The sequence below is a fragment of the Kitasatospora sp. NPDC048715 genome, from assembly GCF_043198905.1.
In the GTDB taxonomy this organism is placed as follows: Bacteria; Actinomycetota; Actinomycetes; order Streptomycetales; family Streptomycetaceae; genus Kitasatospora; species Kitasatospora lactacystinica.
In genome coordinates this window covers 115,344-173,014 of record NZ_JBICVH010000004.1, presented here as the reverse complement: position 1 = coordinate 173,014, position 57,671 = coordinate 115,344, and the positions used below count along the sequence as shown (strand labels likewise).

At 73.3% G+C, this 57,671-nt stretch carries 36 protein-coding genes and 1 pseudogene (2 of these 37 cut by a window edge); 16 read left to right on the top strand and 21 right to left on the bottom strand.

Going from position 1 to position 57,671, the window contains the following annotated elements; translation table 11 throughout:
• Together ACGFSC_RS09790 and ACGFSC_RS09785 are read right to left on the bottom strand one after the other, a co-directional pair.
• Window positions 1-345, bottom strand: partial view of a hypothetical protein gene (locus tag ACGFSC_RS09790; protein WP_359899651.1) — the 5' portion only. The gene continues 258 nt to the left of window position 1, outside the view; only the first 345 of its 603 coding nucleotides appear in the window; its start codon is at window positions 343-345; its stop codon lies beyond the left edge, outside the window.
• A 540-nt stretch (window positions 346-885) separates the two neighbouring features.
• Window positions 886-2,157: pseudogene (locus ACGFSC_RS09785) on the bottom strand (IS701 family transposase).
• A 29-nt stretch (window positions 2,158-2,186) separates the two neighbouring features.
• Between ACGFSC_RS09785 and ACGFSC_RS09780 the strand changes: the two are divergent.
• Window positions 2,187-3,068: a S41 family peptidase gene (locus ACGFSC_RS09780; RefSeq protein WP_359899652.1), complete on the top strand. Its 882-nt coding sequence runs from the start codon at window positions 2,187-2,189 to the stop codon at window positions 3,066-3,068.
• On the opposite strand, the gene ACGFSC_RS09775 is transcribed toward ACGFSC_RS09780, so the two are convergent.
• The gene (locus ACGFSC_RS09775) at window positions 2,971-3,357 is read right to left on the bottom strand and encodes a transposase (RefSeq protein ID WP_392862862.1); all 387 of its coding nucleotides are present in this window, start codon (window positions 3,355-3,357) and stop codon (window positions 2,971-2,973) included. The two genes, ACGFSC_RS09780 and ACGFSC_RS09775, sit on opposite strands and share 98 nt — an antisense overlap.
• Before the next feature lie 557 nt (window positions 3,358-3,914).
• On the opposite strand from ACGFSC_RS09775, the gene ACGFSC_RS09770 reads away from it, so the two are divergent.
• The 13 genes from ACGFSC_RS09770 to ACGFSC_RS09710 all read left to right on the top strand — a co-directional run bounded on the left by ACGFSC_RS09770 (window position 3,915) and on the right by ACGFSC_RS09710 (window position 25,786).
• Window positions 3,915-4,139 (top strand): hypothetical protein, encoded by a 225-nt coding sequence (locus tag ACGFSC_RS09770; RefSeq protein WP_359899653.1) that lies wholly within the window; start codon window positions 3,915-3,917, stop codon window positions 4,137-4,139.
• Window positions 4,140-4,719: 580 nt separating this feature from the next.
• Window positions 4,720-5,382, top strand: coding sequence for a DUF7019 family protein (locus tag ACGFSC_RS09765; protein ID WP_359899654.1), 663 nt, complete (start codon window positions 4,720-4,722; stop codon window positions 5,380-5,382).
• Between the two features lie 5 nt (window positions 5,383-5,387).
• The gene (locus ACGFSC_RS09760; RefSeq protein ID WP_359899655.1) at window positions 5,388-9,728 is read left to right on the top strand and encodes a protein kinase; all 4,341 of its coding nucleotides are present in this window, start codon (window positions 5,388-5,390) and stop codon (window positions 9,726-9,728) included.
• The gene (locus ACGFSC_RS09755) at window positions 9,725-10,444 is read left to right on the top strand and encodes a hypothetical protein (protein ID WP_359899656.1); all 720 of its coding nucleotides are present in this window, start codon (window positions 9,725-9,727) and stop codon (window positions 10,442-10,444) included. The genes ACGFSC_RS09760 and ACGFSC_RS09755 overlap by 4 nt, the downstream gene beginning before the upstream one ends.
• A gap of 623 nt (window positions 10,445-11,067) precedes the next feature.
• On the top strand, window positions 11,068-12,039 hold the full coding sequence (locus tag ACGFSC_RS09750; protein WP_359899657.1) for an aldo/keto reductase: 972 nt from the start codon (window positions 11,068-11,070) through the stop codon (window positions 12,037-12,039).
• A 16-nt stretch (window positions 12,040-12,055) separates the two neighbouring features.
• Window positions 12,056-12,646, top strand: coding sequence for a hypothetical protein (locus ACGFSC_RS09745; protein ID WP_359899659.1), 591 nt, complete (start codon window positions 12,056-12,058; stop codon window positions 12,644-12,646).
• 573 nt (window positions 12,647-13,219) lie between these two features.
• Window positions 13,220-14,719 carry an MFS transporter gene (locus ACGFSC_RS09740; RefSeq protein ID WP_359899661.1) on the top strand — a complete coding sequence of 500 codons (1,500 nt, stop codon included), beginning with the start codon at window positions 13,220-13,222 and terminating at the stop codon, window positions 14,717-14,719.
• Entirely contained in the window at window positions 14,716-15,354 is a 639-nt protein-coding gene (locus ACGFSC_RS09735) for a helix-turn-helix domain-containing protein (protein ID WP_359899663.1), read from the top strand. The genes ACGFSC_RS09740 and ACGFSC_RS09735 overlap by 4 nt, the downstream gene beginning before the upstream one ends.
• 158 nt (window positions 15,355-15,512) lie before the next feature.
• Complete coding sequence (locus ACGFSC_RS09730; RefSeq protein WP_359899665.1) at window positions 15,513-19,202, top strand: DUF4132 domain-containing protein; 3,690 nt, start codon at window positions 15,513-15,515, stop codon at window positions 19,200-19,202.
• 50 nt (window positions 19,203-19,252) lie between these two features.
• Window positions 19,253-20,335: an AAA family ATPase gene (locus tag ACGFSC_RS09725; protein WP_359899667.1), complete on the top strand. Its 1,083-nt coding sequence runs from the start codon at window positions 19,253-19,255 to the stop codon at window positions 20,333-20,335.
• Window positions 20,335-22,617, top strand: coding sequence for a DUF5682 family protein (locus ACGFSC_RS09720; protein WP_359899669.1), 2,283 nt, complete (start codon window positions 20,335-20,337; stop codon window positions 22,615-22,617). The genes ACGFSC_RS09725 and ACGFSC_RS09720 overlap by 1 nt, the downstream gene beginning before the upstream one ends.
• A complete protein-coding gene (locus tag ACGFSC_RS09715) occupies window positions 22,614-23,756 on the top strand; it encodes a VWA domain-containing protein (protein WP_359899671.1) in 1,143 nt (380 codons plus the stop codon). The genes ACGFSC_RS09720 and ACGFSC_RS09715 overlap by 4 nt, the downstream gene beginning before the upstream one ends.
• Window positions 23,753-25,786, top strand: coding sequence for a hypothetical protein (locus tag ACGFSC_RS09710; protein ID WP_359899673.1), 2,034 nt, complete (start codon window positions 23,753-23,755; stop codon window positions 25,784-25,786). Before ACGFSC_RS09715 ends, ACGFSC_RS09710 begins: the two co-directional genes overlap by 4 nt.
• Window positions 25,787-26,162: 376 nt before the next feature.
• On the opposite strand, the gene ACGFSC_RS09705 is transcribed toward ACGFSC_RS09710, so the two are convergent.
• The 7 genes from ACGFSC_RS09705 to ACGFSC_RS09675 form a co-directional block, all read right to left on the bottom strand.
• Entirely contained in the window at window positions 26,163-26,363 is a 201-nt protein-coding gene (locus ACGFSC_RS09705; RefSeq protein ID WP_359899675.1) for a hypothetical protein, read from the bottom strand.
• A 227-nt stretch (window positions 26,364-26,590) separates the two neighbouring features.
• Window positions 26,591-27,430, bottom strand: a complete 840-nt coding sequence (locus tag ACGFSC_RS09700; RefSeq protein ID WP_359899677.1) for an SDR family NAD(P)-dependent oxidoreductase — start codon at window positions 27,428-27,430, stop codon at window positions 26,591-26,593.
• Window positions 27,431-27,561: 131 nt separating this feature from the next.
• Window positions 27,562-27,909, bottom strand: coding sequence for a hypothetical protein (locus ACGFSC_RS09695; protein ID WP_359899679.1), 348 nt, complete (start codon window positions 27,907-27,909; stop codon window positions 27,562-27,564).
• Window positions 27,910-27,967: 58 nt separating this feature from the next.
• Window positions 27,968-28,711, bottom strand: a complete 744-nt coding sequence (locus ACGFSC_RS09690) for a class I SAM-dependent methyltransferase (protein WP_380633994.1) — start codon at window positions 28,709-28,711, stop codon at window positions 27,968-27,970.
• 81 nt (window positions 28,712-28,792) lie between these two features.
• Window positions 28,793-30,286 carry an MFS transporter gene (locus ACGFSC_RS09685; RefSeq protein ID WP_359899683.1) on the bottom strand — a complete coding sequence of 498 codons (1,494 nt, stop codon included), beginning with the start codon at window positions 30,284-30,286 and terminating at the stop codon, window positions 28,793-28,795.
• Window positions 30,287-30,371: 85 nt separating this feature from the next.
• Window positions 30,372-30,818 (bottom strand): Rrf2 family transcriptional regulator, encoded by a 447-nt coding sequence (locus tag ACGFSC_RS09680; protein ID WP_359899685.1) that lies wholly within the window; start codon window positions 30,816-30,818, stop codon window positions 30,372-30,374.
• A gap of 118 nt (window positions 30,819-30,936) precedes the next feature.
• Window positions 30,937-31,440: a nuclear transport factor 2 family protein gene (locus ACGFSC_RS09675; protein WP_359899687.1), complete on the bottom strand. Its 504-nt coding sequence runs from the start codon at window positions 31,438-31,440 to the stop codon at window positions 30,937-30,939.
• Window positions 31,441-31,628: 188 nt separating this feature from the next.
• Here ACGFSC_RS09675 and ACGFSC_RS09670 point away from each other — a divergent pair, with 188 nt between their 5' ends.
• Window positions 31,629-32,414 carry an SDR family oxidoreductase gene (locus ACGFSC_RS09670; RefSeq protein ID WP_359899689.1) on the top strand — a complete coding sequence of 262 codons (786 nt, stop codon included), beginning with the start codon at window positions 31,629-31,631 and terminating at the stop codon, window positions 32,412-32,414.
• A gap of 71 nt (window positions 32,415-32,485) precedes the next feature.
• Here the strand turns inward: ACGFSC_RS09670 and ACGFSC_RS09665 are convergent, their stop codons facing one another.
• Window positions 32,486-33,274, bottom strand: a complete 789-nt coding sequence (locus tag ACGFSC_RS09665) for an SDR family oxidoreductase (RefSeq protein ID WP_359899691.1) — start codon at window positions 33,272-33,274, stop codon at window positions 32,486-32,488.
• On the opposite strand from ACGFSC_RS09665, the gene ACGFSC_RS09660 reads away from it, so the two are divergent.
• Window positions 33,262-33,951, top strand: coding sequence for a helix-turn-helix transcriptional regulator (locus ACGFSC_RS09660; RefSeq protein ID WP_359899693.1), 690 nt, complete (start codon window positions 33,262-33,264; stop codon window positions 33,949-33,951). The two genes, ACGFSC_RS09665 and ACGFSC_RS09660, sit on opposite strands and share 13 nt — an antisense overlap.
• Window positions 33,952-34,125: 174 nt before the next feature.
• Here ACGFSC_RS09660 and ACGFSC_RS09655 read toward each other — a convergent pair whose 3' ends face one another.
• The 10 genes from ACGFSC_RS09655 to ACGFSC_RS09610 all read right to left on the bottom strand — a co-directional run.
• Window positions 34,126-35,301, bottom strand: a complete 1,176-nt coding sequence (locus tag ACGFSC_RS09655; protein ID WP_359899695.1) for a nucleotide disphospho-sugar-binding domain-containing protein — start codon at window positions 35,299-35,301, stop codon at window positions 34,126-34,128.
• A gap of 52 nt (window positions 35,302-35,353) precedes the next feature.
• Window positions 35,354-36,709: an ATP-grasp domain-containing protein gene (locus ACGFSC_RS09650; RefSeq protein WP_359899697.1), complete on the bottom strand. Its 1,356-nt coding sequence runs from the start codon at window positions 36,707-36,709 to the stop codon at window positions 35,354-35,356.
• 187 nt (window positions 36,710-36,896) lie between these two features.
• The gene (locus tag ACGFSC_RS09645; RefSeq protein WP_359899699.1) at window positions 36,897-39,047 is read right to left on the bottom strand and encodes a PEP/pyruvate-binding domain-containing protein; all 2,151 of its coding nucleotides are present in this window, start codon (window positions 39,045-39,047) and stop codon (window positions 36,897-36,899) included.
• Window positions 39,048-39,454: 407 nt separating this feature from the next.
• Complete coding sequence (locus ACGFSC_RS09640; RefSeq protein WP_359899701.1) at window positions 39,455-41,293, bottom strand: glycoside hydrolase family 15 protein; 1,839 nt, start codon at window positions 41,291-41,293, stop codon at window positions 39,455-39,457.
• Between the two features lie 175 nt (window positions 41,294-41,468).
• Complete coding sequence (locus ACGFSC_RS09635; RefSeq protein ID WP_359899703.1) at window positions 41,469-44,735, bottom strand: hypothetical protein; 3,267 nt, start codon at window positions 44,733-44,735, stop codon at window positions 41,469-41,471.
• A 134-nt stretch (window positions 44,736-44,869) separates the two neighbouring features.
• Window positions 44,870-51,124, bottom strand: coding sequence for a beta-ketoacyl synthase N-terminal-like domain-containing protein (locus tag ACGFSC_RS09630; protein ID WP_359899705.1), 6,255 nt, complete (start codon window positions 51,122-51,124; stop codon window positions 44,870-44,872).
• Window positions 51,125-51,301: 177 nt separating this feature from the next.
• Window positions 51,302-54,598 (bottom strand): tetratricopeptide repeat protein, encoded by a 3,297-nt coding sequence (locus ACGFSC_RS09625; RefSeq protein ID WP_359899707.1) that lies wholly within the window; start codon window positions 54,596-54,598, stop codon window positions 51,302-51,304.
• A gap of 27 nt (window positions 54,599-54,625) precedes the next feature.
• On the bottom strand, window positions 54,626-54,940 hold the full coding sequence (locus tag ACGFSC_RS09620; RefSeq protein WP_359899709.1) for a trypco2 family protein: 315 nt from the start codon (window positions 54,938-54,940) through the stop codon (window positions 54,626-54,628).
• 185 nt (window positions 54,941-55,125) lie between these two features.
• Window positions 55,126-56,841, bottom strand: coding sequence for a sulfate permease (locus ACGFSC_RS09615; protein ID WP_359899711.1), 1,716 nt, complete (start codon window positions 56,839-56,841; stop codon window positions 55,126-55,128).
• Between the two features lie 28 nt (window positions 56,842-56,869).
• Window positions 56,870-57,671, bottom strand: partial view of an HAD-IC family P-type ATPase gene (locus tag ACGFSC_RS09610; RefSeq protein WP_359899713.1) — the 3' end only. The gene runs 1,964 nt beyond the window's last position; 802 of the gene's 2,766 nt are visible here — the last part of the coding sequence; the start codon falls outside the window, past its right edge — the gene reads right to left on this strand; it ends in the stop codon at window positions 56,870-56,872.

Sequence of the window (57,671 nt, the reverse complement as noted above, 5' to 3'; positions counted from 1 at the left end):
GGTCGAGTACTTGTACTCGAAGGACGGCTCCGAGTCCTTGGCCCGGAAGCGGATCCACCAGGCCTGGACGTCATTGGGGTTGGTCGTGGGTGTCAGCAGGACGGCGTCCGCGTCGTAGAACTGCGAGCCGGGGTGCTCCTGCTGCGCCTTCACCTTGGCCTCCCGCACGATCTGTGTGAGCGGGAGGTGGGGTGCCGCGCTGGCGGTGGACGGGGCGATCGGCAGCAGCGACAGGGCCGTGGCGGTCGCGGCGAGCCCGATCCGTGCCCGAAGGCGGCGGCGTGATGTCCGGCACCCGTTCAGTGCGGGTGCCGCGGGCGTGCGGGCGGTGCGCGTGGTGTTCATGTCCTTCATCTCCTTCGACCCGGACCCTGCGTGGTCACGGTGGAAGTCGACTGCCGGGTTCGGCGTGAGCGGTGGCCGACGGGCGAGAGGTCCTCGGCCGGGCTCCGCGGGGATGCAGCCTCCCGGGGTCCAACGGTAGGAAGGTCTCCGGGCGCCGTCTCCTGGCCGTCATCCTCGCTGAGCCGAACAGGCGAACCTCTCACCCGGAGCGATGCCCGTCCGGGGTTTCGCCACGCGGTCCCGGCCGGTGGGCCCGATCCTGTGCCGCTCCTTGATCATCGCTGACTGTCACAAGGTGGTGACACGATCTTCTCGAAGTGGGCGTCCCAGCCGACGAGCCTGTAGATCGTCCTTCAGGCTGCGCTCCACCCACTCCAGGGCGATGTAGTACCGCTCCAGAACCGGGTCCCAGCCCGACTGGGGCCCGGAGGGTGGCCACTCCGGAGTGTCAGGGTGGCCCACTCGCGGTCGAGGGCATCCACGGCGGTGCTACCAGCAGCCGACGGTAGAGGCCAGTACTCCAGCTGTAGATCTTGATCTTCATAGTTTTTGGGCTGCTTGCCGCTGGTAGTGGCCGGTGCGGGCGCGTGCTTGGTGCCGGCGCCGCCATTCCGACCAGCGGAGCCAGTGGGCGAGGTCGCGGACGGGTTGGGTGAAGAAGGCTGCGAACAGGCGTCGGATCTCGTTGCAGGTCAGCGGGCTGAGGTCGGCCGCCGCTATGTTCGTGGCCCGTTCGATGGCGGCGGTGACGGTGAGGAAGGCGTGCGCGAGTATGGCCAGGGTGGTCCAGCGGTGCCAGGAGGTCCAGCGGCGGACCTGGTGCTCGTAGAGTCCGGCCAGGCCTTTGGTGGCTTGGAAGGTTCTCCTCGACGGTCCAGCGGCGTCCGGCCACCTTGACCAGCGTGGTGAGCGGGATCGGGCGGGGCGAGTAGCAGCGGTAGAAGGCGAGTTCACCGGTGCGCCGGTTGCGTCGGACGAGCAGCCACCGCTGGCCGGGGCGCCCGGGCAGGCTGTCGATGTCGACCTGGGCCCAGTCGTAGAAGCGGTGGCCCTTGGCCGCGGCTCCCGCGGACAGCCGCTGTCAGGCACGTTTCGGCAGGCCGTGGGCCAGCGCGCCGGCGCGGAAGACACCCGCGCGGGTGGCGATCGGCCGCCTGCGTGAGACGGCGAGGACGTAGCCGATCTGACGGCCTTCCAGCTCGGCGCTCAGGTGTGGGTCGCCGCCGTAGACCTCGTCGCCGGTGACCCATACGGCCGAGACACCGGCGTCCAGGGCCTTGGCGATCATCTCGGTGGCCAGGGCGGGTTTGGTGGCGAACTTCAGGCCGTCGGGTATGCCGGCGGCCCGGCACCGGTCGGGTCCTGGGTCCAGGAGCGGGGGGCGTAGAGGCGGCGGTCGATGGCGGCGTGCCCGGCCGAGGCTGAGTAGACCAGGTAGACAGCCACTTGGGAGTTCTCGATCCGTCCCGCGGTGCCCGTGTACTGGCGCTGTACCCCGACGCTCGCGGTGCCCTTCTTCAGGTCCCCGGTCTCGTCGACGACCAGCACAGCGTCCTCGTCGCGGAGGTGGTCCGCCACGAAGTCCCGTATCTCGTCCTGGATCTGGTCGGCATCCCAAGACGCCCGGCTGAGCAGATGCTGCATGCCGGCCGGACTCGCGTCACCGGCGTGCTCGGCGATCGTCCAGCAGTTCTTCCTCGGCAGGTCCCCAAGGAGCCCCAGCACGAACGCCCGCGCCCGGCGACGAGGTTCCACAACTGCGTAGGACTGCGCGACCCCGGTGCCACCCAGCGCCGAGAAACCGCTGGGCATCGGTTCGGCCTTGACCTACGATCGCGCGAATGATCACTCATGGAGCGATACTCGACGCCGCCCTCGCCCGGATCACCGCTGGTTACGTGTTCCCCGAGAAGGCGGCGGCCATTGAAGTGGCAATCCGGAACCGGCTGGCGGAAGGCGCTTATGAGAGCCTGGACGAGCGGGGGCTGTGCGAGCGGGTCACGGAGGACTTGCAGGGGGTGTGTCCGGACAAGCACCTGCGGCTGCTGTGGAGCGAGGAGCCGCAGTCGATGGACGAGGAGCCGGAGGACGTCGCCCGGGCCCGGTTCGAGCGGTACGCACGGGAGAAGAACTACGGAATCCGGCGGGCGGAGCAGCTCGACGGCAACATCGGCTACCTCGATCTGCGCATGATTCCCCCGGCCGGGGTGGGCGGTCCCGCGATCGCGGCCGCGATGCAACTGGTCGCTTCCACCGAGGCGTTGGTCATCGACCTGCGGCAGTGCAGCGGCGGTTCGCCGGAGGGCGTGCAGCTGTGGTGCAGCTACTTCTTCGCTGACGACGAGGTGCACCTCAACGACATCTATGACCGGGCTACCGACTCCACCCGCCAGTACTGGACCCTTGGGCACCTCGCCGCGCCACGCTATTCGGACCGGCCGGTGGCGGTGCTGACCAGCGACTTCACGTTCTCCGGTGGGGAGGAGCTGTCATACAACCTGAAGGTGCTCAAGCGTGCGACGCTGGTCGGGCAGACGACGCGTGGTGGCGCCCACCCGACGGCTCGGATTCCTGTTGCGCCGCATGTGACGGTGACCGTGCCGGCGGCCCGCTCGATCAATCCGGTCACCGGCACCAACTGGGAGGGCGTCGGCGTCGAGCCGGACGTGGCGGTTGCCGCTGAGGACGCGCTGGAGAAGGCGCTGGAACACCTTCGCGCGTAGTTGAGTCCCCGGCTGCTCGGTCCTGAGCAGCCGGGGGATTGGCTATGGTGTGTTTCCGAAGTGGATCATCCCGTGACGGGATATGAGCGTCCGTCAGATCCCCCCCCAAGCGGGCCAGCAGCTCCAGCAGAGCATTGAAGCCGGCGCTGTCGTCGCTGATCCTCAGCTTGGCCAGTTGGGTGCCGTCCTGATCGACCAGCGCGATGTCGTGGTGGTTCTCGGCCCAGTCGATGCCGCAGCGCTCGCGAACACCTGCGTCAGGGCCTACGTCGAACGCCCCGCCTCCCATGCCGAACGCTGGAGCGACCACGCACCGGTATCAGCCTTCTTCGACCGCGACCAACTCCATTGAGTTTTTGCGAAGTTCGGGCAAATGGCGTCGGCTGCTGCGGTCGTCACGCGACCTGCCGGGAGCGATGACCGCAGCTGCCATGTCCCCGCGAATGGGGCTACGCGGTGATCGCCATTCTCTGAGTGGAAGTCAGCTTCTCTTCCGGGAAAGCGTCGCTTTGCAACAGTCACGATCGGGCGGCCAGCGTACGCACAGGCCGAACGGGACCAGCTTCGTGACGCGGCCTCGCAGGACGCTGCCGACCTTATCGACCCATGCCAGCCAGGGGTTCAGCTGCAGGGCGATCAGGGACAGGACAGCCTGGCCCGGCGACCAGGACGAGCCAAGTCGAGCCCCGATGGTCAACGACGTCCTGCATCGGGATATGTCGCACCGGGGCGCAGGCTTAGAGGTCCTGACGAAGGCGTTGGACGTGTCGGTTTAGCGGTGCACGGTGTTGCGGCTCCAGCCCCGGTGCTTCGCGACGACGCGCTGGCTCATCCCGCGTACCCGCCATGCTCCCGCTCCACCGGGACCCCCGTTTCCAGGCCCTGTACCAGCGGATACGCATCACCCAGGCCGACCTCGACGAGTTCTACTGGCTGCACCAGGAGATGCAGACCATGTCGAGGGAGGCCCAGAACGCGACCGTCGACAACCTCGGCCGCCTCGACACCGGGGTCTCCCCACTCCCCAAGGCCCCCTGCCCACCCGCGAACCGAACACCCCTAGCGTCCTGATCACCCGCCTCGACCTCGCCGCGATCCAGACCGCGCTCCAACAGGCCGCCATCAAGGCGGAGTTCCAGCGCAGCGCCGGAAACACCGCCCTCGACCTCATCAACGGCACCTGGGACCACCCCGGCGCCCTGCACGACACCTGGTACGCCGACGACCTGGACACCCGCCGCCAACGAGCCGCCGAAGCCCGCGCCTCCATCCCCCACCCCGCCGCCTCCACCACCTCACCCCGGCGCCGTGCGGTACGACGCCAGGCCCCTGGACCTCCAGGGCCCCCTGACCACGTCACCTTCCTCCGGCCGCCTTCGAAGCACGACTACACCGCGGTCGACGAGTTCCGCGGCGTCCGCTCCGCCGACCCGGCGAGCGGCCCCGGCGCACCGGGCGACCTTCCCCTCGGCTCCAGGGGTGCGAAGCGGTGCCGATCAGCGAAGGCGAGGACCCGTGGTCCCAGGTCGGCGGCCGGGACGTTCGAGCAGCGCGGCGCCATCGGTCCCGCGGTGCCCGCCCGGAGAATCTGACGGATCGCCATGGATAGTCGCTACGCTGGGACAGAGCCACGGCCGGGAGGGGACGGGAAATGTCGTTCAGCTACTACGTCTACGTCAGCGACAGCAAGGTCGACATGCTGTTGCCGCAGATCGACCCCGGGTTCGGGGCGAAGCGCCAGACGGAGCTGGGCGTGAATCTCACGGTGCTGTCGGCGAGGCGAACGACCCAGGGCCCGTCCGATGACCGGATCCGCCGGCTGGAGGCCGTCGTCGAGTACCTGCGCGATCACGGTGACCTCGGCTCGGTGGACGAGCCGGGCCAGTTCTTCTGGGGGATGCTGCCGATGCGCTGGGGCGCGTTCCCCGGTGATCCCACCTCCTCGTTGGTGTTCTTCGGCGGGCGGAGCGAGGACACCGTCGTCGGGCTGGGCGGCTCGTACAAGCACGTGTGCGACTCCGTCCCGGACGCCGAGGCGCGCGGGGTGGGGCGCTCGATGATGTCATCGATGCTCGACGGACTGGGAGCCACCTCGGACCTGGAGGACGAGTACGTCGCCGACGCGGTGGACGGCGACGTCGACCGGGCCGACCGCGCCGCGCTCGCCCGGGTGCAGGGCGCCGTGGCGAGCCTGCGCTGGCCGACGCAGAACGTCGAGTTCGTGGCCAAACGCCTGCTGCACGGCGACAGCCCGGACGGAACGGCCAGGTCGGTGCTGCTCGGGACACCTGTGTACGTGGCCACCATCGGCTGACGGCGATGGCGACCTGGCGCCGCGGCGACGTGGTCCTCGACCTCTACGAGGTCCTGGACGTGGTACGCACCGGCGGCATGGGACTGGTGCACCGGGTCCGGCACCGCGGCTGGGAGATCGACCTCGCGGTGAAGACCCCGCGCCAGGCCCTGGTCCGCTCGCTGGACGCGATCCGGGACTTCGCACGGGAGGCCGAGGTGTGGGTCGGGCTGGGCCTGCACCCGCACATCGCGAACTGCGTCTACGTCCGGACCGTCGACGGCGTGCCCCGGGTCTTCGCGGAGTGGGCGGACGGCGGCAGCCTGGCCGAAGCCGTCCGGAGCCGGAGCCTCTACCGGAACGACCCCCTGGGATCGCTGCTGGACGTCGCCATCCAGTCCGCGTGGGGGCTCGACCACGCGCACGCGACCGGGGTCGTGCACCAGGACGTCAAGCCCGCCAATGTGATGCTCACCCGGGACGGCACGGTCAAGGTCACCGACTTCGGCATGGCCCGGGCCCATATGGCCACCGGGGAGGGCGCCGGGGACTCCGCTGCCTTCGTCAGCCGCGGCGGCCTGACGCCCGCGTACTGCTCGCCCGAACAGGCGCGCTCGCCGGGCGGGCTCACGACGGCCACGGACGTCTGGTCCTGGGCGGTTACCGTGTTCGAGATGTTCCTCGGCAGGCCACCGGTGGCGGACGGGACCGAGGCCGGCGCCGCTTTCGCCGACTTCGCCCGGGTCGGGGCCCCGGACGCGCTCGCGCCGCTGCCGGCCGAGGTGGCGGACCTGCTTCGCGAGTGCTTCGCCGAGGACCCGGCCACCCGCCCGGACCGTCTCGGGCCGCTCGCGGAGCGCCTGGTCCGAGTCCACGAGCAAGAGATCGGCCCCTACCCCCGGCGTGCCCCGGCAGCGGCCACCCTGCTCGCCGACGGCCTGTCCAACCACGCGCTGTCCATGCTGGACCTCGGCCGTCGCGACAGCGCCGAGGAGCTGTGGGCCCGGGCCCTGCGAGCGGATCCGCACCACCCGCACGCCCGCTACAACCGCGGCCTGCACCGGTGGCGGACCGGGGTGATCACCGATGCCGAGTTGGTCGACGAACTGGAGTCCGTGCGGTTCGGGGATCCGGGTGACGGTGCGGGGGCGTATCTGCTCGCACTGGTGCACCGGGAACGCGGCGACCCGGTCGCGGCGGCCGCGCTGCTGCGGGAGGCGGCTGCCCGGATGCCCGGCGACCCGCAGGTCGCCGCCGCGCTCGCGTCGGTCGAGTCTGCGCCCTCGCCCGCGCAGTCCGTCCTGCCGGAAGAGCACGAGGACTGGATCGCCGCCCTCGCGCTGACCCCCGACGGCCGGGTCGCGGTCTCGGCCGACCGCTCCGGTGGGCTGCGCGTCTGGAACGTCCCGGCACGCGAGTGTCGGCAGCAGCTGCGGCTGGACGGATACCTGGCCTCGACCCTGGCGGTGCGCGACGACGGACAGCTCCTGGTCGTCGCCGGGGGAAGCGGGGGAGCGCTCGTGCTCGACCTCGAAGCCGGGGCCGGCTTCGAGCTTCCCGGCAACCTCGGTCGGGTGACCCTGGCCGCGCTGACGGCGGACCAGCGGCACGTGGTCACCAGCGACTTGGAGGGCGAGACTGTCACCTGGGACCTCGGGACGGGCCAGGCCCTGGACGTCCGGCGGTTCGAGCGGCAGGCGGACGTCCTCGGCGCCCAGGGCACGTTGTGTTCCGTCATCGACCACCGGCGCCGCACGCATTCCGTGTACGACGTCCGCACGGGCGAGCTGGTGCACCGGTTCGACGGCGTTCTGAGCGGAGCGCGGTTCAGTGGCGACGGCCGCCTCGCCGCGATCGGCCTCGGCAGCACCGACGTCCGCTTGGTCGATCTCGCATCCGGCGAGACCCAGCGGAGCCTGAAGACCGGCTTCGGCCGGATCGCCGTCAACCAGGACGGCACGGTCGGCTTCTCCAGCGGCGGCCGCGACGAGCCGTCACGCGTCTGGGACCTGGACACCGGCCGGTGCCGGTTGTCCCTGGACCCGGCGCCCGACACCAAGGAGGTCGTACTGAGCGCGGCCGGGCGGGTCGCCGTGACCGCCGAGGGCAAGTCGGTGCGAGTGTGGCAGCTGCCGCCCGCGGGGCCGTCGGCACCGTGGAGCTACGTCCGCCCGCACGAGGCCCCGGCCATCGCGGCCATCGCCGCGCGGGCCGCCGAACTGCTGGCGGAGGCCGCCGCGCTGGCCGGTGCCGGCCGGCCCAGCGACGCGGCCGCCCGGATCCGCGCCGCCCGCGCGCTGCCCGGGCACCGGCGCCACGCCGATGCGGTGCGCCTCTGGCGACGGCTCGGTGCCCTCGGCCGCCGGACCGAGCTCGCCGACGCCTGGACCGCGGGCCGGATCAACCTGGAGGACGGCCGGTCGTGGGCCCTGGAGTTCAGCGGCTGCAGCCCCATCGTGCTCGCCCGCAACGGGAACGACGCCGAAGCATGGGTCTTCGACGTCGGGACCGGGCAACTGCTGCACACGCTCAGCCTGCACACTGGCCTCCTCAGTGCCGTGGCGATGACCGCCGACGGCCGGCTCGCGGTGTCCGGAGGCGAGGACGGCCGGGTGGTCGCCTGGCATCCGCGCGACGGGCGGATCGTCCAGTTGTTCACCAATCCCCGCGACCGCGTGTACTACGTCGCGGTCAGCCGGGACGGCCGAGTGGCTCTCGCGGGAACCGCCGGCGGCGCGGTCACGGCCTGGGACATCGGCAGCGGCCGGACCATCGGGCGCTGGAAGGCGCACCCGGGGGCGGTGCTGGACGTGGCCGCTGGTGCCGATCACCGCTACGGGCTCTCGCGCGGCCAGGACGTCAGCGTGAAGATCTGGGACCTGTGCGACGGCGAGCTCCGGTGGGTGCTGGGCGGGCACCAGGAGTGGATCGGCGCCGCGCGGCTGAGCGACGACAGCCGGTTCGTGGTGACCGGTGGCGCCGATGCCGCCGTGCGGGTCTGGCGAACCACCGACGGGCAGTGCGAGGCCGTGCTCACCGGGCACACGGACGCCGTGGTCGACGTCCTGCCGAGCCCGGACGCGCGGCAGGTGCTGTCCGGCTCGGCGGACGGCACCGTCCGGCTCTGGGACGTCGCCGCCGCTCGCTGCGTCCGGGTCCTGGCCGGGCACACCGGCCCCGTGCTGACCCTGGCCGTCACACCGGACTTCCGGCTCGCGGCGACGGGCGGGGAGGACCGGACAGCCCGGTTGTGGGACCTGGCGACCGGCAGTCTGTTGCGGTCCTTCACCGGCTTTTCGGGTGCGGTCACGCGCGTCGAGCTGGCCCCCGACGGTGCCCTGCTCCTCGCTGGCGAGGAGCGCGGGCGCCTGCTGACTTGGGCCCTGGACTGGGAGTACGACTTCGACTCGGCGACCGGCTCCCAGCTGGAGGCCGAGCCCGTGCTCGACGAGCTGCGGACCGAGGTGGCCGTTCCGATGCCCTCCCGTGCGGACAGCCGCCCGGCGCTCGCCGAGGCATGCGCCCGCCTCGGTCGCCGGCAAGGTCAGGCCGCCACCCGTACGTTGGAACTCGTCGGCGAACTGGACAAGATCTCTTCGCGCACCGAGACCGGCCACTCGCTGTACCGGCACGGCGTGGCCAAGGACGCGGCGAGCCGGGAGCCGACCGACACACCGAGCACGGCCGAAGGGCTCGCGCTGCTGCTCCGGCCGGAGGCCGAGCTGAACCGGTCCGAGGGGTTCTGGACCGGCGTCTTCACCGAGCGGCTCCAGGACGACCTCGTCACACTCGCTGAGGCCGCCCTGCTCCTGCATCGCGAGGGCGACCTGGCCGCGGCCGAGCACGCCTGGCGACTGGTCGTCGACGTCCGCTCCCACCTCTGGGACGCCGGCCACGTCGAGACCCAGGGCGCGATGCTCGGCTGGGCCGGGGTCCTCACCGATCTACACCGGGTGCCGGAGGCGCTGGCGCTGGTCCGGGCGGTGACCGGGGAGCGCGCCCAGGACCTCGGGCCGGACCACCCGGCCACCCTGGAGGCGACCGCGAGGCTCGCGTCCCTGCTCTCGGCGAGCGGCGAGCAGGCGGAGGCGGAACGGGTGTACGCCGATCTGCTGCCCCGGCTCGTGAAGCGCTTCGGCCGCGACGACGGACGGACGCTCGACGCCCGGGTGGGGCTGGCGCGGGTGCACCACCGGCTCGGACGGCCGGGCGACGCCGAACCGGTCCTGCGCGAGGTGTGGGCGAAACGGAGGCTGCGGCTGGGCGACGGCCACCCGGACACGCTCGCCGTGCGGGCCGAGCTGGACAGCGTACGCGGTCAGGCGCCGGAGAAGCGGGCACCGCGGCGATGGAGGAGGTGGCGATGAACCCGGGTGGGTCCAGTATCGAAGCCCTGATCATCGGCAAGGTGTTCATGGGCGAGATCGGGGCGTTCTTCCCCGTCGGCATGACGTTGCGGGGCGACGAGTTCGAGGCCGTGTTCATGATGCGCGCCAGTCAGCTGGGGCATCGGACCGCCGGCCCGTACACGCCCGACCGGCTACCGGTCGACGCGATGAACTGGGCCAACCTACGGACGGGGATCGGCATAGCGGGGCACTTCCCCTCCTTCCGGATCGACGCGAGCGGCCTGTGGCCGCGCATCCACGTCGAGTTGCTCGGTACCGCCGTACGCGGACTGATCGTGATGCCGGAGGAGGTGACCGCGGAGTCGGTGAACGCGCCCTACCTCGGTGAGTGGCAGGAGCAGATCTCCTCCTCTGTGCGGATCGCGCTCGACTACATCACCCAATGGCTCACGACCTGTCATTACCAGGCCGGTGGCACCGAACCGTCGGTCGACCTCGATCTGGTGTACCGGCCGGACGACGGCTACGAGGACCGCCTCGCCGGGGTCGACGAACGGGTGCGGGAACTCATCCCGCCGGTACGCCCGGTCTTTGAGCTGCGTTGGCGCTCCGCGAGCCCGGCCCAGCGCAAGGCCTTCGCGAAGAACCTGAAGGGCGCCCGAAGGACCGGGACCCGGTTCCACCGCCGACTGGGCCTGCGGATCGGCGATGTCGAGCTGGAGGTGCCGGGCTGAGGCTGGCCGCAGTGAACCCGGCGAACGAGGTCGGGCGGGCGGCTGCCGGCCCCGGCTGAAAAGGTGTCCATCCGCTGGCGCGTTGACCATCTGATGGCCGTTCAGGTGTGAGGCCAATCGTCAATCCACGTGGCTACCAACGGCTCGACCCCAGCCGTACCCCTGCCTCACCTTCGTCGGGCGCAGCCCGACGGTTGGCGACCACGCGCCGGTGACGATGGTGTACGGCCCGAACAACTGACGGGCAGGTAGGACTACGTCCAGGAATGCCCCTCGACCTGCGGAAGCCCCGGCCGCGACCCGCCGCGACCCGCCTCGGCCCGGTAACCACCGAGGCGGCCTCGCCGTCGAGCGTTTCGAGCGCAGAACGACGGCGCAGGCGCACCCCCCGACCACGACGGAATCCGGCCGACGCCTCGGCATGGCGTCGGACCGAAGGTAGTATCGGTTCCCGCACTGACTGACTGTCAAGTGCGCGCAATTCATTGGAAATTGCTGGCGGGGGCGTCAGCCGACCCCTCAGGTGGGAGCGACGTGGGAAGTCGCGCCGAGCCACGCCCCCCGTGCCACACCCTCCGCACCGGAATCGACCACCGAATCCGGTAAGAACCAGAAAGCGTCCATTGGTTGCCATCGCACATTCCGAGCTCGACGTCTTTCCACTCTGCCTCGGCGGCAGCGTCTTCGGATGGACCGTCGACGAGCGGACGTCCTTCCGCGTCCTCGATGCCTACGCCGCCGCGGGCGGGAACTTCATCGACACCGCCGACTCCTATTCCCAGTGGGCCCCCGGAAACACCGGCGGGGAGTCCGAGTCCATCCTCGGCAAATGGCTGGCCGCGCGCGGTCAGCGGGACCGTTTCGTCATCGCCACCAAGGTGGGCCGACTGAACGGACTGTCCGGGCTCACGGCGAAGGTCGTCCACCAGGCGGTGGAGGAATCCCTGCGCCGTCTGCGGACGGATCATATCGACCTCTACTACACGCACGCGGACGACCCGGAAACTCCCCTCGAAGAGACCCTCGCCGCACTCGACACGCTGATCACGGCAGGAAAGGTGCGCCATATCGGCGCCTCGAACATCAGCGGCCCCAGGCTGGCCGAATCCCTTGAGGTCTCGAAGCGTTCGGGGCTCGCCTCGTACGTGGCGGTCCAGCCTCCCTACAACCTCATGGAACGCGAGCCCTTCGAGAGTGGGATCGCCCCGGTCTGCGAGCGCGAGGGCGTCTCCTGCGTCCCGTACTTCGCCCTGGCACAGGGCTTCCTGACGGGCAAGTACCGCGAAGGCGCACCCGCCGTTCCCAGCGTCCGCAGCGACGCGGCACGACCGTACGGCGAAACGCCCCGCGGCCGCGCGGTGCTCCGGACGCTGGACACGATCGCCGCCGAGCACGGCACCGCCCCCGCCGCGGTGGCCCTGGCCTGGCTGAGGGCGCAGCCCCATGTCGTCGCTCCGCTCGCCAGCAGCAGGACGCCCGAGCAGCTCGCCGAACTGACCCCGGGGGCGACCCTGGAACTCTCCCCGGCCGAGGTTCGCTCGCTGGATCTCGCTTCACGGACCACCGCGGCGGACCACCATGCGCACGTCGGCTGAAGGAGGAGGAGCCGCCGTGACCCTCACCCCCCACACCTCCCTGATCGGATTCGACGCCCTCAAGTCGTTCATCTCAGTAGCGCGCGATGAATACGAGGCCTGTACCCCGCAGGAACCACCCTCCTGTTTCGCCCTCCTGCTCGGCACCGTCGACGACGGTGTCGCGGCCATCACCTCGGTCCAGTTCGCGACCAACGTCCGTGCCACCGACCCGATGGCGCTCGAAGAGTTCTCGCGCTCCATAGAGCCGTGCTTCGGAAGCGCCTACCGAAACCCCCGCCGGGGATTCTGGTGCAGCTCGCAGGATCTGCTTCGTATTCACCGGCAGGCGGACCGTGACGGGGTCGAGATCCTGGGCTCCATCCATCTGCATCCCGACTGGCACCGGATCGGCCCACCCGAAGAGCGCGGGCTGCGAATAAGCGAGGAGCCGACGCCGATGGACCGCTACATGTTCGACAACAGCCGGTACCCGGTGAACATGATCTGCTATCTGGAATCCGGCCCGCAGGGGGTTTCCGCCGCACTCGCGGCATGGGGCCCTCCTCCTGAGGACGAGGTCGCGGCGCCGTGCCCCCGCCTCCTTCTGAGGTTCAGCGTGTCCTGAGGAACGGCAGGCTCACCCCCCGCCGCCGGCGGGACTCCGCCCCGGTCACGCTCGCGGAGGTGACCGGGGCGGGGCCGCCGGTCCACCCCTGGGTGAGTACCGCCGGGGCGGACGCCGTTGCCGCGGCGGTCGCGTGCCACACACCATCACACTGGGCGGCACACGAACCCACTGAGCCGCGTGCAACAGAAAGCCGCAGGTCGCGGGCCCGGCGTGCCCCGATGTCGGTGGACTCACGCTGGTCATGGGCGGATGACCTTCGCGGAGATCGTCGGTCAGCGGGCGGAATCGTCACACGCGTGCCTTCCGGCCGGGCAGCAGTCCTCCTCCGCCTTTCGGGCCGGCGCCGATCAGGACCACCGGTGACGTGCGCCGATCCGCACCACCGCCGCGCCACCGCTGTGTCCGCGCCGTCCGCTGCCGCTCCGCCCGGGGTTCGACGGCCGGAGTATGTCATCATGTGATGACATCGCATGATGACAACGGGTGGCACCTCCCATCGGACACGGCTGGATTCCGGGGACTTCCAGCCCCCGGTTCGACCACTCGATCTCCGACGAAAAGGACACGCCGATGGAGACCCTGTCGACGCGCCGTGAGCGGGCGCTGGTGCCCGTCCTGGTGTTCCTCAGCGCAGTGGTGGCGGTGATCAGCAGTCTCGGCGCGCCGATGATCCCCACCATCGCGGCCGTCGACCACGTCTCGCTCTCCGAAGCCCAGTGGTCCCTGACCATCACCATGCTGGTCGGAGCGGTCACCACCCCGGTGCTCGGCCGTCTGGGCGACGGACCGCACCGCCGTACGGTCACCCTCACCGCCGCCGCCGTGGTGGTGCTCGGCAGCGTGCTGGCCGCGCTGCCGCTCGGCTTCGGCTGGCTGGTCGCGGGGCGCGCGCTGCAGGGGGTCGGGCTCGGACTCACCCCGCTGGCCATCGCCACCGCACGGGACAGCCTCGGCCCCGCGGCCTCCCGCTCGGCGGTCGCGCTCCTGTCCATCACCACCGTCGCCGGCGTCGGCCTCGGCTACCCGATCACCGGCCTGATCGCCGAGTCCTTCGGCATCCACGCGGGCTTCTGGTTCGGCGCCGTGATCAGCGCCCTGGCCCTCCTGCTGGCCGCCCTGGTGCTGCCCCCGACCACGGACCGCGAGAGGCGCCCGCTGGACGTGCCCGGCGCGGTGCTGCTCGGCCTGGCCCTGGTCGGCCTCCTGCTCGTGCTCAGCGAGGGCGAGACCTGGGGCTGGGACAGCGCCCGGCTGCGGACGGTGGCGGTCCTCTCCCTCCTGCTGCTGGCCGGCTGGCTGTGGCACGAGCTGCGCACCGCCCACCCGCTGGTCGACCTGCGCGCGCTGCGCAACCCCGTCGTCCTGACCGCGGACGTGGCCGGCCTGGTCGCCGGCGTCGGGATGTACCTGCTGATGTCACTGGTGATCCGCTACATCCAGACCCCGACCTCCGCCGGCTACGGCCTCGGCGCCTCGGTCGTGGTCGCCGGCCTCGTCCTGCTGCCGTTCTCGGCGGCCAGCCTGCTGTCCAGCAAGGTGGTCCCCGGGCTCGCCCGGCGCACCTCCTCCGCCCTGGTGCTCCCGCTGGGCTGCGCGGTCTCGCTGGTGTCGGTGCTGCTCTTCCTGTCCGCCCGCGACCACCTCTGGGAACTCATGGTGGTGATGGCGATCGCCGGACTCGGCGTCGGCTGCACCTTCGCCGTGATGCCCGGGCTGATCGTCAACGCGGTGCCGGCCCACGAGGTCGGCAGTTCGGTCAGCTTCAACCAGGTGCTGCGCTACGTCGGCTACTCCACCGGCAGCGCGCTGTGCGGCGCCGTGCTCCAGGCGCACACCGCGCCGGGACGGCAGCTGCCCACCGACAGCGGCTACCGGGACGCGGCGCTGATCGGCTGCGCGGTGTGGGTGGTGATCGGCCTGGCTACGATCGTCCTGCCGCGGCTCGGTGCCGCGACCGGCTCCCGGAAGGGTGCGCGCGTGGACGAGGGGCTGATCGTGGAAGAGAGCATCGACGACATGGTTGTCGGCGGGAGCGAGGCAACCGTCCTGCGGGCCGGGGCAGAGCGGTGACCGACGCCACCCCCGAGGCCGGCGCAGCCCCCGAGGCCGGCGGGTCCGCCGCCGCGAACGGCGGCCGACCGGAGCCCGCGGCACCCCGGCGCCGCGACGCCGCCCGCAGCCGGGACCTCCTGGTCCGGGCGGCGACGGAACTCTTCGCCGAGCGTGGATTCGAACGCACCACCATCCGGGAGATCGGCGACCGGGCCGGCGTCGACCCGGCGCTGATCGCCCGGTACTTCGGCGGGAAGACGCAGCTCTACCTGGCCGCCGTCCAGATGGAGCTGGGCGACACGGCACCGGCCGACCTCCTGGAGGAGGACCGGCTGCGCGGCCTGCTGGAACGCTTCTCCCGGCGCGGCCCCGGCCCGACCTTCCAGGCCGCGGTGCTGCCCGGCGACAACACCGAGGTGCAGCGGGCAGCGCGCACCTACCTCCACGAGCGGCTGGTGCGGCCGCTGCAGGACCGCTTCACCGCCGAACAGGCCGACCGGCCGCGGCTGCGGGCCGAACTGGCGGCCGCGGCCTTCGCCGGGATCGTCCTGGCCCGCACCAGCGGCGCGTTCGGCGAGCTCGCCGAGGCCGACTCCGAGGACCTGCTCCCCCTCCTGCACGACCTGCTGGCCGCGAGCCGGCCCGCCCGGTAGACCGTCCGCCGCTCCGGACCCCGCCGCTCCCCGCCGCTCCGAACCCCGCCGTGGGCGGCCTGCCGGGCCGCCGCGACAGCACTCCGGCGGTCGGCCTGTCGGTGGGCCTCGCTACTGTTCCTTCCCTGATCAAACGTGTCGAGGAGAGGGGCGGAGCTGTGCGGCGCTGGGAGTTCGTCGAGGGCGGCTCGGACAAGTTCTGGGAGGCCGCGGTCGACGGTGCCGCGGTGACCGTGCGCTACGGCCGGTCCGGCACCGCCGGGCGGGAGCAGAGCAAGGAGTTCCCGACCGCGGAGGCCGCGCAGGCGCACTTCGCCAGGACGGTCGCCGAGAAGGAGCGCAAGGGCTACCGGGAGACCACGGCCGGCGCGGCGCCCGTCCCGCCGCCCGTCCCCCGGCCCGTCGCGTCGACCCCGTCGACCCCGCAGGCCCCGGCGACCCCGCCGGCCGCCGCCCCCGAGCTGCCGGACGCCCCGGACGCCCCGGACGTCCCGGTCGACGAGGACGCCTTCGTCCTGCCGGACGCCTGGCGGAGGGCCCTGGTCCCCCGCCGGGGCGGCGTCTCCCGCCCGCCGGCCGCCGCGGCGAAGAACGCCGTGGACGAGTACCACGCCTCGCTGCGGCGGATGGACGACTGGCTGGAGCAGGCGCTCACCTCGAACCTCAGCGACGCGGACCTGGTGGAGGCCGCCCGCGCCCACCGCTCCGGCAGCCGGAACCCGGTCGGCGCGGCGGTGCTGGCCGCGGTGTTCGCGGTCTCCGCCGACAACAAGGTCCGGACGGCCGCCGACGCCTGGGTGGCGGAGTTCGGCCTGCCGTTCGCGGCCAGGGCCACCGCCGAGCTGTTCGCGGTGGCCGTCAAGACCGATTGGAACGGCTCACGCGCCGTGAACCCGCGCGTCCGGCGCGCGGCCACCCGGGCGGTGGCGGCGTACCGCCCCGCCGCGGATCGTGTCCGGTCGCTGCTGGCGGCGTGCGACGAGGAGACCCACCGCACGGCGGTCGAGGCCCTGGCCGGATGCCGGACCGACCTGTCCCGCCTGGTGGCGGCGGCGTACCTGGTGCCGTCCGAGTCCGACTGGGCCGAGGAGTGCGTGACGTCGGGCGCGCGGCTGGACTCGGCCGAGTGGTCGATGCTGCTGTGCTCGCTCTCCTCGGCCGAGCCGCTGGAGAAGCTCCCCCAGCTGCCGAGCCTGGGCTGGGACGGCTGGTCCACCGAGATCATCGCGACCGTGGCGGAGGGTCTCCAGGGCGGCGCCGCACCGCTGCTGCTGCACGCCCTGGCCAACAACCACCTCTACAGCGACAAGCAGAAGCAGCTGCTGAACGCGATCGCCGAGCTTCCCTCCGACCAGGGCTTTCGGGGGCTGCTGGCCCATCAGGAGAACGGCAAGGCGGCCCGTGGAGCCCTGGTGGCGGCCATGCGCCGCTTCCCCCGGCGTGCCCTGCGCCTCCTCGCGGAGGCCGCGGCGGCGTCCACCGATCCGGCCGCGCAGCGGCTCGCCCGTCAGCTCCTCACCGCCCACGTCGCCGCCCACCGCGCGACCGCGGTCGAGCTGCTGCCGGAGCTGGCGCCGGAGCAGGCAGCCTTGGTCGGGCCGCTCACCGATCCGGGCGACCGGGTGCCGGACGTCCCGGCCGGTTCGCTGCCGGAGCTGTTCACCAGCCCGCCGTGGACCCGGCCGCGCTCCACGGCCAGGCCCCGCGTGCTGACCGGCCTCACCCCGCCGGAGGAGACGCAGCTGCGGTGGCTGCCGGGCGAGCGGGAGGCGTGGGCGGTCTCCGAGTCCTGGTACGCGAGCTGGTCGGACGCCGACTGGCAGCGGATCGCCGGCACGATGCGGGCCGCGGACGGGCAGTCCGACGCCGCGCGGCACTACTCCAACCGGCACGAGGAACTGGCGCTGTTCGCGTACGGCGACGAGCAGCTGGGCCGTCCGCTGATCGCGCAGTGGCGGGGCGAGGAGTACATCTGGGACGCCACGGGCGCGCTGCGCCGGGTCGCCGCCCGCTTCGGGCCGGACGCGCTCGGGCCGATACGGGCCGCCGCGCTGCAGAACCCGGCCGCGCACGCGTCCCTGCTGCTGCCGTACCTGGACGTCCGGGTGGCCGAGACGATGGCGGACTGGCTGGTGCGTCTCAAGTCGGCCGGGGACACCGCCCGTTCCTGGTTCGTCCGGCACGGCCTGGACGCGGCCCGGCTGCTGGTTCCGGCCGCGGCCGGGAAGGCCGGAGCGGCCCGGCGCAACGCCGAGCACGCCCTGCGGCTGATCGCCGCCGCGCACGGCGCCCCGGCGGTGCACGCGGTGGCCGGCGAGTACGGGCCGCAGGCGCAGGAGGTGGTGGGCGCGCTGCTGTCGGCCGACCCGCTGGTGAACCTGCTGCCGGCGAAGCTGCCCCAGCTCGGCGACTGGGCCGAGCCGATGATGCTGCCGCAGCTGCTGGTGCGCGGCGGCGAGGGCGCGCTGCCCGTCGAGACGGTGCGGCACGTGCTCACCATGCTCGCACTGTCGAAGCCCGGGGCGTTCTACCCGGGCCTCGACCAGGTGGCGGAGGTGTGCGAGCCGCAGTCGCTGACGGCCTTCGGCTGGGCGGTGTTCGAGCAGTGGCGGATGGCCGGCATGCCGTCCGAGGACGGGTGGGCGCTGCACGCGCTCGGCCGGCTCGGTGACGACGGGACGGTCCGCCGGCTGACGCCGGTGCTCCGGGCGTGGCCGGGCGAGGGGGCGCACCACCGCGCGGTGGACGGCCTGGAGGTGCTGGCCGCGATCGGCACCGACGTGGCCCTGCTGCACCTGCACGGCATCGCGCAGCGGGTGAAGTTCAAGGCGCTCAAGGCGCGGGCGCAGGAGAAGATCGCCGAGGTGGCGGCCGGGCTCGGCCTGTCCGGGGAGCAGCTGTCGGACCGTCTGGTGCCGGACTTCGGGCTGGACGCCGATGGCACCACCGTCGTCGACTACGGCAGCCGGACGTTCACCGTGGGCTTCGACGAGCAGCTCAAGCCGTACGTTCGTGACGCGGACGGCGCCCGCCGCAAGGACCTGCCGGTCCCCGGGGTGAGGGACGACGCCGAGCTGGCGCCCGCCGAGCGCAAGCGTTTCGCCGCGCTGAAGAAGGACGTCCGCACGGTGGCGGGGGACCAGATCCGCCGGCTGGAGGAGGCGATGATCACCCAACGCTCATGGACGGCGGAGGAGTTCGACCAGCTCTTCGTCGGGCATCCGCTGCTGTGGCACCTGGTGCGCCGGCTGGTGTGGCTGGCCGAGGCGGACGGCGCCACGACGGCGTTCCGGGTCGCCGAGGACCGCACCCTGGCGGACGTCGCGGACGAGGTGTTCGTGCTGCCCGCCGGGGCCACCGTCCGGCTGGCCCACCCGCTGCTGCTCGGTGCGGAGCTCGCGGCGTGGTCGGAGCTGTTCGCCGACTACGAGATCCTGCAGCCGTTCCGCCAGCTCGGCCGCCCGGTGTACGCGCTGACCGACGAGGAGCGGGCCGGCCACCGCCTCACCCGCTTCGAGAACGGTCCGGTGCTGCCCACCACCCGGCTGGTCGGCATGGAACGGCGCGGCTGGCAGCGCGGCGAGCCCCAGGACGCCGGCGTGGAGCGCTGGCTGTCCCGCCGGGTCGGGCCGGACCGCTACGTGGTGCTCGCACCGGAACACGGCATCGCGGTCGGCATGCACGACGTGTATCCCGAGCAGCAGGTGGAGAGGGTGTGGCTCGACACCCGCCCGGGCGACTACTGGACCCACAACCGCACCTTGCCGGCCTTCGCCGAGCTCGACCCGGTGATCGCCTCCGAGGTGATCGCCGACCTGACCGAGCTGACCGAGCCGACCACGCCGTGACGGCGCACCACCTCGCCGACAGCCACGCGAACCACCCCGGGAGGGCCGCCATGACCACCACCGCCGAGGAGCAGCTCCAGCGGCCGCCCGCCGAGATCCGGTACGCCGAGGAGCTGGCGGCGCTGCGCGCCGAGGACCGCGACCCGCGCCCGCCGGGCTGGGAGCTGAGCCTGCGCGCCGCCCGCCGGTTCATCGTCGGCGACGAGGCGGCCGGCATCGCCCGCAAGTTCGTCGGCGATCCGGCGCTGGTCGAGCGCGCCCTGGTGACCCTGGCCACCAATCGCGGCCTGCTGCTGGTCGGTGAGCCGGGCACCGCCAAGTCGCTGCTGTCGGAGCTGATCGCGGCGGCGGTCAGCGGTACCTCCCGGCTGACCGTACAGGGCGGCGCGGCGACCACCGAGGACCAGATCAAGTACTCGTGGAACTACGCCCTGCTGGTCTCCGAGGGCCCCTCCACCCGCTCACTGGTGCCCGCGCCGATGCTGCGCGGCATGGCCGACGGCCGGCTGGTCCGGTTCGAGGAGATCACCCGCTGCCCGCTGGAGGTGCAGGACTCACTGCTGTCCCTGCTCTCCGAGCGCGTGGTGGCGATCCCCGAACTGGACGGGCCGGAGGGGATGGTCTTCGCCAAGCAGGGCTTCAACGTGATCGCCACCGCCAACACCCGCGACCGCGGGGTGAACGAGATGAGCGCGGCGCTCAAGCGCCGGTTCAACTTCGAGACGGTCTTCCCGATCCCCGACCTGGACACCGAACTCGCCCTGGTGGAGGCCGAGTCCGCGCACCTGCTGCGCCGCTCCGGGGTGGCCGCCGCGCCCGACCGGGACCTGCTGGAGGTCCTCGTCACCACGTTCCGCGAGCTGCGGGCCGGTGAGGGCGGTGACCGCCTGTCCGCGGTGATGAGCACCGCGGAGGCGGTCTCGGTCGCCCACGCGGTCGGGCTGCGCGGCTGGTACCTGCGCGGCGAGGCCGGCAACGCGGCCGACCTGGTCGCCAGCCTGGCCGGCACCGCCGCCAAGGACAGTCCGGAGGACCTGGCCCGGCTGCGCCGCTACCTGGAGCAGCGGGTCCCGCGGCGGCGCGGCCCGCACTGGCACGCCGTGCACGAAGCCCGCCACCTGCTGGCCGGCTGATGCCCGCGGTCTTCCTCGGGGTCCGCCACCACTCCCCCGCCTGCGCCCGTCTGGTGGCGGACACCGTCCGACGGCTGCGGCCCGCGTACGTGCTCGTCGAGGGGCCGGCCGACCTCAACGGCCGCCTGGACGAGCTGGCCCTCGGCCACGACCTGCCGATCGCCGTGTTCAGCCACTACCGCGACGCCGAGCGCACCGCCACCACCTGGACGCCGCTGTGCGACTACTCGCCCGAGTGGGTGGCGCTGCGGGAGGGCCGGGCGGCCGGCGCGGAGGTGCTCTTCGTCGACCTGCCGTCCTGGCACCCGGCGTTCGAGCTGCGCGCCAACCGGTACGCCGACGCGGAGGCCCGGTACGCCGAGGCCACCGCCCGGCTGTGCTCGCGCTTCGGCACCGGCTCGGTGGACGCGCTGTGGGACGGCCTGTTCGAGGTGGCGCCGGCGGACGGGCTCGCCGGGCGACTGGACGCCTACTTCGACCTGGTCCGCGGGGACGCCGAGGCGGACGAGGGCGACCGGGCCCGCGAGGCGTACATGGCGGCCTGGATCCGCGCCGTCCTGGCCGAGGCGGGACCAGCGACCGTGCTGGTGGTCACCGGCGGCTTCCACACCCCCGCGCTCCGCACCCTCGCCGAGCGGCCCGCGGAGGTGCCCGGCCGGCCCGCGCTGCCGGCGCCGCGACCCGGCGCGGTGTCCGGCAGTTACCTGGTGCCCTACTCGTTCCGGCAGCTGGACGCCTTCGCCGGCTACCAGTCGGGCATGCCCTCGCCCGCCTACTACCAGCGGCTGTGGGAGGACGGCCCCGAGGCCGCCGCCGACCATCTGCGGCAGTCCGTGGTGTCGCGGCTGCGCGGGCGCCGCCACCCCGTCTCCACGGCCGACCTGGTCGCCGCCGCCGCGCTCACCGGCGGCCTGGCCGCGCTGCGCGGCCACCCGGTGCCGGCCCGTACCGACGTGCTCGACGGCCTGGCCGGCGCGCTGGTCAAGGACGACCTGACCCGGCCGCTGCCCTGGTCGGAGCGCACCCCGCTGGCGCCCGGCAGCCACCCGGTGGTGGTCGAGATGGTCGCCGCGTGCAGCGGCTCCCGCACCGGGCGGCTGCACCCGGACACCCCGGCCCCGCCGCTGGTCCACGACGCCGCCGCCCGGCTCGCCGCGATCGGGGCCACCGGCACCCGCCCGCTGACCTGCGAGCTCACCACCGAGGACGGTCTGACGGCCAGCCGGACCCTGCACCGGCTGCGCGTCCTCGGCGTGCCCGGCCGCCACCGCACCGCCGGCCCCGCCCACGGCGCCGACCCGGTCACCACCGAACGCTGGGAAGCCGGACCGGACACCGGCCGCGACGCCGCCCTGATCGAGGCGGGCGCGTACGGCGCCACCCTCGACGAGGCCGCCGCCACCGTCCTCGCCGAACGGGCCCGCACCACCGGGCCCACGGACACCGAACTCGCCGCCCTGCTCCTCGACACCGTGCTGTGCGGCGCCACCGCCCTCACCGACCGCCTGCTGACCGCGCTCACCGCCGTCCTCGCCCGCCACCCCGACCCGGGTGCCCTCGGCTCCGTCCTCGCCACCGCGCTCGGCCTGTGGCGGCACGACCGGGTGTACGGCACCGCCCGCAGCCCGCTGCTGGCCGCCGTCGTCGACGGCGCCGTCACCCGCGTCCTGTGGCTGGTCGAGGGCGCGCACGGCCGCTCCGGCACCGACCCGGCGCGCCTCGCCGCCCTCGCCGCCGTCCGCGACGCGCTGTGCCACGCCCCCGACCTGCTCACGGTCACCCCCGAGGACGCCGCCGCCCTCGCCCTCCGCATCGCCCGCGACCCGCACGCCCCCGCCGACCTGCGCGGCGGCGCCCACGGCCTCCACCTCGCCCTCACCCCCACGGCCGATCCCGACCTCGCCTCCGCCGCCCTGCACGCCGCGGGCGACCCCGGCGCGCTCGGCGACTGGCTGGCCGGCCTGTTCGCACTCGCCCGGGAGGAGGTCACCGCCGACGCGGGCGACGGCTCCCTGCTGGCCGCCGTGGACTCCGTCCTCGCCGAGCTCACCGACGCCGAGTTCCTCATCGCCCTCCCCGCCCTGCGCCAGGCCTTCGCCTGGTTCCCGCCGCGCGAGCGCGAACGGATCGCCCGCCGTCTGATCGAGCGTCGCGGCCTGCGCGGCTCCGCCCGCGCCCTGCTCCGCACCACCGCCGACCCCGCGCACCTGGCCGCCGCCCGCGCCCTGGAGGAGAACGTGACCGCCCTGCTCGACCGCCACGGCCTGCGGAGCGCCCGGTGACCGCGCCCGAGCCGGCCCCCGCAACGGCACCCGACCCCGCCCTGGAGCGCTGGCGCCTGGTCCTCGGTTCCCCCGCCGAGCCCTGGACCGGCAGCCCGGGCGCCGACGGCGCCGCCCGCGACGCCGCCCTGGAGTGGCTGTACGGCCGCGACGAGGACCTCGACCGCCGCGGCATCCGCGGCGCCGGCGCGGAACCGTCCCGGGTCACCGCGGTCGACTGGCTGGACGACATCCACCGGCTCTTCCCGCGCGAGACGATCGAGCGCCTGGAGCGCGACGCCGTCGAGCACTACGGCATCGACGAGATCGTCACCGACCCGACCGTCCTGGAGCGGGTCGAGCCGAGCGCCGCCCTGCTGCGCGCCGTGCTCCGCACCAAGCACCTGATGAACGAGCAGTTGCTCGGCCAGGCCCGCCGCATCGTGGCCGCGGTGGTCCGGCAGCTGATGGAACGCCTCACCCCGGAGCTGCGCCAGGCGTTCACCGGCGCCCGGTCCGCCCGCCCGAGCCGCCGCCCGCTCGCCCGCGACTTCGACTTCCGCCGCACCGTCCGGGCCAATCTCGGCCGCTACCGGCCCGCCGAGCGGCGGATCCTGATCGAACGCCCGCACTTCCACTCCCGCACCCGCCGGCACCTGGAGCAGTGGCAGCTGATCCTGCTCGTCGACCAGTCCGGTTCCATGGTCGGCTCGGTGATCCACTCCGCGGTCACCGCGGCCTGCCTGTGGAGCCTTCCCGGCCTGAAGACCCATCTGGTCGCCTTCGACACCCAGGTGGTGGACCTCACCTCCGACGTCACCGACCCGGTGGAGCTGCTGATGCGGGTCCAGCTCGGCGGCGGCACCGACATCGCCCGTGCCGTCGACTACGCGGCCGGTCTGGTGGAGAACCCGCGGCGCACCGTCCTCGTGGTGGTCAGCGACTTCTACGAGGGCGGCGACCGGTACCGGCTGCTGCGCACCGTCCGCTCGCTGACCGGGCAGGGCGCCACCGTGCTCGGACTCGCCGCGCTGGACGAGGAGGCCGCCCCCGCGTACGACCGCGAGCTGGCCGGGCAGCTCGCGGACGCCGGCGCGCACGTGGGCGCGATGACGCCGGGGATGCTCGCCGAGTTCGTCGCCGAGCGGCTCGGCCGATGACCGCCGCGACGCGGGCCGATCTGCTCGCCCTGGACACCGACACGCTCGCCGCACTCGCCAATCGCGGCCTGGTGAAGCGCGCCGCCCGCGAAGTCGCCGCGGGCGACGGGCCGGTGCCCGACCTCGACCCGAACGGCACGCTTCGCGGCAGCTGCCCGGACGGCAACTCCGTCGTCCTGCCGCCCGGCACCGGGCTGGACGGCGGCAGCTGCACCTGCGGAGCCCCGGGCGTGTGCCGCCACCGGATCGCCCTGGTCCTCGCCCATCAGCAGGCCGCCGCCGACGACGCCGACGCCGCCCCACCGGGTCCTCGCCCCGGCCCCGCCGCTTCCGGCAGCCCCGGCACGCCCGACACCCCCGCGCCCGCCCCCGCGTGGTCCCCCGGCGCGCTGGACGACGAGGCGCTGACCGCCGCCGTCGGCGCCCGCGCCGTGGCCGCCGCCCGCCGGACGCTGGAGCGCGGTTATGCCGCGCGGCTGCACCACGCGCGCCCGGACGATCCGCAGCCGGTCGCCGAACTGGCCACCTGCACCGTCCGGTTCCCCGTCCCCGGCGAGCTGGGCTTCGCGGTGACCGACGCCGCGCAGGACCGCCGCGGCGAGATGATCGCCCTCGCGGTCTGGGCGTTCCGGGCCGCCGACGGCCGCCCGGCCGTCACCCTCGGCGGCCGTCCCGAGCCCGATGCGGGCATCCCGCCGGTCCTGGACGCCGCCCTCGGTCTCGCCCGCGAGCTGCTGCTCGACGGCGCCGTGCACGCCGGGCCGGTCCTCACCGCCGATCTCCACCGGGTGCGCGACGAACTCGCCGACCGTTCCCTGCACTGGCCGGCCGGCCTGGTCGCCGACCTGATCGGCCAGCTCGACGCGTACGCCGCCCGGTCCGCCGACCACCGGCCCGAGGAGCTGGCCCTGCTGCTGGCCGAGCTCCACGCCCGTCACCGCGCCGCCGCCCGCCCCGGCGCGTCCAGGTCGGAGGTACTCGGTGTCCGGGAGACCGCCGAGACCCCGCTGCGCCGGATCCGCCTGACCGCACTGGGCTGCCGGATCCGCGGCACCGCGACGACCCGGTCCGCCGAGGTCTACCTCGCCCACCCCGCCGCCGGCACCGTCCTGGTGCTCCGCCGCGGCTGGGACGTCCCGGCCGACGGCCGTCCGCCGACCGGGCACGCGCTGGCCGCCCGCCGGATCGCCGGCCACCGCCTCGACGCCCTCGCCGCCGGCAACGTGGTCAGCGAAAGCGCCGTCCGCAGCGCCGCCCGTGAACTCCGCCTCGGCCGCGGTCGGACCGCCGCCACCACCGTCACCCCGGTCGGCGGCTCCTGGACCGACCTGCCCGCCCCGCTGCTGCTCACCGACCTCGACGCCCACCTGCGCACCCTGGAGGGCCGGCCGCCGCGGCTGATCCGGCCCCGCATCGCCGCCGAGTCCCTGCACGTGGTGCGGCTCTCCGCCGTCGAGGGGGTCCGGTACGACGCCGCCGAGCAGCGCCTGGAGGCCGCGGTCCGCGACGCCGCCGGCAACCCGGCCACCCTCGCCGCCACCTACGACCCGGCCTGCCCCGGCTCCCTCGACGCGCTCGCCGCGGCGCTCGGGTCCGGCGCCGTCACCCACGTCAGCGCCACCCTCCGACGGGCGGCGGGCCGCACCGTCCTGGAGCCCGTCGCGCTCCTCGCGGGCGGCACCGTCGTCGTCCCCGACCTCGCTCCCGGCACCGCGTCCACGGCCCTCGGCCCCGCCGCACCGCCGTCGGCCGACCCCGTCGCCGCCGACCTCGCCGAGGCGCTCGCCGCCCTCGCCGACACCGCCCACCGGGGCCTGCGCCACCCGGACGGCCCCACCCTGACCCGCCTGGACCGCACCGCCGCCCGGCTGGACCGCGGCGGCCTGGCCACCACCGCCGAGCTCCTGCGCGCCCTCGCCCACGCCGTGCGCGCGGGCGACCCGGACGCCGCCGCCCGTACCTGGTCGGACGCGGCCGTCCGGCTCGCCGTCACCGTCGAGGCACACCGGGAGACCGCCGGCCGCCCCTGAGCACCTTCGCCGAGGACGCCCCCCGAGGTCCCCGAGGTCCCGTACAGAATCCTCCCGCTCTCCCGGGCCCCGACGCCGGGCGCACCGTACGGAGTCGATCTCAAAAAAGTCAACGTTTCGTTTCAAGGACTGAGATACGGCGGAAGTTTCATTCTTGCGGCGCCGAATTCTTCACAAAAGCGCCACCATGGCGCCATGGACGGCGAGTCGGCCTGCTCGGCTCCCGGGGGACCGATGCCGCATCCGCGTCGTGCAGGGGCGGCGGCCGCGCGGCTGACCCCCGACCGCGCTGCCGCGAGCGGCCCGGAGCCGCCCTCCGGCCAGGAGGGCGGCTCACCCGCGTGCGACGTTCCGCCCGGGGCGTCCCCCGGGCGGATCACCACTCGGCGGGAAGGCTCTTGACCCCGTACACCAGTGATTCCGTGCGGTACTCGATCTCCTCGAACGGGACCGCGAGCCGCAGGCCGGGGAAGCGACGGAACAACGCGCGCAGCGCGATGCCGAGTTCGAGGCGGGCGAGTTGCTGACCCGACCTCGTGGCGGGCGTCGGACAGCACGGTGCGGGCGTCGTCCTCACGGGTGACGAGTACGGCTCCGACTTCACCGAGCTGGGAGTTCGGCACCGGAACCCGGTGCAGCGACGGGTCCTCGTGCAGTTCCACGAGCGCGGCCCCGGGCCGGAACGGACACTCGGCCCGACGGTGGTTGTGGGGCATCGACACCGGTTCGGTCATGGCGTTCACTGCCTTCCTGACGGCGCGGGGGCGATTCGGCGGAACGTGGGCACCGGCTGCGGACCGTTCGTCATGAGGCGCTTGCCGTGTCGCGCAGGAGGTCCCGTGTGATGCTGTCGAGCCGTGCCGCGGCGCCCTTGTCGAACGCCGGGCGGAGGAGACTGAGAGGTGTGCCCTCCACGAAGGCGCTCAGCGGTTCCCGGGGCGGAGCGTCGATGATCTCGACGATCGGCGGGACGGTGAACTCGACCGGCTGCGCGGCCCGCTTCATCTGCTCGATGTGCGCCGCGGTGGCGGCGTCGAACTCGCCCGCGAAGCCGGTGCGTGTCCCGCCGGGGAACAGCAGCACGTACCGGGCGCGACGCGTGCTCCCTCCCTCGGCGAACGAGACACCGAGGAGGTCGTTGAGCCGGCCGCCCTGGAACATGGCCGACCAGCCGTCGTAGCCGCGTTCGAAGCCGAGGTCGTTCCAGTGGATGCCCGGCGCCCCCACCCCAGGACCGGCGATGTTCATCACGACCGGCGTTTCGGCCTTGTTCATCACATCGGCCAGGCCGTATCCGAGCAGGTACCGGCTGAGGTAGTACAGCGCGAAATTGTGCTCGATCCCTTCGGAGGTCACCATCCGATGGCTGCGGAAGTACCGCGCGCACAGCACGAGTACGTCCACCGCCGCGAACCGGTCCGTGATCTCCGTGACGACGCGCCGGTTCTCGCTGACGAGGCTGAGATCGGCCTCGACGAAGACGGCACGGTCGGCTGCGCCCAACTTCCGTGCCGTGTCGAGGAACTGATTCTCCTTCACCGGATCCGGGGCGATGACGACCACCCGGTCCCCCCGGCCGAGACAGGTGTTCGCGAGCGCCTGCCCGATACCGGACGTGCCCCCCGTGACAACAATGGTCTTCACCGTGGTCCTCCTCGGAACACTGAGTCGTGAGATTCCGCGCGGCGGAAAGCTCCCGCCCGCGGGCAGACTTCACCCCTGGACGGGGTGGCGGGAAAAGAGAGAAATCGGGAAAGGAAGGCGGAGAAGGGAACTCAGCCGGCCGCGGCGGCGATTTCCGCCCGGACCACGTCACCGGCGAGCCCGACGGCCGCTTCCGCGGCACCGGTGGAACCCAGGGTCGACCCGTTCACGTAGACGCCGTCGATGATCAGCATGATCCGGTCGCCCAGCCGGTCCGGGTCCGCGGCCGGAGTCCTGCGTGCGAGGTCCCGCAGTTGCTCGCGCACGCGCCGGAAGTGCTTCAGGGAAACCTGATGCGCCGGATGGTCCGGGTCGGGAAACTCCGCATGCGTGTTGCGGAGGGGGCAGCCCCTGGCGTTCGGCGCCATGCCCTGGACCGCCCGGACCAACTCGACGAGCCGCTCCTCGGGCGCGTCCACCGGGTCCGGGCCCTGCGTCCCGGGCCGCGCCACCCACGCGGCCCAGGACGGCGGGGCCTCACCCGCGCTGCGCACGCACGTAGGACATCGGTGTCAGCACCCGCCCGCGTTCGTCCACCTGGATCGCGTCCGGGCCCGGCCTGGCACCGGTGTCCTGGGCACCCGCCGTGCCCAGCTTGGCCAGGAGTTCGCGGGTGAAGCTCGTGGCGAAGACGGCTTCGGAGATGTCCTGGATCTCCCAGTACCGGCCGAGGTTCGCGTGCAGGTTGGCCTCGCTGATCAGGGCCTCCTCCACGATCGGCGTCCCCGACGGCACGGATTGCGCGAAGCAGAACAGGTGGAGCACGGCACCCGGCCGGCACACCCGGTGGAGCGCGGCAGCGTACGCCGACCTCTGCTCGTCGTTCAGGCAGTGGTAGAGGCCGCTGTCGAGCACGGTGTCGAAATCGCTTCCGACACCGTCCAGTTCGGTGGCGTCCGAGGTCAGGAACCGCACCTGCACGCCATGGGCCCCGGCCCGTCGCGCCGCCTGCTCGATCGCGCTGGGCGAACCGTCCACGCCGGTCACCTCGTACCCTTGGCCCGCCAGCAGAATGGCGTTCTCACCCAGTCCGCAGCCCGCGTCGAGCACCTTGCCGCTGAAGCCTCCCGCGCGCGCCAGCTCCACAACGGCTCGCTGGGGCTCGCCGATGTCCCAGGGAATCAGCACCTCACCGGGGGCGGCGCCGTCGAAGGACGCGCGCCCCGCGTACAACGCTTCGTATTCCTTGTCCTCTTGGGAGAAAGTCCGCTGCGTGGTCATGCCGGTCCCCTTGTCGCTCGCAAGCTCGTCACCCAGCACGTGCCGGATCTGATGCGCCCCGGATGCGGGGCAGCCGCGTCCCTAGTGGACGTTGTTCGCTTCCTGCGTCGGCGCGGCCGCCGGGGCCGCCGGGGCCGCCTCGGCCTTCGGCCCGGTCCCGGCCCCGGCCCCGGCCGTGGGACGCATCCGTGACGCGACGACGAGCGTGAGGACGACGACCGCGGCCATGGCCAGGAAGACGTCGGAGTAGGCCGAGCCGTTGTGACCGGAGTAGAGCGGGTTGATGGCGTCACTGCCGCTCTGCTGCCGCGCGGACACCAGCACACCGAACACGGCGGGGCCGGTACCGGCCCCGAGGAACTGGGCCCCCTGGAGGATCCCGAGGCCGACACCGACCTGCTCGGGGGGCAGTTCGCTCGCCGCGGCGCCGATGATGGTGGTCATCACGAACATGAAGCCGATGCTCAGCCCGAGGATCCCGATACCGGCGAAGACCACCGAGGAGCCGCCGGTGAAGGACGAGAGGAACAGCGAGAACAGCCCGATGAGGCCGAGCCCGGAGAACACCAGGACCCGCGCCTCGACACGGCCGGCGAGGCGTCCGATCCACGGCGAGAGAAGCGCGGTCACGACTCCGGCCGGGATCATCACCAAGGCGCCCTTGCCCGGGGTGAGTTCGTTGACATCCACCAGCAGCAGCGGGACGAACACCAGACCGCCGAGGTTGACGACCATGGCCAGGAACGCGACGAGGATGCCGGTCCGGTAGACGCGATTGGTGAACAGCGCCGGCGGAACGAACGGCTGGTCGACACGGACGGTGCGCACCCCGAAGAGCACGAGCGCCGCGACCGCGACCAGGAGGCTGCCCCAGGACAGGGGGTCGGTGAAGCCGGAGACCTGCGCCCGGGTCATGCCGAACAGGACGAGACCGGCTCCGAGGCCGAGGAGCACGCCACCGGGGAGGTCGAGCCGGCCCGAGCCCTGCGGAGTCTCGTCCGGGAGTACCCGCAGGGCGGGGAAGAGCAGCAGCAGCGCGACCACGAGCATGATCCAGAACAGCGCGGGCCAGCCGAGCGCTTCCCCGATGCCGCCGCCCAGCGCCGGTCCGGCCGCGGTGCCGACGCCCGCACCGGCGGAGACGACGCCGATCCCGACACTGCGCCGCTCCGGAGGCAGCAGCGTCGTGACCGCGATGATCGAGAGCACGGGGATCGCGGCCGCGCCGATGCCCGTCACGATCCTCCCGGTCACCAGCACGCCCAGGTTCGGGGAGATCGCGCAGATCAGGCTCCCGACGGCGTAGGTGAGGAGCGCGAAGGCGAAGAGACGGCGCAGGCTCACCCGGTCCGAGATGCGGCCGTACAGGGGAATCCCGACCGAGAACATCAGCAGGAACCCGGTGACGACCCAGGCGAGTTCCGCCTCGGAGGCCCCGAACTCGGACCCGATCGTCGGAAGCATCAGGTTGACCATGTCACTGGCCGTGACGGTGGCGAGGATCGCCGGCATCAGCACGGCCAGTAAGCCCAGTTCTGAGCGGGTCCGCCCGGTCGTGGTCGACGTGGAAGTCATGCGAGGCCCTTCGGGTGACTTTCCGCCACCATGATAGTTACAGTTAGGGCAAAAGGACGGCGGAGGACATTGCCTCCGCCATCGGTCAGCTGGTGACGCGTTGCGCGACCTCGCGCTCGCTGGCCAGCACTTGTCGGACGAGGTGGGCGATCGTGGTCCGCCCGAGCCGTTCCTTCATGGCCCGCTCCGCGTCCTGGAACTCCGCTTCGAGCAGCTTCTGCATGTTCCGCCCCACCTCGCATTCGGCGCTCGGTGGATGCGGGTGCCGCGAAAGGATCGGCCCCGCCTCCACGGCGGCGTACGCGTCGTAGAGCGTGATCTCGCGGGCGGGCCGGGCGAGCGACCAGCCGCCGTTGCGCCCCTCGGTGGACCAGACCAGGCCGGCGTCCCGCAAACTGCCGAGGATCCGCCGCACCAGGACCGGATTGCTGGCCAGGCTCTCCGCGATCTCCGCGGAGGTCAGCGAGCGGTCCCAGCGCCCCAGCATGGTGAGCGCGTGAATCGCGACCGCACTCCTGCTGCTGATGCTCACCGTGACCCCTTCGCGACGATCGCCTCGCCGATCCAACTGCAACAACGCTAGTAGCAGTTGGATCCACGTGTCAATCCGGCACACCGGCCGCGGGGACCGTCCGGGACCGCGTGCGGCATCACCAGGGCCAGCGCCATTCCTTGTTCTGCGGAACCACCCAGTAGTGGTCCAGTTCGACGCGCTCGAACAGCCATCGCCCGTCCTCGATCACATAGGTGTCGGAGAACCGGCCGACGCTCTGGTGCACGAGGTCCGCCTTGTCGAACCTGACGTGCTCCACGAAGAAGCAGGCCCCGGACGCGCGGTCGCCGTCGACCTCCACCTGATGGGCCTGGTTGAAGTTCCTCAGGGCCACCTCGGAGGCACCCTGGAGCTCGACCATCTTCGGCAGCAGCGCGCTGTAGTACTCCCGGATCGCCACACGCCCACGGGCATCGCCGAAACTTCCGTAGGCCAGGTGCGCGTCCCTGGTGAACAGGGCGCCGAGGCCCTCCCAGTCCTGCGCGTTGAGGCAGTGGTGGAAGGCGTTGCGCAGCCTCGTGAGCTCACGGATCGCTTCGAGTTCGCGCACTCTGGCCGACAGTTCGCCGATCCGGGCCGCCAGGTCAACCTCGTCCGCCATCGTGCATCCTCTCCTGCGCCACCGGATCCCGTTCCGCCTCGTGCCGAAACCGGACCGAGAGTCGCAGCCGCACGACACGAGCCACAAGGCCCGCGCGCCTTTCCTGTGGTCGGTCCGCAATCCTCGAATTCCCTCGGGCGCTTAGGGTCGAGCCGCAGGAACGCCGGCGACACCCAACGGGAGACACCGTGAACCAGTCGAAGCGCATCGCCCTGATCAGTGGTGCGGGCCGCAACATCGGCGCCGCGACGGCCAAGGAACTGGCCGGCCGCGGCTACCACGTGATCGTGAACTACCGGAGCGACGCCGACGCGGCGGCGGACGTGGTCGCGGAGATCGAGTCGCGCGGCGGCACGGCCGAGGCGGCGCGGGCCGACGTCTGCGACGCCGGACAGGTCGGCGCCCTCGTCGAGCGGGTGCGGGCCGACCACGGGCGCATCGACCTGCTGATCTGCAACGCGAACACCGTGACACCGCCCTTCGCGTCCTTCGCCGAGCTGGACTGGGACGCGTTCGCCGCGAAGATCAACGGGGAACTCGCCGGCTCCTTCTTCCTCACCCAGTGCACGCTCGCCGTCATGCGCGAACAGCGGTCGGGCAGGATCATCTACATCTCCAGCACGGCGTCGGACACCATCGGCATGGCCCTGCCCCATTCCGTCGCCAAGGCGGCGCTGAACACGTTCGGCCGCCACATCGCCGGCATCGCCGCCGAGCACGGGGTGACCGTGAACACCGTCGCCCTCGGCGCCGTGCACACCGACGCCACATCGGAGTTCAGCGAGGAGTTCTGGAAGTACACCACCGCCCGCTCGGTGGCGGCGCGCAGGGTGGAACCGGAGGACGCCGCGCGTGCCGTGGCCCTCGTAGCCGACGACGGCTTCGGCTTCACCTCCGGCCAGGTGATCCGGGTCGACGGCGGATTCGAGGTCCTCGACCAGCAGTTGCATCCGCTGGCGCAGAGTCTCCGCTGAGGGCGTCCCGAAGGGCGGGCCGTCGGCAGCCGGCCCCACGGGACGCCCGGTGCGAGCGGGCGCCCGCCGGTCTACTCGAAGTGCCGCACCATCGGATTGAGTTGCCGGTCGAGAACCTCGAACCCGCCGTCCACGCGCAGCACTTGGCCCACCGATGCGGTGAAGTCCTCGTCGGCCAGCATCGCGATGCTGCGGGCCGCCTCGTCGGGCTCCAGCAGCCGGCCGGATGTCGATCGGCTCTCCATGAACGTGCGGAGGTCGTCCGTCATGACACCCGCGGTGGCGTCGGTCCGCACCGCGCCGAGCGCGACCGTGTTGACGACGACCCCGTACTGTGCGGCGACTCCCGCGACGTGCCGGCTGAAGGTGTTGAGCGCGGCCTTGGCCGTGGAGTGGGCCGCGACGGTGCCGATCGAATCCGCCGCGGTGCTCGACACGTAGACGATCCGGCCCTTCCGTTCCTCCGTCATGCCGCGCAGCACGCCCTGGGTGAGGAAGTACGCTCCCGCCAACTCCCCCTGCACCTTCCCGATGAAGTCGTCCCAGGAGAGCGTGAGCAGGGGCTGGAACGGCGGATTCACCGTGTTGGCGTTGCAGACCAGGGCGTCGATGCGGCCGCGGTCGGCGCGGATGCGGTCGAGCATCCCGGACACCTGCCCGGGGTCGCAGACATCGGCCCGGACGGCCTGGGCCGATCCGCCCGCGGCCTCGATCGAGCTCACCACCTCCGCCGCCGCGTCGCCGTTCTGACGGTAGTTCACGACCACGTGGTAGCCGCGCCTGCCCATCTCCCGCGCGGTAGCCGCTCCGATCCCGCGACTCGCGCCGCTGATCAGCACCACCCGCTGTGACTGCTCCACGTTTCCTCAGCGGGCAGTTCCGGCACGCCATCGACGACTACATGGCCTGCGGTTGGGTCCTCGACACCTGCTTCGTGGTCAATCCGGCAGTGATCCCCTGGCGTTCGAGGGCCGTGTTCGCAGCGCTGGGCATCCGCCGGTACGACCTGGCGCTCGCCCTCGCCGAGGAGGAGCTCATCGCGGCGAGGACCTGGGGATCGCCGCGCGGCATCGGCATCGCCCTGCATGCCGTGGGCGTGGCACGCCGGGACCACACCTCGGTCACCGTGCTGGAGGAGGCCGTGGCACTGCTGGCCCAGGGGCACGCGCGCACCGAGTACATGCAGGCCCTCTACGACCTCGGCACGACGCAGATCCGGCGGCAGGACGTGACGGAGGGACGCAGGCGGCTCGTCGAGGCGGCCATGGTGGCGTACGAGTGTCGCAACGGCTTCTGGCAGGAGCGCATCCGCTTCGCCCTGGAGCGCCTCCAGGCGCCTGCCAACACCTCGAAGCTCACCCGGCAGGAGGAGAAGATCGCCTACCTGGCCCGCGCCGGACACAGCAACCGGCACATCGCGCACATGACGTGCCTGACGGTCCGGACCGTCGAGTTCCACCTGTCCAGCGTGTACCGGAAGCTCTCCATCTCCGGCAGACGGGAACTCGTCACCGCGCTGAGCTCCGTTCCGTCGTAGCTCGCCCGCGCCTTCGGGTCGGTGAGGACACCACCGGTGAGGACGCGACCGGTGCGGGGACCGGTCACCGCGATGACGCGTGCACCGGTGCGGCCCCTGCCGAGGAGCCCCGCCGGAAGATCCGGCGGGGCTCCTTCCTTTCCACGGTGGATCCCGTACGGGCCGGCGGCTGCCTCAGCCCGCGGTGCCGGCGAGGCCCGCGGTGCCCTCGAGGCCCGCGGTGCCGGTGAGGCCGGCGAGGCGTTCCGCGACTGCCCGTGGGCTCGGCATGGCCGCGATCTCGGCGCTGACCTCTCGCGCGGCCCGGGTGAGCTCGGTGTCGGTGAGCAGCCGGGTGAGCAGGGCCGGGCCGATGTCCTCGGCGGCGGCACGGAGGCCGGCGCCCCGGTCCCGTACCGCGTCCGCGTTGATGAAGCGGTCGGAGCCGTCGGGGAGGACGAGTTGCGGGATGCCCGCATCCAGTGCGCCCAGGGCGGTGCTGCTGCCGCCGTGGTGGATGGCGGCCGCGCAGGTCTCCAGCAGCGCCCGCCACGGGACCCAGCCGTAGGCGCGGACGTTGTCCGGCAGGGTGTCGAGCGTGCTGAGGTCGAGGTCCCCGGTCGCCAGCACGAACTCCGCGTCGATGTCGGCGGCCGCCTCGATCACCCGCTCGATCCTGGTCAGGCCGTCCGTCTTGGGCGGAACGGTGCCCAGCGTCACCGCCACGCGCGGGCGGTGGGCGGGCACGGCCAGGTCGGCGGGGAGGCCGCCCTCCCCGTTGTAGGCGACGGGCCGCATCGAGCAGCCGTACCGCTCGTCCCCGGCCATGCTCGGTGGCGCGAGGTCGATGACCTCGGCCGGCTCGGGCAGCCGGTCGATTCCGTGCCGGGCGAAGGTGTCCGCCATCTCCGCGAGCATCAGCGCGCGCAGCTTCGGGGTGCGGACGAACCCGAGGTCGTGCTGGACCGCGGGCACGCCGAGGCGGGTCGCCGCGAGCAGGGCCACCGGGAACTGGTAGTCGTACACCACCAGGTCCGGCCGCCACCGCTCGGCGAGCTCGACCACGTCGTCGGCCACCCGGCTGTTGACGAGGGCGGCCAGCGGGACGAACGCCTCGCGATCGGCCGAATTGCTCTCGACCACCCGCTGCATCAGGTCGGGCCGCTGGGTGCGGCCGGCCTCTCTGATGACCTTGCGCCAGTCGAGCCCCGGCGCGATGGGCAGGTACGGCAGACCGGCCCCGGCGACGTCTTCGCCACCGTCCATCGAGGCCGTCGCGACCTCGTGGCCGAGCTCGTGCATCGCCCTGGCCAGCGGGACCAGCGGGAAGAGGTGGCCGATGCCGGGTACGCCGGCGAACAGTACACGCATGGAGGAACCTCGCTCGGAGGGATGGGAGTTGGGGACGAGGGGTTGGCGGGGTTCAGGAGGCGGCCCGGTGCAGGGCGGCTTCCATGCCGTTCAGCACGGCGTTGCAGTCGCGCTGCAGGGTGGCGGCGTCGACGGCGCTCAGCAGGTAGACCCCGAGCCAGTTGCGCGAGCCCGCGGACGGGTCGAAGGCGGGGACCGTCCGGCCCGCGGGCATCGCGAAGGCGGGTACGGCCTCGATGGTGCTGCCCGGGGAGAGCAGGCTCTGCCAGTCCACGGCCTGCGGGTTCCAGACCGGGCTGCTCCGCCAGGGCGCTCCCGAGGCGTCGGCCGGGACGACGGCCAGCGACGCGGCGGCCCTGACCCCGTCGGTGAGCATGGCCTCCGGGTAGTCCACCCGCTCGCCGAGCAGCTGCCGGACCAGCATGCCGATCGGGTCGAGCCCGAAGACCTCGTGGACCTGCCTGGTCGTCAGCAGGCCGCCGAACCTGGCCGCGGTCTCGATGACCACCAGCTCGCCGTCCTTCATCAGCTTCAGCTCGGTGTGGGTGCCGCAGTTCTCCAGCCCGAGCGCGTCGACGGCCTGCCGCGACACCTCCTCGATCCGGCGTTGCAGCGGCACCGGCAGGACGGAGGGCGAGGTGCTGGCCACCTCGACGAAGGACGGCACGGTCGGCAGCTTGGCGGTCATGGCCAGCGGACGGTAGACGCCGTCCGCGACGATCCCCTCCACGCTCACGTAGTCGCCGTAGCCGGGCTCCTGGTACCAGCCCTCGGTGGAGCCCTGGGCGATCGTCTCGACCAGGCGGTCCCGGTCGGTGTCCTCGGCGTACAGCTCGTTCATGCCGACCTGGCTGCCCGCCCGCAGTCCGCTCTCGATCCCGGCCCATGCCGGGGCGGCCTCCTCGACCGAGTCCAGCACGATCTGGGCGACCGACCCGGCGCCCCAGGCCGGCTTGAGCAGCAGCGGGGCTTCGAGTTCGGCCAGTGCGGAGGTCAGGTCACCGAGGCTGTCGACCCGGCGGAACGCGGGTATCGGCACCCCGGCGGCGGCCCAGGCCTCCCGCATCAGCCGCTTGTCCCTGGCGCGGACGATCCCCTCCCCCGGACCGGCCAGGTGGAGACGGCTCGCGGCGTGCGCGACGGCCAGGACCGCGAACTCCGAGAGGGTCAACAGCGCGTCGGCCCCGATGGCCTTCGCGTACTCCACGATCAGCTCGACCAGTTCGTCGCCGCGCGGCGCCTCGGGCACCAGCTCGATGCTGGTACAGCTGGGCCGCCACACGTCCTCCCCGGACGTGGGCAGCGGCGCCAGCGCGAGGACGTGCAGCTCGCCGCAGGCGGCGATGCGCGGGAAGGCGTACTCCAGCGGGGCGCCGCCCTTGACGTAGACGTACAGGATCTTGTTCAACGTACTTACTCCTGAAGGAAGTTCAATCGTTCACGGGCGTGCCGGAGCCACGCCGCACCGGCCCGCGGCAGGTCTGCCCGCGGCGTGTCGGCTCGCGGCGGCGTGTCGGCCCGCGGCGCGTCGGCCCATGACAGGCCGGGCCGCGGCACGCCGGGCCGGTGCGGTGCGGTGCGGCGCTCCGGCAGCGTCAGCCGGCGGTGCGGAAGGGGCGCAGCTGCAGCAGGCTGATCCGGTCGCCCTCGATCGCCCACTCGATGTCGACAGGGGCCCCGTACGTCTCGTCGGGCGAGAAGTGCGACTGCAACAGCCTGCTGATCAGGGCCAGTCGGCGCACGAGGTCCTTGGTCGCGGCATCCAGGTCGGTGGCCGCGGTGCCCAGCGAGACCGTCCGGCTTCCGCCCTCCATGGTGTTGCACAGGTACTGGAGCGGGGCGCCCCGACCGGTCACCACGTCGGCCACCGAGCGCGGCGAGATGTTGAGGTAGACGTCGCGGAAGTCCTGCGGGCTCAGCGGGTTACAGGTGACCAGGACGCCGCCGACGGTGGATCCGACCTGCTCCTGGACGACCACGCCCATCCGGCAGTGGTCCAGGGCGATGCCCGCCTGGCGCCGCAGCAGCACCGCGCGCGGCGAGAAGAGCGAGGCCCAGACCTCCCGGACGGCGTCGAGGACCGCGTCCGTGCCGCTGACGTGCGCCACCGATTCGTAGAGTCCGGCGGCGGAGAAGCCGGACAGGTCCTCGGCGTTGGAGGAGCTGCGGACGACCTGGACGGTGGCGCCGTACAGGTGGCGGTCGATCGCCCGGTCGACCTCGGCGCGGATCGGGTCGGGCAGCGGGGTGCTGCGGATCAGCCGCTGCACGTCGAGGCAGAGTTCCTCGATCCGCGACGTCTCCGCGTGGAGCGACGCCCGGCTCGGACCCCCCTCCCTGAGTGACGTCCCCTCCTGGGGCGAAGTCCCCTCCTGGAGAAGGGAGTCCAGCCGGTCGACGGCGTTCCGGAGCTCCGCCGAGGAGTCGAGGAAGCGCTGCTGGAGGGAGAACGGCAGCACGATCCCGCGCGGCACCTCGGCGTACTCCTTCACCAGGAGCTGCGCGGCGGCGTTCAGCTCGGCCCCGTCCGCGTCCTCCGGGAGGCCGAGTTGCCGGGCCAGGTAGCGCAGCAGGTCGGCCCGGGGCGGCCGGGGCACCTGGTAGAAGCCGAGCCAGCGGGGAGAGCCGTGCTGCAGCAGGTGGGTGAGTTCACCGAGGTTGGCGGCCTTGGTGCCGAACCGGACGTGGTCCCCCGCGCGCAGTTCGGACAGCGGGGTGATCGGCGTGGGCGTGAGGTCGGGCCGGTCGACGACGATGTGATCGGCCGGCGGAGTCGGCCGGACTCCCCCGTGGCCCTCGCCGCCCTCGCGGCTGCCGTGGCCCTCGTGGCTCCCGTCGCCACCGCGGTCCCCCGGCTGAGCTGCTTCGAGGAGGAGGTCCCCGCCCTCGGCCTCGACCCGGTAGCGCACCCACCGGCCGTCCAGCCCGGCGCGGTCGATCCGTTCGACGGCGCCGATGCCGACGGCGTTGGGGATCCGCCACCCGGCGGCCATCACGTTGATGTGGGAGAGCGGCGTGGTGTGCTCGGTGTGGATGATGCCGGACACCCGGGGGATGTCCTCGGGCACCCGGGGCATCACCACGATGTCGTGCCACTCCAGCGGTTCGGCCTCGGCCCGGTACTCCTCCTCCGAGCGGAACACCCGCAGCCGCCCGTGGGCTTCCCCGGGGTTCAGCGGCACGAACGAGGCCACGGAATAGAGCTCATGGGACAGGACGCGCGGAATCTCGCTCTCCGGAATTCCGGCGAGGTAGCCCTCCTGCTGGTGGCCGGCCGGCTTCAGGACCAGCCGCAGCGAAGGATCGACGTGCTCGCGCACCCGGTGATAGAAGAAGCGCAGCATGTCCTGGGACATGGTGTCGACGTCGACCGTTTCCAGGGACAGGAAATCCTCGGCCTCGTGGCCGCTTTCCGTGGGCCGGTCGGCGCGGCCGGTATGGCGGGCGAGCGTGCCGAGATAGAAGCGGCGGTCGGGATTCCGGTAGACGTCGTCGTTGAACGAATCGAGCCTGCCGGCGAGTTCGTCGATCGACATGCCGAGGATCTCGCACGCGATGTAGCGGACATGGAGAGTGCCGTCGGCACTGTCGATGAAGTGAAGCACCGACTCGTCGCAGTCGAGCACGATCTTCACATAGGGATAGCCGCCGACCTGGCCGGCGAGCTCGGAGAACTCCTCAAGGGTGAGCTTTTCGTCCAAGAAGCGGGGCCGCGTGGTCGCGTCGTTGCGATCCGAACGGGTCATGCGCACAGAGTTCAGCCATTCGTCATCGTGTACACGATCCGTGCACACCTGTTGCAGAAGGGTCGGGTACGACCACGCCCACACTGCCATTCGGTATGAACGTTTGACGAATGATCATGCGACATCTGGCCATCATGCATCGATCCGGCCATAAGAATCCGGTCAAGGAAGCCACGACTCCGCATAAAGCTGTGGCAAAGGTCACAGCACGGGACGGCGGGCTCGTGACGGGCAATCGGGGATTTCCGGAAGTGTTGATTCCTGAACGACTGCACGACCTCGGAGGGCTGCGCACTCGCCCACCTCGCCCGTCGGCAATGCCGACAAGTGGATCGAATCATTCCTCCGAATTCCGGGCTTCCCGGCCGCGCCGAATGTCAGCCGTTCCGGACGGGGCGCCGCATTCGTCAACCGAGCGTGCGGTCCAGGTTGAAAGCGGCGCTGATCAGCGCGAGATGGGTGAACGCCTGCGGGAAGTTGCCGAGCTGCTCACCGGTCGGCCCGATCTCCTCGGCGTACAGGCCGAGGTGGTTGGCATAGGTGAGCATCTTCTCGAAGGCCAGCCGGGCCTCCTCCACGCGTCCGGCGCGGGCGAGGGCCTCGACGTACCAGAAGGAGCAGATCGAGAAGGTGCCCTCGGCCCCGCGCAGACCGTCCGGGCTGGCCTCCGGGTCGTAGCGGTAGACCAGCGAGTCGGAGACGAGTTCCGCGCTCAGCGCGTCCAGGGTCGACAGCCACTTGGGGTCGCTCGGCGAGATGAACTTGGCCAGCGGCATCATCAGCACGGAGGCGTCGAGGACGTCGCCGCCCAGGGTCTGGGCGAACGCCCTGCGGTCGGCCGACCAGCCGCGTCGCATGATCTGCCGGTAGATCGCGTCCCGGCTCCGCTGCCAGCGCGGCAGGTCCGCCGGCAGCCCGCGCCGGTTCGCCAACCTGATGGCCCGCTCGATCGCCACCCAGCACATCAGCCGTGAGTACAGGAAGTCCTTCCGGCCGCCCCTGGTCTCCCAGACTCCTTCGTCGGGCTGGTCCCAGTGGTCGCAGAGCCAGTCCACCACGGCACCGACCTCGTCCCAGTGCGCACTGCTGATCGGCTGCCCCCACTTGTCGTACAGGTAGACGGAGTCGATCAGCGCCCCGTAGATGTCCAGCTGGAGCTGGCCGGTGGCCGCGTTCCCCACCCGCACCGGGGCGGAGCCCAGGTATCCCTCCAGGTGGGACAGCTCGCGCTCGGGCAGGTCGCCGCGCCCGTCGATCCCGTACATGATCTGCAGCGGTCCCGTGGCGCCGGCGCCGCCCCGCAGGATGCCCCGGTCGGAGAGGAAGCCCATGAAGGCCTCGGCCTCCGCGGTGAAACCCAGCCGGAGCATGGCGTAGACGCAGAAGGCCGCGTCCCGGACCCACACGTACCGGTAGTCCCAGTTGCGCTCGCCGCCGATCCGCTCGGGCAGGCTCGTCGTCGGCGCGGCCACGATCGCACCGGTCGGCGCGTAGGTGAGCAGTTTCAGCACCAGCGCGGAGCGGTGCACCATCTCGCGCCACCGCCCGTGGTAGCGGGACCCGGCCAGCCAGCGGCGCCAGAACCGCACCGTCGCCTCGAACTGCTCCTCCGCCTCGGCCCGGGGACACGCCCGCGGGGCCAGGTCGCCGCCGACCCGGTCGAGGGCGAACACCGCCGACTCGCCTTCGAGGAGCTTGAAGTGCGACCCCACGTCCACGCCCTCGCGTTCGAGCGGCACGGTGGCCGTCAGCGCGAGCGCCATCGAGGGGGACTCGAAGACGGCCTCGTGGGCCCGGACGCTCACGGTGTGCGGTTCGGATCCGTAGTCGAAGCGGGGAGCCACCCGCGCCCGGAACGGAAGCGTTCCCCGGGCACACACCACCCGCCGGATCAGCCGGTGGCGACCGGCCTCGCGCGACTCGTCCACGACCGGCATGAAGTCCTGGATCTCCGCCACCCCGTCGGTGGCGAAGAACCGGGTGATCAGGACGTTGGTGTCGGGGAAGTAGAACTGCCGGGTGCGCGTCGGCACATCGGCGGCCAGCTCGAACGACCCGCCCCGGTCGGCGTCGAGGATGGACGCGAAGACGCTGGGGGCGTCGAAACGCGGGCAGCAGTACCAGTCGATCGTGCCGTCGGTCCCCACCAGCGCGGCGGAGCGGAGATCGCCGATCAGGCCGTGCTCGGCGATCGGCAGATAGCGCGAGCCGTCCGCCGGCCCGAATCCGGTGCCCTGCGGTGCCATACCGGCCTCCCTACCGCCGCGGCGTGGACGCCGGGCAGAGCCGTGCCCGTTGACGGTGGAACACCGTCGTCGCGGACCTTGTTCCGGCTCACCCTGCGTATCGGGGGGCGGGAGCGGCCACGGGCCGACCCGCAGGGGTCCCCGAACGCAGGGGTCCTCGAACGCAGGGGTCCGCTCACGCAGGGTCGGTGAACACCGCGAGCGCGGCGTCCCGGACGTCCGGCCGCGGGTGGCGGCGCAGCGCGTGCAGCACCTCCCGCCACTCGGCGGGCCAGCCCAGCTGCGCCCCCGTGCTCGTCAGTGCGACGGCGAACAGGCCGGGCGCGAGTCCGTCGTCGGCGGCCAGTCGGCGGGCCGCCGCCAGCGCGTGCTCCGGTGCCTCCCGTCGTCCGTTGCCCTGGCGGTTCAGTGCGTCGGCGGCGGCCACCGCCAGCACCGGACGGTCGGCGACCAGGACGGCCAGCTCGGCGACGCGCTCGCCCAGGTCCGGTGCGTCGAGGTCGAGCGCCTCGACCAGTCGCCGGGTGGCCTCGGGCAGCAGCGCGGGTTCGGTGAGCAGAATCGCGGCGACCTCCCGCCGGGTGGCGCGGACGGCCCGCGCGGTGGCGTTCGGGCTCCACATCCAGCCGGTGAGCGCGTCGATCCGCCGCCGGGCCGGCTGGTCGCGGCCGGGAAGCTCCGGTTCCCCGGCGCGCAGGGTCTCGATCAGGGCGGTCAGGGCGTCCGCCAGGACGCTGCCCGGCGCGCAGCCGCCGAGCGGGTGCGGGGCGTCCGACAGGGCCATTCCGGTCAGCGCGCGGGCCGCTCCCTGGCAGCGGTCCTGCTCGGCGAGGTCGGTCACCAGCGGGACGAGTGCCCGCACCGCCTCCGGCGCGTACCGGCCCCAGGAGACGAGCTGCCCCTGCGCGGGTGAGGCGGTGAGGAGGTCGGCGTCGACCGCCAGCCGGGCCATCAGGCCGGCGAACGCCGGGCGGTGCTCCGCGGCTGTCCGTTCCCCGCTCAGGTGCAGGACCAGTGCGTTCCGCAGTCCCTCCGGCCCGTCGGCAGCGTCGGTGAGCACGTCCCACAGCGGCAGGTCGGCGATCCGGTCACCGACCGTCGCCAGCACCGCGGCGCGGACGTCGTGGTGCTGCCCCGGCGCGGTGTACGCCTCGCGCAGCAGGGCGGCCGCCTCGTCCAGGACCAGGTGCGCGGCGGCGAGCCGGACGGCCTGCTTGCGGCTGGTCACCTTCGCCGCCGGATCGAGCGCGATCCGCCGCAGCGCGGGGCCCAGTTCGGAGCTCCGCGCGAACCGGGCCGCGCGGCCGGCCGCGTGGAGGGCGACCCGGGCGCGGTCGTCGGCGGCGTGGGAGAGCAGTTCGGGCAGCGCCCCGGCGGGGCGCTCGGTCCAGGGCAGCGCGGCGAGCGCGGCCTCGGCGAGGACGGTCTCGGCGGAGCCCGCGTACCGGCGCAGCAGGGCCTCGCCGTGGACGGGGATCCGGGCCGCGGCGCGCAGGGCGGCGGCGCGCTCGGCCAGGGCCCGGGTGGGGTCGCCGACCGTGCGGGCGAGCCGTTCGGCGGCCGCGTGCTGCTGTGCGGGGAGCCAGCGGTCCGCGTCGGCCAGGTCGGTCGCGGTCAGGGGGGTGTCGAGCAGGGGCCCGAGCAGATCGGTGCGGATCCGGGTCAGGACGGCCCGCACCGGGGCCAGGGTGACGGCCGACGGCCTGAGCGCGAGCAGCCGGGCCACGCGTTCGCCGCCGGTGGCGGGGTCGCGCAGCAGCGGTGCGGCGGCCCGTTCGACGGCACGGTCGCCGCCCGAGCGCAGGACGCGCTCCAGCAGTTCGGCGAGGGCGGGAGCACGTCGTGCCCGGTCGCCGAGCGTCCCGGCCAGCGCGAGCAGCAGTGCGGCCTCGCTGGATCGGGCCGAGCGTTCCAGGGCGGCCCACAGCGCGTCGACGACCGCGGCCTCGCGCCGGGGCGGGACGGTGAGGCCGGCGCCGTCGGTCCGTTCGAGGGTGCGGACGGCCCAGGCGAGCAGTTCGCGGGCCGGCCCGCCCACGTGCTCGCCGAGGACGGCGCCGGCGAGGCGGCCGAGTGCGGTGCGCGTGCGCGCCGAACAGTCCCGGGCGGCCAGGGCGTCGTCGGTGAGCCGCTCCAGCGGGCCGGCGGCGGCGTCGTCGAAGAGCCGCGGCGGCACTGCCGCGACCTCCTCCAGCGCCGTGCCGCGGACCGGGTCCTGCTCGTTGCGCAGTCGGGTGAGCAGTTCGAGCGCCTCGGGCAGGGCGCCCGGTTCGCCGGAGAGTGCGGCCTGCCGGACCAGCTGTGCCCAGGCCCAGCCCCGGTCCCAGGCGTCGGCCACGCGGGTCTCGGCCAGCAGCCTCGGCCGGGCCTCGGCGACCGGCAGCAGGACGAGCGGGACGACGTCCTCGCTGTCCGCCGCCAGCCGGGCCCGCGCCCGCACGTGCCGCTCCTTCGCGGGCAGCACGGCGAGGACGTCGACGGAGTACCAGGAGCGGTACGGCCCGGGCTGCGCCGCCACCTCGTCGTAGAAGGCGGCCCGCCGGGCCGGGGGCAGCTGCCGCAGCAGCGCGAGGTGGCTCCCGTGGTGGCGGTGCGCGAGCGCGGCGAGTCCGTCCGGCCGGGCCGCGGCCAGCCGACGGGCCACGCCGGCGCGCAGCGGCGGCTCGTGGCGGTGCCGGTCGATCGCGAGCAGCAGGCGGACGGTCCGCTCGGCGGAGACGGCTGCGAGGCCGGCGAGCCGGTCGCGCAGCGGGCCGGGCAGGCCGGCCACGGGGTGGCGCTCCAGCAGCTCCAGCATCCGGGCCGGTTCGCGGCCCGCGGCGGCGGCCAGGCCGAGGGCGTGCCGGTGCCAGAAGGTGCGCCTCAAGCCGTACGGCAGGTCGGCGAGTTGACGCTCGGCCTCGTCCAGCACCGCGCCCGGGTGGCGGTGTCCGAGCGAGGTGGAGAAGGCGATCGCGTGGGCCAGCGCGGGCAGTTCGGCGGCGACGACCTCGGTCGAGCAGACCGGCAGCAGCCGGGCCGCCTCGGCGGCGCCCCAGCGCTCGCGGACGACCGGCACCAGCCGCTCGGCCACCGCTGTGCGCCCGGCCCGCAGGACGGCGCGGGCCAGCTCGTCGCGGACCGCCTTCGGGGCGGTGAGCATCGCGGCCTCAAGGTCGCCGTCCGGGAACGGCAGCTCCCCGATCGCCCGGTGCGCGTAGCGCCGCACGACGGGGTCGGGGTCGTCGATCCGGTCGATCAGATGGCGCGCTTGCCGTCCGGCGAGGGCGGCGAGCGCGGCGAGTCGGCGTTCGTACGGGCCACGGCCGTCCAGCTCGGCGAGCAGGGCCGTCAGGTCGGAGGGGGCGAGGGCGGCGGCGGTACGGGCCACCTCGCGCAGCCGGAGCGGATGGGGCAGTGGTTCGACGGCGGCGAGCAGCCGGTCGGCAGTCAGGTGAGGCATCGGCGCCGATTGTGCCCGACGGGCCCGGCCCGGGCATCCGGTTTTTCACGGCGGTACGCCAGCCGACGGCCCGGGTCCGGGTCGGTTCGGCGGGGGTCGGCTCGGGCCGGGGCTGCACGCCGACGGGCGTCCGGTCATTCCGGCTCGGTCGGCAGGGTCCGGGCGAGCCACTCCCGGACGGCCTTCGCCGTCGTGCCCACGTGTTCGTCGAGGATGGAGTAGTGGTCGCCCGGCACGTCGCCGGCCCGCAGCTGCAGGGTCGGGACGGTCGGCTCCGGCTCCTGGCGGTCGAGGAAGATGCGGGCGTAGGCGCCCATGGCGGCGAGGGCGGGCTCGTCGAGCCTGGTGGCGCTGCGGGCGGCCAGTTCGGCGAGCCGGCCCTCGTCGCGGACGGGGTGGGTGTCGAGCAGGACCACCGCCTCGGCGCCGACGCGTTCCGCGACGGCTTGGGCGACCAGCCCGCCGGAGGAGCGGCCCAGGAGCACGACCGGGCGGTCGAGTCGCCCGATCGAGGCGGCGTGGGTCCGGACGAGGCTCTCCACGTCCTCGGGGACGGGGCCGCCGTCGTACCCCGGGTGCGGGAGCAGCCACAGGCCGGGCAGGTGCCGGGCGAGGAGGGCGTACTCCCCGGGGGGAGAGGTGAGGGCGGGGAAGCAGACGACGGCCGGGCCTTCGCCGGCGCTGAGCCGCCGCGGGGCGACGGACGGGAGGGTCGTCGCCGACGGCAGCGCCCAGGAGGCGGAGACGAGCAGGTGCATGGCCTCCTGGGGCCGGCCCAGCTCGCACAGTTTGCGGTACAGGAAGGTGAGCGTCCCCGGGGCCGGTGGTGGGCGCAGCTGCTCGGCGAGGGCCCTGGGGGTGGCGGCGTCGAACACCACCGTGGCGGGGAGGCGCAGGCCGGTCCGTTCCTCCAGTCGGTTGCGCAGTTCGATGGAGGTCAGCGAGTCGAAACCGAGGTCGGGGATCGGGGTGTCCGGGTCCACGTCCGGGTAGCTGAGGACGGCGGCGACCTCGGCGCGCACCATCTCCAGCGTGCCGGCCGGCGGGGTCGGTTCCGGTGTGCTCCGCGGTTCCGGACGGTGCGGGTGGTGGGGCTGGTCGGGGCAGGCGGGCTCGGTCGGACCGTTCGGGTGGTCGAAGGCGATCGGTACCAGGACGGGTTCGTCGGTGCCCAGTGCCGCCTCCAGGAGTGCCAGGCCCTCGGCGGGCGCGAGGGGCAGCAGGCCGGCGGCGGCCGCCCGGTCGGCCATCATGCCGATCGTCCAGGGTCCCCAGGCCAGGGAGAGCGCGGGGAGTCCCAACCGCCGCCGGTGGCGGGCGAGTTCGTCGAGAGAGCTGTTGGCCGCCGCGTAGTTGGCCTGCCCGGCGTGGCCGAGCACACCGGACGCCGAGGAGAACAGCACGAAGGCGTCCAGGTCCCGGTGTGCGGTCAACTCGTGCAGCTGCCAGGCGGCTTCCGCCTTGGGGCGCCACACCGTCGCCAGGCGGGCCGGGGTCATCGACGTCAGGATGCCGTCGTCGAGCACTCCGGCGGTGTGCACGACGGCCCGCAGGTCCTCGATGGAGTCGACCAGTGCGGCCAGCGCCGCCCGGTCGGTGACGTCCAGGCGCGTCTCGCCGCTGCGGCCGGCGACGACGACGCGCACTCCCCTGCCCCGCAGGTGCTCGGCGACCGCCCGGCCCAGTGCGCCGCCGCCGGTGACCAGGACGGTGCCGCGCCAGGTGAAGGTGCCGCCCGGCACGGGGACCAGGTTCGCGCGTTCGGCCACCGTGTCGGTCCGCCCGTCGCCGAGTTCGGCCAGGGTGAACCGGCCCGGGTGCTCCGTCTGCGCGACCCGCACCAGGCCGGCCACCGCCGCTCCCGCCGGATCTCCCGGCCGTACCAGGACGGTGAGGTGCTCGTGGTCGGCCTGCAGTTCCCGCAGTGCGAGCGCCAGGGCGGCGGGGGCGTCGCCGGGCCGCACCTCGTGGACCCGACCGCGCGGCCGGCCCGGGGTCCGCTGCCACTCCGGGCGGAACAGCGCGCCCCGGCCGGCCCCCGGCACGGGGTGGCCGGTCGGACGCGGTCCGGTCGAGCGGGTACCGAGCGGACCGGTGTCGGCCGCAGGGGTACTCGTCGAACGGGGTCCGAGCGCGCGCACGGTGAGTGATTCGACGCAGGCCACCGGCCGGCCCTCGTGGTCGGCGACGGCGATCCGCCCGTCACGGATGCGGACCCGCAGCCCCGTGGCCCCCCGCGCCAGCAGGTGCACCCCGCGCAGGGCGAACGGCACTCCCCCGCCGAGCAGCCGCGCCGGGTGCAGCGCCGCGTCGAGCAGGGCGGGGTGGAGCGCGAAGCGCCCCGCGTCCGGGAAGTCCCCGCGCACCTCGCCGAAGAGGTCGTCGCCGCGGCGCCACACCCTGGACAGCCCGCGGAACGCCGGTCCGTACTCGGCGTGGTCGACGTCGAGTTCCTCGGCCTCCGGCGGGGGCCACGGGCCGATGTCCACCGGCGGCGCGGGGCGGGAGTCCAGCCGGCCGCTGGCACAGAGGACGCCGTTCGCGTGCACCTCGAACGGCCGCACGCCACCGGTCCCGGGACGTACGACGATCTCGGCGCGCCGGGTCTCCGGCAGGAGCATCACCGTGTGCAGGACCAGGTCGTCGACGGTGCCGCAGCCGGCCCGCTCCCCCGCGTACAGCACCATTTCCAGGATCGCCGTGGCGGGCACGACCGCCGTTCCGTCGACGACGTGGTCGAGCAGCCACACGGGGGTGAGGTCGGCGGTGCACACCACCTCCCCGGAACCGGGCACGACGACGGTCGACTCGATCAGGGGGTGCTCGGCGGCGCGGTCGAGCCAGTAGCGCCGGCGCTGGAAGGCGCGGGTGCCCCGCAGCCGGGCCGCCGTCCGCTCGGGGTCGGTGGTGGGGATGACACCCTCGATGCCCTCCACGCCCTCGATGCCCTCCACGCCCTCGATGCCCTCGACGTCCTCCATGCCCTCCAAGTCCCCGACGCCCGGGCCCAGGTCGACGAGGGTGACGCCGTCGACCGCGGCCACCTGCTCGGCGAGGCCGACCGTCTCGTGCCGGCGCCGCAGCCAATGCTCCGGATCGTCCGGGCGGGCGCCGATGACCGGAATGAGCGGCGGGCGGTACGTCAGGGTCCGTGCCGTCTCCGCGAACTCCTCCGGCCCGCGGGCGGTGAGCAGCCTCGCCGCGTCGGGCAGGGACAGGACCCCGGCCACGTGAGCCGCCGCGATCTGCCCGGCGCCGTGCCCGATCAGCGCGTCCGGGCGGTACCCCCAGGACTCCAACAGGCGGAACAGCGCCACCTCGTGGGCGAACAGGGCCGCCCGGGCGAGGTCCGTCCGGTGCGCCGGGTCCGGTGCCGTGTTCAGCACCGGATCCAGCTGGGCGCGCGCCTCCTCGAACGCGGCGGCGAACACCGGGTACTCGGCCGCGAGGTCCCGGGTCGTCCCGCGCTGCCGCGCCCCCTGCCCGGGGAACAGGAACGCCACGCGCAGCTGCTCGTACTCCTCGACGATCACATGCGCGTTGGTCCCCGAGATCCCGAAGGCCGACACCGCGGCCCGGCGCGGACGGTTCTGCGTCGGCCGGGACGCCGACCGGCCCACCGAGCGGGACGCCGGCCGGCCCGTCGGCCAGGGCGTCGGCTCGGTGACCAGCCGGACGGCCCCGGCGGACCAGTCGACGTGCGGGCTGGGCTCGTCGACGTGCAGCGTGGCGGGCACGGTGCGGTGCCGCATCGCCATCACGGTCTTGATCACGCCGGCGACCCCGGCGGCCGCCTGGGTGTGCCCCAGGTTGGACTTGACCGTACCGACCAGGAGCGGCGCCGACCGGTCCCGGTCCTGGCCGTAGGTGGCGAGCAGCGCGGCCGCCTCGATCGGGTCGCCCAGGGCGGTGCCGGTTCCGTGGGCCTCGACCACGTCCACGTCGGCGCCGGTCAGCCCGGCATCGGCCAGCGCCTGCTGGATCACGGCCGCCTGGGCGGGGCCGCTGGGCGCCGTGAGGCCGTTCGACGCCCCGTCCTGGTTGACCGCGGAGCCGCGCAGCAGGGCCAGGATCGGGTGACCGTTGCGCAGCGCGTCGGACACCCGCTCCAGGACCAGCAGCCCCACCCCCTCCGACCAGGCGGTGCCGTCGGCGGCGGCGGAGAACGGCTTGACCCGTCCGTCCGGGGCCAGGCCGCGCTGCCGGCTGAACACGACGAAGCTGTCCGGCGTGGCCATGACGGTCGCGCCGCCCGCCAGGGCCAGGTCGCACCGGCCGTCGCGCAGGGAGTCCGCCGCGAGGTGCATGGCGACCAGCGAGGAGGAGCAGGCGGTGTCCAGGGTGAGCGCCGGGCCGTGCAGTCCCAGGTGGTAGGCGATCCGCCCCGAGGCCACGCTGCCCGCCGCGCCCAGGGCGAGCTGGGCCTGGAGCTGGTGGGCGCTGCCCCGGAAGCGGCCGGCGTAGTCGTTGTACATCAGGCCGACGAAGACGCCGGTGTTGCTGCCGCGCAGCGATTCGGGCGCGATGCCCGTCCGTTCGAACGCCTCCCAGGCCGTCTCCAGCAGCAGTCGCTGCTGCGGGTCGGTGGCCAGGGCCTCGCGCGGCGACATGCGGAAGAACGCCGCGTCGAAGTCGGCCGCGTCCTTGAGGAAGCCGCCGCGGGTGACGTAGCTGGTGCCGATGTGGTCGGGGTCGGGGTGGAACAGGTCGTCCAGGGGCCAGCCCCGGTCGGTGGGGAACTCCGTGATCGTGTCCCGGCCGGCGGCGACCACGCGCCAGAGGTCCTCGGGGCTGCTGATCCCGCCGGGGTAGCGGCAGGCCATGCCCACGATCGCGATCGGCTCGGTGGCCGCGGCCCTGCGGGCGGGCGGTGGCGGGCCGGCGGCCGCGCCCGTGAGGTAGTCGGCCACCGCGCGGGGCGTGGGGTGGTCGAACACCAGGGACGGCGGCAGCGCGACGCCGAGGTCCGCGCCCAGCCGGTCCCGCAGCCGTACGGTGCCGAGCGAGTCCAGGCCGGCTTCGGCGAACGGCTGGTCCGCCCCGGGCGACCGGCCGGTGATCCCCGCGGTCTCCCGCCGGACCACGTCGAGCAGGTACTGGTGGCGCAGCCGCCGCCGCGCCGGTTTGCCCGAGGAGGTCTGCGGGATCCGGCTGACGGGGCGGATCTCCTGCGGCACCCGGTGCGGTGGCAGCAGGCCGCGACAGTAGGCCAGGAGCGCCGCCGGATCCGCGTCGCCCACCACGTAGGCGACCGGTACCTCGCCGAGCACCGCGTCGGGCTCTCCCGCCACGGCCACCTCCCGGACGCCGGGGTGGCGGGCCACGATCTGCTCGATCTCGGCCGGGTGGACGTTCTCCCCGCCCCGGATGATCACGTCGCTCGCCCGCCCGGTCACCACCAGTCGGCCGCCCTCCTCGTGGCCGAGGTCCCCGGTCGCGTGCCACCCGTCGGCGCCGGGCATCCGCACCCGGAGCTCGCCGTCGACGAACCGGGTGTCGATCCCGGGCAGCACCACGCCGTCGACGGCGATCTTCCCGGACGCCTCCGTGCTGCCGTAGCCGTCGTGCAGCTCACGCCCGAACGCGCGGCGGAACCGGTCCCGCAGCTCCTCCGGCAGCGGGGCACCGGCGGACAGGCAGCGCGGCGGCAGCGGCGCCCCGGCGTCCAGGAGCTGGGTGAAGACCGTCGGGACGCCGCCCAGGGCCGTGAACGGCGTCCGGCGCAGCAGGGCGGCCGCCCGGTCCGCGGTGAACCGGTCCATCACGTAGGCGCTCGCGCCCAGGGCCAGCACGCCCACCACGCACATCGAGTGCCCGAACGCGTGGAACAGCGGCAGCGGCCAGAGCAGGTGGTCGTCACCGGACATGCCCAGCTGTCCCCGGTAGGCGAGATCGGCCGACCGCAGCCAGGCCCGCTGCGCCGACAGCACGCCCTTCGGGTCCCCGCCGGTCCCCGACGTGTAGTGCAGCCAGGCGGGCTCGTCCGGTCCGAGGTCGTCCCGCGGCGGCGTACGGGTGGCCCCGAGCAGTTCGTCGACGGTCACCACGCGGGCGCCGGCCACCCGCCGGACCCGCGCCAGGTGCTCGCGGTCGGTGACCAGCACCTCGGCGCCGCTGTCCGCCACCCGGAACCGGAGGTCGTCCTCGCCGCTTCGCGAGTCGAGCAGGACACCGACCGCGGCCGCGCGGGCGACCCCGAGGGTGGCCGTGACGGCGGGCACCCCGCCGGCCAGGCACAGCGCCACCCGGCCGCCGCGCCCGACCCGCAGGTTGCCCGCCACCCGGGCGGTGCGGCGGGCGAGTTCGCCGTAGTCCACCGTGCCGTCGGCGTCGGCGAAGGCGGTCTTGGCCCCGCGATCCGCTGCGTGACGGAGGATCAGTTCATGCACCTTGCACCCCTGTGGTCGGTCACGTGGCCACTCCGTCACGCGGTAACCCGGTAACGCGGCAACGGTGTTCACCGTAGCGAACTCGGAGTCCCGGTCACTGCGCACACCGAGCCCGTGTCTCCCGGCGGCCACCACGACGACGTACGGGAAGGCGAAGCCGCCGACCCCGCGGCCCGATCAGGCTCGCAGGCCCGCGAGTTCGGCCGCGACCGACGGCGCCTCCCGGGCGCCAAGGCTGTCGTACACCGCCAGAGCCTCGCGCAGGCGTCTCTCGGCCGCGTCGACCCGACCCAGGTCGCGCTCGCACCGGCCGGCGCCGAGCAGGGCCGCACCCGTCTGGCGCGGGCTTCCCAGTTCGCGGGCCAGTGCCAGGGCCGACTCGTAGTCGGCCAGCGCGGACGCGGGGTGCGACGGACGCCGCAGTGCGCCCCGGACGTTGAGGGTCTGCGCCTCGCCGTGCCGGTCGCCGATGGCCCGCGCCAGGTCGAGCGCGGCGTCGAGGTCCCGAGCCGCGAGCTCGCGCTCACCAGAGGCCAGCCGGACCTCGGCCCGGGTCCGGAGGGTGTTCCCCTGCCCTCGCCGGTCGCCCAGTTCCTCCGCGATGAGCAGGGAGCCCTCCGCCGCGGTGCCGGCCGGGAAGAGGTCGCCCCGGAGCCGGTGGGCCGCGCTGAGGTGGCGCAGCGCGTGCGACTGGGCCCGCCGGTCGCCCAGTTCCCGGGCGAGGTCCAATGCCTCCTGGTGCGCCAGGGCGGCGGCGGCCGGATCGCCCGCGGACCGGTGCACCGCCCCCAGGTAGTTGAGGCTGTAGACCTGGCCGCGCCGGTCGCCCAGCTCGCGCGAGATCCGCAGCGCCTCGTTCTGCAGGTCGAGCGCCTCGTCGGCCCGGCCGGTCAGCGACCGCAGCACGCCGAGGGCGTGGATGATGTAGGTGCTGCCGCGGCGGTCACGGATCCCGCGGGAGAGCGCGAGGGCCTGTTCGACGAGGCGGGTCCCGGAGTCGTAGTGACCGGTCTGGCGGTGGACTATCCCGAGATTGGCGAGGGCGACGGCCTCGCCCCGCCGGTCGCCGAGGTCGTGGAAGAGTTCGGCGGAGCGGGCGAGTTCCGCCTTGGCCTCGTCGTAGCGACCGACCAGGCGGTGGGCCACGCCGAGGTAGTTGAGGGCACTGGCCTCGCCTGCGCGGTCCCCGTTCTCGCGGAAGATCGGTACGGCCTCGTCGTGGGCGGCGATGGTGGCCGGGTAGTCACCGGTCTGGCCGTGGACCGCGCCGAGGTCGTTCAGCACTCGTGCTTCGAGCCGGCGGTCGCCGACGGCTTGGGCGACGGCCGTCGCGGCGCGCAAGTCGTCCGCCGCGCCCCGGTAGTCGCCGCCCAGGCGCCGCACCAGGGCGAGGTTGGTGAGGGCCTCGATCTGGAGAGTGGGCTGTGCCGACTGCCGGGCGCAATCGGCCGCCGCCGAGTGCAGGGCGACGGCCTGGTCCCAGGGGCCGACGAACCGCAGGAACCCGCTGAGTGCCTGGGCCAGTACGACGACGCGGTCGGGGTGGCCGTGGTCGGCGCAGTACCGAGCACAGGCCAGCAGGTTCGCGATCTCGGTGTCCAGCCAGTCCCGAGCCGCCTGGGCCTCGCGGGCCGTGTCCGCGCCCCCGGGCGCCGCTCCGGGCGCGATGGCGGCGACGGCGGCCACGGCGCGTTCCTCCAGGAACGTGAACAGCCGCTCCCGTGCCGCGTCCCGGTCGGCCGGTTCGTCCTCGTCGGTGAGCAGGCCTGCGTACTCCCGGACGAGGTCGTGCATCCGATAGCGGCCGGGCGCGGACTCGATGAGCAGGTGGTCGTCGTACAGGTGCTCCAGTTCGTCGGCCGCGTCGTCGGGGTCATTGCCGTGCAGTGCGGCGGCGATCTCGGCGTCGCACTCGGTGCCCGGGTTCAGGCTGAGCCGGCGGAAGAGTGCCTGGCGATCCTCGGGCAGCTCCCGGTAGGAGAGTTCGAAGGCCGCCGCGACGGCCACGTTGCCGGCGCGCAGCCGGGAGAGCCGCCGTCTGGCCCTGCCCAGGTCGGCGGCGAGGTGGGCGAAGGACCAAGTGGGGTGGTTGCGCAGGCGGCCGGCGACCAGGCCGACCGCCAGCGGCAGCCGGCCGCAGTGTTCCACGACGGCCGCCGCGGCGGCGGCCTCCGCCCCCTCCGCCGTCCGTCCCGAGCGCCCGCAGAGCATCTCGACGGCCGTCGACTCGTCCAGGATGTCGAGGGACAGCACCACCGTGTCCGGCAGCGCCGCGAGCCGGCGCCGGCTGGTGATCAGCACCAGGGACTCGGCCGCGTTGGGCAGCAGCGGCTCGACCTGACTGTGGTCGACCGCGTCGTCGAGAATGAGCAGTACGCGCTTCGAGGCCATCCGGTCCCGCCACAGGACGGCCCGGGCGTCGATCGTGGACTGGCGGTCGGGGCCGCCGGGGATCAGCTCGGGCGACACTCCGCTTGCCGACAGCAGGGCGACCAGCCCGTCGGCCGGATCCACCGGGGACTGGCCGGGGGTGTGCCCGTGCAGGGGCAGGAACAGCTGTCCGTCCGGGAAGCGGTCGGCCAGCCGGTGGCCGAGGTGGACGGCGAGCGCGGTCTTGCCGACGCCCGGCATCCCGCCGATGGCGTGGATGTCGATGACCCGCCCGGCACCGCTCGCCCCGATGACCGCGTCGCTCAGTCGGGCGAGTTCGCGGTCCCGGCCGACGAAGGCGGAGAGGTCTCGGGGAAGGGTTCGCATGGCTGCCGCCAGTGTCGATCGAATGGCTGACGAATGGTCAGTACCCGAATACGATGACACGTTGATGTCGGCCAGGCCATGTCGGCGGAGGATTTCGGCCACGGCGGCGTCTGCCAGGACGGCGTCGACCGGGACGGCGGCCAGCCGGTCCGCATAGCGCAGCGGGTCCACCACGACCACGGCGAGCAGGGCCGACGGGGCGCCGTCGCGGGCCACGGTGCAGACCGGCCCGCCCGAGATGCCCGCCCAGCCCGATCGCCCGTCCCTCGTCCGGATCGGTGCAGATGCCACGGTGAGCTGGAGTCGTCCGGAGCGGGCCCCGCTGAGCGGATTCACCGTCGCGAGCACCTGGTCGACGTCCCGCCGGCGGCCCGCCATCGCGTCGGGAAACCCGCCGACCTGCACCCGGTGCCCAGGCTCGACGTCCGTGATCCGTGCCCACGCGACCGGCACCGGGGCCGACGGCGGCACCCACAGCGGGTCGACGATCTCCAGCAGCGCGGCGTCGACGCCCTCCTCCGGCCCGTCGTAGCGGATCCACCGCGTCCGGGCCCGTACCGCCCGTTCACTGTCCAGGGCCTGTACCCGGGGCTCGGCGGTGAAAACCTCACCCGACCTCAGGACGTGGGCGGCGGTCAGCACCAACCGGTCGGCGACCAGATAGCCGCTCCCCCTGGACTGTTCGGAGAGCACCTCGACAACCCGGCAGCGGTCCATTCGGCAAGCCCCCGACCCTCCGGCACGTCACCCGAGTTCGGGGTCGGTCCAGCAGGAGGCGACCTCCGCGGCCCGGCCGGTCGTGGTGTCGGTCGGTTGCAGCACGAGCTTGATCCGCTGACCCGAACCGTGGGCCAGCTCCCCCTTCGCCCCGGCCGACACGATGCCCCAGCGCAGGCCCCCGTCCACCGACCCGGTCCGCTTGAGCTCCACGTCGAACTCCAGCTCGATCTGGCCCAGTTCGAACCGGAGCCGCTTCCCGTCGCCCTCGGCCGTCGCCGCGTCCAGTTCGGCGCGCAACTGCTGGATCGCCTCGGCGAGACCGGTCCACGCCGCGTCCACGTTCCTCCCCCGATGCAGAACGTTCCCCTGGCCGGCCTTCACCGCCCCGGTCGAGTGATACCCGTCACCGCCCGGCCGCAACACACAACTTCAGTTCCATGCAGAGTTTTTGACATCGATTCACACCTAACCTTTGCCGGCTCCGAGCGCGACGGGGTGACGGCTGATCGGCCGGCGCCGGCCGATCAGCCGTCGCCCCGGGCCCAAGTGCGGTAGGCGGCCACCGCCGTGGGCAGGGTGGGGAAGATCCGGTCGGCGCCGACGGAGGTGCTCAGGCCGTAGGCGTCGAGTTCGTCGCGCAGGTCCTGCTTGACCCGGGCCAGGGCGAACACGATGCCGCGGGCTTCGAGTTCGAGGCGCAGGGCGTCCAGCGAGTCCAGCGCGGTGATGTCCACCTCGACGTTCGCCTCGGTGTTGAGGACGAACCACCGCACCGGCTCCGGCTGTTCGGCCAGGGCGGCGAGCGCCCGGCGCCGCAGGTTCTCCGCGTTGGCGAAGAACAGCGGGGAGTCGTAGCGGTAGACGAGCAGGCCGGGGACGGTCCGCGCCTCGGGGTAGTCGTCGACGTCGTGCATCCCGGCCACGCCCGGCACCAGGCCGAGCACCGCGTCGTGCGGTCGCGCGACCCGGCTGAGCAGCTCGATCACCGACAGTCCCACCGCGACCAGGACGCCGTAGAGGATGTCCAGGGTCAGCACGCCGGCCATGCATCCGAGCGCCAGCAGCAGTTCGCGGCTCCGGAAGGAGGCCAGCCGACGGAAACCGGCGAGGTCGATCATCCGGAGTGCGGCGAACACGACCAGGGCCCCGAGCACGGCGTCCGGGGTGTCGTGCAGCAACGGGCTGAGGAACAGCAGCACGGCGACCACGCCGAGGCCGGCCGTGAGCGCGTACAGCTGGGTGCGTCCTCCGGCCGACTCGGCGAGCGCGGTACGGCTGGCGCTGCTGCTCACCGGGAAGCCCTGGAAGAAGCCCGCGCCGAGGTTGACCGCGCCGAGGCCCAGCAGTTCCTGGTTGGCGTCCAGCCGCCGTTCCTGCCCCGATCCTTCGAAGGCGCGCGCGGTGAGGATGAAGTCGGTGTAGCCGACCAGGAGGATCCCCAGTGCCGGCAGCAGCAGCCGGTTCAGCTCGGTGAGGTCCGGCAGCACGGGACGGGGCAGCCCGGCCGGGATCTCGCCGATCACGGCGAGGCCGTGGTCCTTGAGCGAGAACGCGGCCGAGACCGCGGTGCCGAGCACGACGGCCAGCAGCGGGCCGGGCAGGCGCGGGAGGAAGCGGGCCGCCAGGAGGAGGAAGAGCAGGGTGGCGGCGCTGAAGGCGACCGTCGGCAGGTGGGCCTCGGTGAGGTTCGACGCGAACGACGTCAGCTGCGGGAAGAACCCCTCTCCCCGCACGTCGATCCCGGTGAGTTTGGACAGCTGGTCCACGATCATGATCAGTGCCACGCCCGCGAGGTAGCCGATCAGCACCGGTCGGGAGAGCAGGTCGGCGACGAAGCCGAGCCTGGCCAGCCAGGCCAGCACGCACAGCAGGCCGACCACCACGGCCAGGCTCGCGGCCAGGACGGCGTAGCGGGCGGTGTCGCCGCCGGCCAGCGGCCCGATCACGGTGGCGGTCATCAGCGCCGTGGTCGACTCGGGCCCGACCGACAGCAGCCGGGACGAGCCGACCAGGGCGTACAGCACGATCGCGGGCAGGATCGCCCACAGCCCGGTGACCGGCGGCAGCCCCGCCACGCTCCCGTACGCCATGACCTGGGGCACCAGGTAGGCCACCACCGTGGCACCGGCCACCAGGTCGCCGCGCAGCCAGTCGCGACGGTAGGAGCGGAGCACCGTGAGTCCCGGCAGCGCCGGCACGACGCGGCGCCGTCGTCGCCCGGGGGGAGCACCGGCGGCCATGGATCTCCTCAAGGGCTCCGGAACGCCGTCACGGACGGGGGCCGACCGTCGCGGCGCCGCGGGCGGCCGCCGTCCCGCCGCCGGCGCCGGACACCCTGCGGGCGACGAACTTGCCCAGTTCCCACAGCAGCAGGAGCGCGACGGCGGCCAGCAGGGCCCAGCCGAACTGCCGGGCGGTGATGTCGGTGGTTCCGAGGAGGCGGTGGAACGCGTCCATCTGGGTGACCAGCACCGCGAGGGCGAACTCGCCGAGGGCCGCCAGGTTCATCTGCTTGCTGTCGAAGGTGCTGACGGTCAGCGCGGAGCCGCGCTCGCTGCGGCATTCGTAGGCCGCCACGATCAGGCAGAGCGCGAAGGCGGTGAACGCGATCGAGTTGCCGGTCCGCGCGCTGTGGTAGTGCGCCTCGCCCAGCTTGGTCAGCCCGAGCAGGGCGACCGTGACGGCCAGCCCGGCGAGCCCGACGGTGATCATCACGGGCCCGGTCAGCACCGTCTCGCCGCGCGGGCGCGGGGTGCGCCGCATCAGGCCGGGGCTCTCCTGGTCGAAGCCCAGGGCGAAGCCGAAGGGGGCGTTGACCACGAAGTGGACCCACAGGACCTGCGCCGGGGTGAACGGCTCGCCCGCGGCGATGTTCAGGAGCGCGGCGCCGAGGAAGGTCAGCACGAACGTCACCAGCAGCACCAGGACGAACCGGATGTACTTGGTGAGGTTGTCGTAGAGCTTCCGGCCCTCCTCGACGGCGTACACGATGGTGGCGAAGTTGTCGTCGGCGAGGACCATGCGGCTCGCGTTCTTCGCCGCGTCGGTGCCGCTGCCCATGGCGATGCCG

What these genes read in the sequence shown, in the direction of transcription:
- ACGFSC_RS09615 (WP_359899711.1), bottom strand. Translation starts at nt 56,841, where the DNA reads ATGGCCGCCGGTGCTCCCCCCGGGCGACGACGGCGCCGCGTCGTGCCG.
- ACGFSC_RS09740 (WP_359899661.1), top strand. Translation starts at nt 13,220, where the DNA reads ATGGAGACCCTGTCGACGCGCCGTGAGCGGGCGCTGGTGCCCGTCCTG.
- ACGFSC_RS09720 (WP_359899669.1), top strand. Translation starts at nt 20,335, where the DNA reads ATGCCCGCGGTCTTCCTCGGGGTCCGCCACCACTCCCCCGCCTGCGCC.
- ACGFSC_RS09645 (WP_359899699.1), bottom strand. Translation starts at nt 39,047, where the DNA reads ATGACCCGTTCGGATCGCAACGACGCGACCACGCGGCCCCGCTTCTTG.
- ACGFSC_RS09760 (WP_359899655.1), top strand. Translation starts at nt 5,388, where the DNA reads ATGGCGACCTGGCGCCGCGGCGACGTGGTCCTCGACCTCTACGAGGTC.
- ACGFSC_RS09710 (WP_359899673.1), top strand. Translation starts at nt 23,753, where the DNA reads ATGACCGCCGCGACGCGGGCCGATCTGCTCGCCCTGGACACCGACACG.
- ACGFSC_RS09780 (WP_359899652.1), top strand. Translation starts at nt 2,187, where the DNA reads ATGATCACTCATGGAGCGATACTCGACGCCGCCCTCGCCCGGATCACC.
- ACGFSC_RS09655 (WP_359899695.1), bottom strand. Translation starts at nt 35,301, where the DNA reads ATGCGTGTACTGTTCGCCGGCGTACCCGGCATCGGCCACCTCTTCCCG.
- ACGFSC_RS09635 (WP_359899703.1), bottom strand. Translation starts at nt 44,735, where the DNA reads ATGCCTCACCTGACTGCCGACCGGCTGCTCGCCGCCGTCGAACCACTG.
- ACGFSC_RS09770 (WP_359899653.1), top strand. Translation starts at nt 3,915, where the DNA reads ATGCTCCCGCTCCACCGGGACCCCCGTTTCCAGGCCCTGTACCAGCGG.
- ACGFSC_RS09640 (WP_359899701.1), bottom strand. Translation starts at nt 41,293, where the DNA reads ATGGCACCGCAGGGCACCGGATTCGGGCCGGCGGACGGCTCGCGCTAT.
- ACGFSC_RS09765 (WP_359899654.1), top strand. Translation starts at nt 4,720, where the DNA reads ATGTCGTTCAGCTACTACGTCTACGTCAGCGACAGCAAGGTCGACATG.
- ACGFSC_RS09755 (WP_359899656.1), top strand. Translation starts at nt 9,725, where the DNA reads ATGAACCCGGGTGGGTCCAGTATCGAAGCCCTGATCATCGGCAAGGTG.
- ACGFSC_RS09725 (WP_359899667.1), top strand. Translation starts at nt 19,253, where the DNA reads ATGACCACCACCGCCGAGGAGCAGCTCCAGCGGCCGCCCGCCGAGATC.
- ACGFSC_RS09685 (WP_359899683.1), bottom strand. Translation starts at nt 30,286, where the DNA reads ATGACTTCCACGTCGACCACGACCGGGCGGACCCGCTCAGAACTGGGC.
- ACGFSC_RS09690 (WP_380633994.1), bottom strand. Translation starts at nt 28,711, where the DNA reads ATGACCACGCAGCGGACTTTCTCCCAAGAGGACAAGGAATACGAAGCG.
- ACGFSC_RS09625 (WP_359899707.1), bottom strand. Translation starts at nt 54,598, where the DNA reads ATGGACCGCTGCCGGGTTGTCGAGGTGCTCTCCGAACAGTCCAGGGGG.
- ACGFSC_RS09675 (WP_359899687.1), bottom strand. Translation starts at nt 31,440, where the DNA reads ATGGCGGACGAGGTTGACCTGGCGGCCCGGATCGGCGAACTGTCGGCC.
- ACGFSC_RS09775 (WP_392862862.1), bottom strand. Translation starts at nt 3,357, where the DNA reads ATGGGAGGCGGGGCGTTCGACGTAGGCCCTGACGCAGGTGTTCGCGAG.